Raw genomic sequence first — 55,471 nt, forward strand, 5'->3', positions numbered from 1 at the left:
AGTGACAAAGCGCGTGAGGGCTTCGGCGCCGATGACGGCGCCCGTGCCGAGGCAGCGGATCGGCTGGAACGCCGTCATCAAGGTCCGCTCGGTGAGGACGTCTTCGACGCGCGCCCTGACTTCTTCAGTCGCAAGGCTGCGTGCTGCACGGCCGTCCGCTGGGCGGCCTATTCCCACGAAGCCCGACTTTTGACCGGCATCGTCTAGCCGGGGCCTTCCGGATACTTCGAGCGCGACCCGGATGCCGTCGCGGTGACGGGCGAGGACCACGAACCCTGCCCGCCCCGCCTCCGGGGCGCCCTTCCGTGCAGTTGTCAGGTCATTCAGGTCGACCACCAGGCTGCAGGGACGGCCAAGCAGCTCGGACGGTTCGTAGCCGAACAATTCACGGCTCGCCGGGCTGGAGAACGTGAAGCGGCCGTTGGCCCCTACAGCCCACAGCCATTCACGGGTTGCGCTTAGGACCGTATCCATGAGTTGCGCGGCATCGGACGCCTGCGCCCGTTCATCATGTTGTTGCCGCAGAAGACGCCAAGCAGCATGCAGGACCACGGGAACCAGCAGTACTGCCCCGAGAGCGGGGACATTTGCCGGCCTGTCGAAGCCCTCCCAGGGTTCATGGCCGAACACCATCGGCAGCCGAATGGACAGAGCGAACGCAGCGTCGACGCACACGACAATGAGCAGCCACAAACCGGCCGGAGACAACAGACCGCGTTTGACCTCATCCGCTGAAGCCCGGGGTGTCCCCTTCGGACGTCGGCGGGCAGACTTTTCCCGTGAGCCGTATAACTTCCGCATCAACGCGCCGTCCGGACCGCTCCGTGGCCGACTGATGACGGCGCGTGCCGGCACCACCGTCCAGCCGATTCCATTGTTATCCTCGGCGACAAGTGGTTCTCGGTGTAGACAGACGTCAAGCGTGCTCGCGTTCCTGGGTGATTCCGTATGGCACATCGGCGCTCACAGCCACGGTGAAGCACGCGGGCCCATGCCTCGTGACGAGGACACCGTGCTTGCCCTCTCCTATGGCGTATTTTTGGGCTAATTCGACGGCCGCGTTCAGGTCCGCGTTTACGATACGTACCTTGTCTCCCGTGACGCGATAAGTACGCCCGGTCTCGGTCGTCGTGATCACTCTGCAGTTCCTGCTCTCTGTGGTTCTTGGGATCCGGCCGACGTACCGCTTTCTCGACTGGATCCGGGCACCCAAGTTGGGCTTCATCAAATCTGCGTGGCTTCGAGGGTTCTCCGTGTCCGGGACTGTGCTGTCCGGAAGGGCCCGATGAGACCAAACGATTTTTATGGGTCGAGCCTGCATTCAGAACACTTATAGATCGGATTCCAAGTGAACCCGTGGCAGTGCAGTGATTCCGGTTTCCATCTCTCGGAGGCTCTGAAGACCAGCTTCGTAGCAAAATCTTACGGCCGGCTACATTCCGTGAAGGCGGCCAGGAGGTCCATTCCGTGCAGGCTTTGGCGATAAGTCGACCAATTCGTGCACAAAGGAGCGAACTGGGCGGGACTCACCGTCCAAAACAGAATCCTGAGTTTAAATAGTCGGATGAACGCGAGTCCTACCCAGACCGGCTCTTCGACCCTCGCTGGACCTGGACGGCTGCAGCTTGAGGGTCGCTGGACCTGGACGGCGTAAAAGCGCTCGAAAAACGCAAATGCAAGACGTCCGAGCCGCAACTCATGAAATACCCGATCGACTCATGGGCCATATCCGGGACCTCCGTCGGGACGGCGAGCTAAGCTGCGTCGGCTTCGTCTCCTGTGAGCCGAGGTATCGGGGCAGCGGTTCGAGAACCGTGTCGGTGCGGGCACCTAAAACATGAAAGATTGGAAAACTGAAGTGGTATTCGTTGCGATTGGCTCCTCCCGAGATTGCACGCCAGACCGCGCCCCTCTGCTGAACGGGTGGCTCAGGTGAATACTGATCTCGCCCTAGCAGTCCCGGCTTTGAGCGGTGCGCAAAAGGTTGCTGTGGTTCTCATGCAGATGAGTCCTACCAGCGCCGCTTCCCTGTTTGCACAGTTTTCTGAGTCCGAGGCCGAGGAAATCGCCGCAGAAATCGTGCGGCTCCGCAGAGTCTCTTCCTCCGTGGCGAGCACAGTGATCGATGAGTTCCATGAACATGTCGCCAGCGGCCGACGCACGGCGCGTGGTGGACGGGACTTCGCTGCCGGGCTCCTGGAAGCATCCTTCGGCGCCGACAAGGCCGCAGGCCTAATGGACCGGCTTGCCTCGACCATGGCAGGGAAATCGTTCGACTTCCTCGAACCCATGTCCCCGGAACAAATACTGGCGCTGGTTGACGGGGAGCTTTCACAAACCATGGCCTTGATCCTCGCGCACCTGCGGCCCAGCAAGGCCTCAGCCGTCCTGGCCGGCCTAGACGACACGCAAGCCAGCGAAGTGGCGCGCTGCATCGCCACGATGGGGCCCGTGGCACCCGAAGTCGTGTCCATCGTGGCCGAAGTCCTGAAACAGCGCGCCGGTTCGGTGGTATCGCCAGGGAAGTCCACCGAAAATGTCGGCGGCATTCAACCACTTGTGGATATCATCACTCGCTCTGATACCCGGACCGAGCGCACGGTCCTGGACGGGCTGGAAATCCTTGATTCCGAACTCGCCGGCGAGGTCCGCGCCCAAATGCTGACGTTCAAGGACATCGTCAGGCTCGAACGGCGCGATCTCCAGCAGATCCTGCGTGGCGTCAGCCCGGAATTGCTGGCGACCGCCCTCAAGGGCGCTGCGGTCGTCGTCCTTGAAGCCGTCCGAAACAATATCTCCGATCGGAACAAAGAAATCCTGGAATTCGAAATGGCCAATTCCGGGCCAGTGCGGGCCTCGCAAGTCGAAGAGGCCCGGGCACAGATCGTGCGCTCCATCCGCGAAGAAACCTCCAACGGAACCATGGTCATACGACGCGCGGACGACGAGGACTACATCGACTGACTCCATCCGGCACATTCCTACGAAACATGACCCCTCCCAAGAAATCAGGACTGGATGGTTCAACTTAGATGAGACAGGACAGGTAGGCCCATCCTCCTCCGTTGGTCTGGACCAGGAAGATCGCGATCAGCGCTGCCGCGTAGAAGTTGAGGGCAGTGATGCCGGCGTGGTGCCCCTCCCTTTAGACCAGACCGGGTTCCGAGACGAGCTGCGCACGGCCTTCTTCGAGTCGGTACGCAACGGCGATCACGGCGGTGGAGGAATCTTTCACAGCGGAGGCAATCACTTGGGAGCTTTCCAGCAACCGGTCCACGGTCTGCTTGGCGTGCTCGACGACCATGTCGTTGACCTCCGTTTTATCCTCCCGCAGTGACGTCAGCACCGAGGGGGTAATGCGTTCGACCAGATCCCGGATGAAGCGCGGAGGCATCTGTCCGGTCTCCACTGCGTCCTTGGTGGCAGTGACGGCGCCGCAGCTGTCGTGTCCCAGGACTACGATCAGCGGGACATTGAGCACGGAAACGCTGTACTCGAGGGAGCCGAGGACCGCGTCGTCGAGCACATGCCCGGCCGTGCGGACGACGAAGGCGTCACCGAGGCCGAGGTCGAAGATGATCTCCGCGGCGAGACGGGAGTCCGAGCAGCCGAAGATGACCGCGAAGGGGTTTTGGGTGTTCACCAGTTCGCTGCGCCGCGACGCGCCCTGGTTCGGGTGAAGTGCGCTTCCCGAGACGAAACGCTCGTTGCCTTCAATCAGGCGATGCCATGCTTCCGACGGGCTGATCGTATTAGTCACCCTACTTACTTTACGGCGTCGCCCAAGCGTGCATGGACGTTCGGGCTTGCGTGAGGGCTTAATCGCCGATCAGCCTGAGCCTGTTGAGCCGGTAGACTGCCCACAGCCCCATGCGCCGCCGATGAGGTAGATTCGAGTAGTGCCAAGCCTCCCGGAGACCGCCTCCCTTTTGAAGAAGAACGACCCGGACCATGTCGAGGCGTTGGCTCGGGGTTTGTCGGTGCTGAAGGCCTTTAGCAACCAAGACAGGACGTTGTCGATCTCGGATGTTGCGGAGCTTGTAGGGATTACCCGGACTGCTGCCAGGCGTTTCGTCCTCACGCTGGAATACCTGGGGTATCTGTCCTTCGACGCCGGCGGCTACTCATTGCGGCCGGCCGTCCTGGAACTGGGGGACGCTTATCTGCTCAGCCACAAATTGCCGAGCTTGGCGCACCCACACCTCGCCTCGCTGGTTCAGGAGGTGGGCGAGACAGCATCATTGACGGTGCTGCACCAAGGACGAGTGATTTATGTGGACCGGGTCCACGCGGACCGCGTCCTGACCGTCAACATCATCATCGGCACCAGCCTGCCCGCCTACGCAACGGCCACAGGCCGGGTTCTGCTTTCCGGCCTCCCTGACGCGGCATTGGATGGCTATCTGGAGTCCCTGGTGCCCGAAAGCCTGACCGACAACACCGCGATCGACGTCGAGGAAATCCGGAAGAGGATCACCGCGGCACGGGAGCAAGGATGGTCGCTCGCCGATCAGGAACTGACCGAGGGGCTGCGGTCCATCGCCGTCCCCGTACGGAAAGCCGACGGCACCATCATCGCCGCCGTGAACGTCTCGGCGCACGCCACCCGAGTCAGCGCCGAAGCCCTGCGCACCACCGTTCTGCCGCATTTGGAACGGGCTGCGACCGGTATCGCGGACAGTATCGCCGCCGGCGGATAACTCCGACGACGGCGATTTGCTGCCTTGCGCTGTGTCTTGAGGCCCAGTGCAGCCTGCTGTCCTCAGGGTCTAGCTCAGGCGTCCAGTACGAGAAGCGGTGTCTTCGAGCGGCCGACGCAGAGCATCATCGTCTCGTTCTTCTCGCGGTCCGCCTTGCTGAGGATCGTATCGCGGTGGTCCGGAATTCCGGCCAGCACCTTTGTTTCGCACGATCCGCAGAAGCCCTCCTCGCAGGAGAAGAGGATCGAGGGGTTTGCGTCACGGACGACGTCGAGCAGGGTACGGTCGGCGGGCACCTTCACGATGCAGTTGCTCTGGCTGAGTTCCACCTCGAATTCCGCCAGGCCCTCATCCGTCGTCGTGTTCTCGGGGCTGGCGGCCAGGGATGCGGCATCCCCCGCCGCAGCGAGAGAAGCCGCGGCGCCGAAGCGCTCGAAGTGCATAGCGTCCGCCCCCAGATGGCGCTCACACGCCTGCTCAACGGCGCGGATAAGCGACTCCGGCCCGCAGCAGTACACGGCAGTCCCGGCCGGCGCGGCGGCCATGGCGCTCTCCAGGTCTGCGTAGCCGCATTCATCCTTCGGAATGATGCTCACAGCTCCGCCGAGCCCTGCCAGCTCGTCTACGAAAGCCATGGACCGCCGAGTTCTGCCTCCGTAGAGGAGTGTCAGTCCGGCGTCGCCCTGCGCGATCTGCCGGGCCATGGCCAGGATGGGCGTGATGCCGATGCCCCCGGCGATGAGCAGGTAATGCGACGCCGGTTCGAGCTCGAAGTGGTTGCGCGGCCCCCGGAACGGCAGCAGGCTGCCGGTGCGCACGGTCTCGTGGATTTCACGGGATCCGCCGCGGTTGTTGGGATCGTTGAGCACGGCGATCCGGTACTGGGTCTTTTCGGTGGGATCGGAGCAGAGGCTGTACTGCCGCACGACGCCCGAGGGCAGGACGACGTCGATATGCGCCCCTGGGCTCCAGGCGGGCAATTCGCTGCCGTCCGGATGTTCCAGGACCAGCGACAGGACGCCGTCGGATTCCAGGCGCTGCTGGCGGACCAGCAGTTCGGTGGTCCCGGTGCTCATGATGCGCCCCTTCCAGTGCTCTCTTCGGTTGCTGGGTCTGCCGGGTTGGGTGTGGCGTCGACGGCGACGGGCTTGCGGCGACCGCCCTTGAGAACGTCGATGAAGGCCGTGGCCAGTCCGACTTCCCGGACGAACACGAGCATGTCCAGTTCCCGGCGCAGCACGGTCAGGGCGTAGGCGCCCCGGGCGGATTCCCAGTTCTGCTGGTCCACCAGGACGCCGGCGAGAAGGAGACCGTTGGCGCGGGCCGCCTTGGCCAGCGTCGCGACGAAGGCGGAGGGCACCTGGGTCAGGTCTGAGCCGAGCAGGACCATCATGTCCGCTGAGGCGGCCAGATCGGCCACGGTCTCCGTGATCTCGCTTCCGACGGCTGCACGGATGTCCCGGACGGACGCTGCGGACTGGCCGGCGTCCGCCACGATGCGCATGTTGGTGAGGCCGCCGGCGGCCATGGACTGCACCAGGGCATTGCCGGAAGCGCCGAGCGGCACCACCAGGATCCGGGCCTGATAGGAGAGACGTGTGGGTGTGGAGGTCATTGCTTGTGGTTCCTTGTCTGTGAAGTTTGCGCCGGCTGCGGGCGGATAACCACGTGCGGACTGGAAGGGCCCCTTCCAGTTGCAAGGCGATGGAGCATCTCGCCCACTTCCTCCAGTGGCACGTGGGTGGTCGGGACCAGCTCCAAACCCGACGTTCCGGAGGCGAGGATCTCGATGCTTTGCCGCACGGCCTCGGGCGAGCGGCCGCGGACCCCGGTGATGGTGTTGGCACCGCGGATCAGGGCTTTGAGGTCTACTTCGGAAACCGGCACAGGCCCCAAACCTGCGAGGACCAGCCGGCCGAGTTTACGGAGCGTCCCTGCTGCTGCGGACGTCACTGCTCTGCCCAGCCCGACAGTGTCCAGGATGAGGTCCGTGCCTTTTCCTGCGGTGGCGGTGTCAATGAGCGCGCCAAGGTCGGTGCCGCCGTCGTTCACTACGGGTACAGCGCCGAGCGCTTCGGCGATCTCCAGGCGCTCGTATGACCGGCCGACGGCGATGATCCGCTTCGCGCCGGCAGCCCGGGCCGCTGCGACGGCTGCGATGCCGTGATAGCCAGGGCCAATAACGACCACGGTCGAACCGTCGCCGGCACCGCCGGCGTTGACCGTCCAGTCCACCGCATTGGCAAAGGGCTGGGTCCAGGACGCGAGGTCCGGATCCAGGTCGCCAGGGAGCTTATGCACAATGCTGTTGGCATTCAGCTGCATGTATTCGGCGTTGCCGCCGTACAGTCCCGAACCCTCCTCGGAAGAGATGAGTCCCACTCTGCGCCGGCCCTTCCACAGGTCGGACTCCGGGCACATGCGGTAGCGGCCCGGGATGGAGCATTCCACACAGTCGGGGCGCTGGCATGGCAGGTACTCCTCCAGAGCCACCAGGTCACCGACCGTCACGCCCCAGGCCAATGCCCGGTCCGGATCAAGGGCGGTGATCCGGCCGACTACGTGGTGTCCCATCACCGTGGGCCAGTCCAGGCCAGCCTGGTAGAGGCTGACGTCCGTGCCGCACACGGCGGAGGATTCCACCCGCAGCCAGCCGACGGCCCCGATGGCCCCGGCGGTCTCCAGGTACCAGACCTCGGTGGCCACATCGGGCAGCGAAACGGCGGCCCGGACGCGATCCGGGCGCCCCGCCAACGGACCGGCAGCGGTTCCCGCTTCGGCCAGGGCAACGGAGGTGGAGTAGTGGTTCTTCACGGGAGGTACAGCCTCTTCCAATAGGGTGTGAACTGGGTGTGCGGACTAGATGGAGACGAAGTTCTCGCCCTCGACCACGACGAGCGCGTCCCGGGCGCCCTCGTGGAACGGCGTTTCCTTCGGGAGGAGGACGGATGTCGAACGGACCCGCTGGTCCTCCTTCGCCATGCCCGGGAGGGTCGGCTCGTCAAGAAGGTCAAGAGCGGCGATGAGGCGGCGGCGGGCGAGGATGATCGCCGCGTCGGAGGTACCGAGGCGTTCCTGGGTGCGGTCCGCAATGCTGCCCATGCTTTCCTGCAGGGAGAAGTCCTGCGCGGCGATACCCTCGATGCCGGAGAAGGATTTCTTCTGGCGCTGGGCCTCGCGGTCCATGAGATAGTCGTTGGTCTTGTTCGCCAGCGTCCGATAGGTGCCCGGAATGTACTTGGCGTGGATGCCGTCGCCGTTGCGCATGGATTCAAGCTCTGCCTCGGTGAGGTCGCGGGTGGGGTGGTAGTTCCAGCTCCAAGCCCAGCAGTTTTCGTCATCAATCGGAATCCAGGCGTGGCCGCCGAGCGGGTTGTGGGTGCCGAACGGCGGAATGATTGTGTAGAACGGCATGATCCACTGCGTGATGCGCCAGTAGTACTCGTCGTCGTTGGCGTTTCGGCGCGCGCCGATCAGCAGCCCGCCGTCGCTCTCGACGACCTCGAACTTCGGACGGGTATCCGCTTTGAGGTACTTGTTGCCTTCGGTGCCCGAGTGCATCGGATCGTCGTCGAGGTTGAAGCGGTGGGCGAAGGAGACGTGGCTGGAGTCGATGCCGCCCTCCATGGCCTGCATGTGGTTGGTCTCCTGTAGCCGCTTGGAGATAAAACGCTGCCCCTCCCCGAGCATGGCCCATTCCAGTTCGGGCAGTTCGGGTTGCAGCTCGGCGGGGCCCATGTAGGTCCAGATGACGCCGCCGCGCTCCACGCAGGGGTACGCCTTCTGCTTGATGCGCGATTTGAACTTGGAATCCTCGGGTTCGGACGGCATGTCCACGAGGGTGCCCTCGACGTCGTACTTCCAACCGTGGTAGGCGCAGCGCAGGCCGCATTCCTCGTTGCGACCGAAGAACAGGGAGGCGGTGCGGTGGGCACAAAACTCGTCAAGGAGGCCCAGCCGTCCCTTGGTGTCACGGAAAGCAATCAGCTGTTCCCCGAGCAGCTTTACCCGCACCGGCGGGCAGTCGGGCTCCGGCAGCTCTTCCGCCAGCAGCGCCGGAATCCAATAGCGGCGGAAGAGCCGGCCCATCGGCGTATCGGCTCCGGTCTGGGTCAGGAGGGTGTTCTGTTCTTCGGTCAGCATGATGGCCCTTTCAAGAAGATCGTGGAACGGCAGGCGCGGCATACCTTTGCAGCGCGGGGGAAACGCTAAGCGTCCGCATGCCGCGCATCTGCGCGTCATGTAGAACTGTGACACCCCTTACCCCATGGCGTCAAGCGTGGCCCCGGTACACTCGAGCCAGCGATCATTGAAGCGAAAGAGTGCACAAGCATGCGCCACGAAGGCACCGCCACCCCCGAAGCCCCCCCTGGAAGCCAACCGCGGGCCGACCGCCCGATGGACCTGGTCCAGTCGCTCGAGCGTGGGATCGCAGTGCTGACCGCGTTCGATGCGAGTCACCCGACAATGAACCTGACTGAGGTAGCCAAGCGCTGCGGACTCCCCCGGTCAGCCGCCCGGCGCTTCCTGCACACCCTTGCTGACCTGGGCTATGTCATGACATCGGGGCGGCAGTACGAGCTCACCCCGCAGGTCCTCGAACTGGGCTACTCCTACCTGCCCAAACTCTCGATTGCCGACGTCGCTCGCCCGCACACCGAAAAGCTTGCCCGGGCACTCGGGGCCTCCGTCTCCGTGGCCGTACTCGACGGCGCAGATGTGCGGTACGTCCATCGGGTGAATGCGCCCAGCGCCCTAGCGGTCTCCATCCGGGTGGGGTCACGCATTGCGGCCCACCGGACCGGATTGGGCCAGGTGCTGCTCGCAGCATTGCCGCCCGAGAAACTTTCCGCGTATCTGGAGGATTCAGGGCACGCCCATGGCACGTACCAGCTCGGCCCCGCCGAACGGAAAGAGCTCGCGCTCGCCCTGGAGGCCGCGCGCAAGCAGGGCTGGAGCTATGTGGACCAACTGCTCGACGTCGGCGTCCGCGCCGTCGCCGTCCCCCTCCACGCCCGGGACGGCTCCGTCGTCGCTGCCCTGAGTGCATCCCTGCACAGCGCGGCCCTGCCGCAGCGGGCCATGATCGCCGAGTTCGTCCCCCGGCTGCAAGAGTGCGCTGCGCGAATTTCACTTGAGCTGCGGACCGGGATCGAATCCTAATCGAACACAAAGCGTCCGCTTTGCGCGCATTGCGTCTCTAAATGGACGTTCTCCTTGCGTGATGTGAATCACCGTTGCTAGATTCGCCATTGCGGCGCCAGTACGGGAGCACGGGGACGATGAAGCCCCGCGAACCACCTCCACCCTCGGAGGCAGCCTGGAACGGCCGCACATCCCCGCACAAGAGCACTTTCTCCACGCTCAGTGCCGCATAGCTAACAGGAAGTTTCGACGTTGACAACAGCCCTGAACCCATCCCTCTCATCCCCGCCACAGCTCCGCAACCCATACCGCTGGATGGTCTTGTTCCTCTGTTGGTTCGCTTTCACCATGACGTCCGTGGACCGCTCCGCATGGGGGCCGTCGTCGGTCTTCGTCGGTGAAAGCCTGGCGGTTCCCCTCGCCAGCTTGGGAATCTTTGCAACGACCTACTACATCGGATACGTCGTCTCCAACGCAGGCGGCGGATTCCTGACCGACAAGATCGGCGGCCGGCACCTGATCACCATCTCGATGATCGGCGCCGGTGCCTTCATGATGGTCTTCGGTTCGACCACTTCCGCCGTCATAGGCATCGCCGTACAGGGCGTGGTCGGCTTCTTTGCCGGTGCCGACTATGCCGCCGGAATCAAGCTCCTCTCAAGCTGGTTCCGTCCGGAAGAACTCGGGAAGGTGATGGGTATCTTCACTTCCGCGACATCCTTGGGTGTCGTCATCGCGAACTTCGCCGTTCCGTTCCTCATCGCCCACTTCGGTTGGGGCGCCTCTTACCACCTCTTCGGTGCCATCTCGATAGTTTCCGGCATCGTTTGCCACCTCATATTGCGTCCCGGTCCCGTTGTTGCAGTCACCGCCGATCCCGCTGGCAGCCCCAAGCGTCCATCGGCATGGCGCACCCTCTCCAGCAACCGCAACCTGCTTCTCGTGGGCCTGGCCGGATTTGGCGGATTCTGGGGAACATACGGCTTCGTGATTTGGTCCAACGCCCTCATGATCAAAGGCCACGGCGTGGCCCCGGCAACCGCGGGCGTGATCGTGGCGCTATTTGCCGCCCTTGGCGTGTTCGGCAAGCCGATCATCGGGCTCGTGGCCGACCGGTTCAACGGCGCCCGCAGGGTGCCCTCGATGATCGTGCTAGGTGGATTCGCGGTGATGCTCGTGGTCTTCGGCATGCTGGACAGCGTCCCGGCGTTCCTCATCGCAGCTCCGCTGCTGGGACTTTCCGCCTATTGTTACCTGCCGCTTATCGTGGCCCTGATCCCGCGGCTAGTGAGCAGCGAGATGGTTGGAACCGCCGCCGGCCTCACCAACGCACTCTGGCAGATTGGCAGCGTCTTGGTGCCGATCGCCGTCGGAGCTGTTTTCGCCGCGACCCACAACTCATTCATGGCTGCCCTCGGCACTCTCGCTGTGGGCCCGCTCATCGGAATGGTGGCTATGTACTTCGTCAACGAACGCCCCGACGAGGTCAAGGTCATCGTCAAGGCCGAGGCATAGCAGCTTGACCCGGCTCCAACAGAAGCAGAATCAAGCAGGCGCGGGACTGCTGTTTGTGCTCAGTGGCGCCATGGGTGTCGGACCGCTCTTGATGTACGGCCTGAGCGCAACCAGCAGCCTCGTCATCGACAGCCTGAAGATCACCCCCGGGCAGTTCGGGCTGCTGGCAGCGGTATGCTTCCTGGCCGCCGGGGTCAGTTCGGGCATGTTCGGCCAATTCAGTGACCGGATGCGGGGCAGGACCCAGATCTCCCTGATTTTCGGCGGCGCCGCAGTCTCCATGATGTTAGCTGCGGTATCCGGAGGCTTCCGCTGGCTGGTGGTGGCCGTGGCTCTTTCAGGCGCCGCCCAGGCCATATCCAATCCGGCTACCAACCGCTTGGTGATGGACCACGTCCCACCCCGCAAGCGGGCCGGCTGGATCGGGGTAAAGCAGTCCGGCGTACAGGGCAGCCAATTCTTCGCTGGAATCGTCTTCCCGGCCGTTTCCCTGGTGACGGGGTGGCGCGGCGTCGCCGGACTCAGCTGTATCCTTGCCCTGGTCCTGCTTATCGTGGCCTGGCGGCTGATTCCGACGTCCGCCGGACCTGCTGCCCTGCAAGGTAGGCGAACCCCGGCAGCGTCCGGGGACACGGTACCGGAAGGACCCGCCACTTCTTCAAAGGTGGCGGGCACGGGGCAGGGGGAACGGGTGCGTCTGCCGGGCGCCGTCTGGGCCTACGCGGCTTACGCCCTGCTTTCCGGTTTCGGCATCCAGGCGACCAACGTCTACCTCCCCCTGTTTTCACAGCGTGAAGTGGGTTTCTCCCTCGTCCTCGGGGGGCTGACGGCGGCAGTTGCCGGCGTCATCGGCGTGGCGTCCCGCATTGTGTGGGGGCAGCGGATCGTGGGGAAAGGCAGCCCGTTCACGCTGTTGCTCACCCTCGGCCTGGGTGCCGCCGCCGGCGCGGCCCTCCTGCTGGCGGCCTGCCTGACGCAGTCAGCCGTCCTCCTCTGGTGCGGGGTGCTCCTGCACGGGGCTATGGGTCTGGCAATCAACGTGGTGGTCATGGCGGGGATGATGCGCGACGTCCCTCCCGGCAAGGTGGGCGCAGCCTCCGGCCGGGTGGCGGTGGGGCTGTATCTCGGCTTCGCCGCCGGGCCCTTGGCCGTGGGATGGCTGCTGACTGCGTTCAACGGTTTCATGGCTGGATGGTGCGTCGTGATGGGGGCCTACCTCGCCTGCGCGCTGCTCGCAGCGCTTACCCGCCATCGGATGCCGGGAAGCCCCCAAAGTTGGAGCCATACCATCGTCGATAAGGCAGACGCCCCACAAGCGGAAGATCCTCGTTCGAGCCGGGTCATGATTCCCGCTTCTCAGCCTTCGAAAGAAAGGGACCAGAAGCATTCAACTAAACGAGCCTGACCCAATTGGCTTGACGAGACATCCGTTATCGACGGTTTTCGACAATCATCTTGGCCATGATCAGACGTCTCTCGTCTAGCCGGAGGGACTACAGCAGTGTTCAGATAACAGTGGCCTCGGGAGCCTATAGGGCAGGGCGTCGCTCCGTTTCTTGAACGTAGTCGACTCGCGTCAGCGACGAAGGTTTGCCCACGTGCCCGATCTGTCCAGAACCTGGCACCTTCTAGAGGACCTGGTCATGGTCATTTTCTACGAGAGTTAGAACTATCTGTCGTAGAAAATGACCATGAAGCGCCAAAGCCACCTGCTCGATCGCCTGCCGCGCGGCCTCTTCAGCATCTCCGACGCGGCAGAACACGGAGTCTCTCACGCGAGCCTGTACCGAATGCGCGACGCTGGCCTGGTTGAGAGGATCGGCTCCGGGCTGTACATTGCCGGAACGGGCATGCATGCCGACCTTGATTTGTTGGAAGCATCCCACAAGGCTCCCTTGGCCACGATCTGCCTCACCAGCGCTCTCGCACGGCACGAGCCCATCGATGAGATCCCTTCCAGCATCGATCTGGCGTTGCCTCGCGGAAAGACCCCTCCGCAGCTCTCGGCTCCGGTCACCTGGCATGTCTTCGATAAAGCGACGTTCGACGTTGGCCGCTCGACGATCCCGATCGAAGGGGCGGACGGGGCGTTGATCGGCATCTACTCCCCCGAGCGCTCGATCGTGGACGCCTTTCGCCTGCGTGGAAGCGCCGGATATGAAACGGGAATCGAAGGTCTACGTAATTGGCTCAAGCGCCCAGGGTCACAGCCGGCCCGGCTCATGGCGATGGCTTCGCTGGTCCCCCGGTCCAAGGGGCCGCTGCGGCAGGCGTTGGAGGTCCTCCTGTAATGGCAGCGAGGACCATTTACCTGCAGCTTCAGAGAGTTGCACGGGACCGGAAGCGCCCAGTTGACGAGATCTTCACGCTTTACGGTCTCGAGGGCTTCCTGGCGCGTCTGGCATACACTCCTTTCGCAGAGGACTTCTGCCTCAAAGGTGGCGTCCTGCTGTCCGCCCACGCGCTGCGCCGACCGACCCGCGACGTTGACATGCAGGCACTCGATTCCAGCTCGACGTTGATCACGTCACCGAAGTGGCGAAAGCAGTCTGCGACGTCGTTGTCGACGACGGCCTGGTCTTCGACCATGCGTCCATGCAGATCGAACAGATCCGCGACGAAGACGAGTACAGCGGCCTGCTAGTCTCACTGCCCGCAATCCTGGGCCGGGCGAAAATTGCCATCAAGCTCGACATCAGTACCGGCGACCCGATCTGGCCCGGGCCGGAGCAGATCGAACTGCCGTCGCTACTCGGCGGAGCAGTGAAGATGAAGGGCCACCCCTTTGGTGACAGTGATCGCCGAGAAGACCGTCACCATGCTCCAGCGCGGCACGATCAGCACCCGGTGGCGGGACCTACTAGACGTGGCAGTCCTGTCCGACCGATTCGAGTTTGACGCCGCAGACGTCAGAGAAGCAGCGATCCAGGTCGCCAGGCACCGGACCGTCGAACTCGGGCCGCTCCGGGCCCTGATGGACGGCTACGGTGCGACCGGGCAAGCGAAATGGGCTGCATGGCGCAGGAAGCTCAAAGTGGAAGACCTCTGCGAGCAGAACCTCAATGCGCAGATTGAGCGTGTGCTTACGTTCATTGAGCCAGTGTTTGACGGGTCACACACAGGACCACCACCGGTGGAGCCCTGTGCCGTCGTCTTCGACGCAGGTTTCCCACTCACGGTCGGCGACTCAGGGTGCGGGACGTCGCTGCGCAGGTCCTGCAACTCCCGGTTCAGGACGTCAATAAGCAGGCGTGAGTCTGTTCTGGTGGGGTCCGATCCAACCGGATCCTGCTTCTGTGAGAACGTCATGAACGTGCCTGCTGCTCTGGGACCAGCATCCCGGCGTAACGCAAATAATGGGTTGGAGGCCCTGCATCTTTGAAAACAGGAAGGCGCCCATCAGCGTGACGTCATTCAAGAAGCGTTCAAAGAAGTGCGGACCGTAATCGAGATACGGGTCGTACTTGAACTCAGCCTTGTCTAAGAGCTGTCGGTTGTCCTCTGGATCTCCAAAGAGTTCGCCGAGCAGTGGACGCATTCCCCCGTGCCCCACGAACTTGTTTCGGACCTCCTTTATTTTGTAGATCAGGTCCACCATCTCCTCCGTTAGGATTGTCCGCGCCTTCAGGTCTTCCTTAACCCTCTTGGAGAAGATGATCTTGTCCACGAGGACGTTCTTCGCTGCGGCAGCCCCCAAGTCGCCGACCCAGGCGAGCTGCTTAACGTACAACTCGATCAGCTTGACGAACTCGATGATGGCACTTTCAGGATCCGAAACGAGCGCCAGTCCACGTGAGAGGGTGAAGCAGGCCTGAACCTGGTAAGGATTGTTGGCCTGTTCCAGTAACCTGATGGCGGCCGCGACTTCTGGCGAGTAGTTGCACTCCGGGTAGTCCTCCTAGGCAGGACTTGAGTGGAAGCCCCCAATTCCGCCGGAAGCCCTTTCCGCCAGCCCTACACCCTCGTAGATGCCGAGTAGTGCAAATGCCACGGACAGTCTCTTGAAAGCACCCTTCCGGTCGAGGACCTCCCGACTGCGAAGAACGACTGACGGCATTCCGTCGTCAGCTAGGTCAAGTCCGTAGACCGAATGGAAGACATGAGAGTTCGCCGGAGGAACAAAAGGAAATGTGTATCGAAAGCTCCTTGGATCCCCTACCGGCTTACCAGCCGGTTCCGATCCAAATGCGTGAGAACGACTGGTGGATGCCATATCCCAATTCTGAACGATTGCGGTCAACACCTCGTCCCGGGAGCTACCACTGTTCTGAGATTCAGCCGAAGAAGCTCGCTCGAGGCCGCTCTGAGAGGCCACTGGACCTATCCGGAGGAAACGGAATACAGCCACCCTAACTGAGGGCAATCTAGCAAAAACGGGATCTTGCGCAGCAATGGCACCGATCGCCATTCCGCCGGCCTGCACGGCGCTTGCCGCCGATCCCCTCGAAAGGGACGGAGCGTCCCCATGTGGCGTCAAATTCAGCAGCAACAGGATCGCCCAAATCTTTGTGGTCTCCCGCACGAAAGCTTCTACGATCCGAACGCTGGGAAGCAACAGATTCCACAGTGACGCTGATTAAGGTGAGCTAAGGTGAGTCACGGTTGGAATCAGCCCCGACCGGACCTGTACGAACCCGCTGGTCAAAGCCACAATTGGAGCCCCCTGTCGGATTCGAACCGACGACCCCCGCTTTAGGACCGGGTCCCTCTGTGCGCATTGAATCCCAGCGTTTTCGCCCGGATTCTGGGGGTTTTTGCAGGTAACGATGGGTGATGAATTGTCGTTGGTTGCCGCTCATTAAGGTGAGTTAAAGGTGAGTCGGTTGCAATGGGGGCTCCCCCATTAATGCTCGACTTCCCCGCGTTTGTTACCAAAGCCAACCACCACGCTTCCTCCTGTCCGCCGAGCGGACTTCCGCAGCCCCCAGCTGATCCTTCATGGCCGACAGTCTCCGATGCCGCATGCCTTCGGCTGAGCCTTAAGAACTTTTCGTCAAGCGAGTTGCTTTTCCAGCTCATCCCCCCAAACCCCGCCAGAGGTGGATTGACAAAAACACGGTAGTGCCAGTCCGAGCGCGGTCACGGAGAACGTCATCCCTGTCGGGCGGAAAGGAATTCCCTTACGCGCTTCAGATAGGTGCGGGCGCGGGCCTCCCACCACTGCACGGGCTCTTGGGCAAATTTGAAGCCTGCCGGCAGTTCCATGACGATTCCCATTGTCAGGGTGCATCCTGTTGGCGTCGGTTCAAGCGTGTAGGTTGGTCGGCTGTTTGTGTTGTCGGGTGTGACAAGCCGAGTCGCGGCCCATCTCGAGCTTTCCTCACCGATGACTTCGATGATGGACACGGTCCCGTCGCGTCCGATGGCGCATTGCTGCTCTCCTACACCGGTTGGTGTTCCGGGGACGGTGAAGGCACGCTGGGCGTCTGAGAGCAGGACGGCGCTCTCCGCGGGCCGAATAAGCGCCCACACCGTTTCGGGGTCGTGATCAAAGCTCTCGATCGTTTGCGCGCTGTACGTCGTTGCCGGAGTGGAAGCGCTAGCGGCCTGTGCTTTCTGCGCGGCTTTGACGGCCCGCTTATGGCGCGTGTTCAGGATGCCTGTAGCGACGGCCAGCATCAAAGCCGGGGTCGAGGCAACGATTAGGATGCTTAGTCCCAGCTCCGGCTTGCCGAAAGCGCTGATCACTGCAGTGAGAACACAGACGGCGATAAAGCCGCCGACAAAGAGGGTGTTGTGGAGGACTTTCACGAGGGTGATCACGTCGTCATTATGACGGCCATAAGTTCTTTCGCCCGTGAGGTTCGGCATGCGCGTCTGGCAAAATGTCATAGTCGTTAGCCGGGATGCGGCGCTCCCATGTTCACGCAGCAAAGCGCTGGAGTGGCGCGAGACCGGCGGATTCGCACCTGGCTTCGACCCTACATCGATCGAGGTCCCGCTGTCCCAGTCGAGCGGCGGAACATTGTCTTTTCGCAGAACTCGCCCTCGATAGGCGCTCCGGCACTCATCTCGGACATTAGTGTCCCCGCAGAGAGCGCAGGACCCCGGCGTCGTGCCGGGCCGCACGCCGTTCACCGCGGACAGCCAGAAGAATCTTCGCTTTTTGTCGTACTGATGCTCGATCATCGCTGGGCGGGTCCTCCGCGCAACCAGGGCGCCTTGCGCCGGCCCCAATCCAAAACTTCGCTCGGCGCTCCGCTTATTTCCTCACAAACTTTTGGACCGTTCCCGGTTCCCCAAGTTGCGCTCCGGCCCCTCATGCCCAGCAGCAGTCCCCGTATCAGAACGACGCCGAAAACTAACGCGCACGGCCGACGCCGCATCTGAAAGAGAAGGGCCATGGAAACGCTCACCATCAAAAACCCCGCCGTTTTCCTCAGTTTCATCGGCCACACCCTGGCCTTCTGGCCCCAGGAAAGCCTCGTGTACAACACCCTGGACACCAACCACATTGGAGTCACCCTCCGTGTGGATCTCCCCAAGCACGACGGAAGAGCTTTGTCGAAGAGTGCGTCTGCTATCCAGATCTCGACCCGGCCACGAGTATCCGCGCGCTCCGTAAGTGAATTCAGGGCTGCGATTCCGGGGCACTCTTGAAGACATTTGTGTCAAGGGCGATCGCCCTGACGAAGGTGTAGTCGGGCGAGCACGTGGCAGGCGTTGTCCATGCTCCGATCGTGACCTGTGCAGACCCGAACGACCAAGCTGCACCCAGCGTTCCGCAAAACACGAAGTCGGACTTCTTCTGGCTCGTTGGGTTGGAAGCGGACCCACCGGTGCATGGGTGCACACCAATGGGTTGTCCACAGAACCGGCATGGTTCCGGGCTGATCCTGCCTACATCTATTCGAAGGTTGTGATGCTGGTTAGCTGGATATTGCCGGTGGCTTCGTCGACGTCGAAACGGCGAAGTGTTCCGCGGCCTATAGCGTCGGCCGCCATCCGGGCGAGGCTGAGCGCGTTAGCAGCGCATTGGGATTCGGTGCCAACGCCGTAGCAATGGTCGACGACGGCGTCGGGAACGAACCTTCCGCCCATTGCGGCATCGTTTTGCCGGCCCGACCACCAGCGCTGCCGGGCCCGTTCGATGGCGCTCGTCAGCGTAGTTTCGACGTCGACAACTTCGACATCCTCGTAGCGAGACATGAAGAGCTCGTCGATGTATTGGGCCGGCAGCTTTTCCCAGGACAAGGTGCCATCGATGACGACGTTCTCCCCTGCCGCCAGGGCCATTTGGCGGACGAGGTTCGTTGTTCTCGTAGAGATCCCGTGAATGTGGGACGCGAGTTCCCGGACACCTACGGGCCCGCCATCCGGCAGCGTGTGGTCGTACCGGTAGCTGAGAAGGCCGTGCCGTTCAGCATCGTCAAGGATCATGTCTTTTGCATCATCGGGGTCGATGAGGCGGTAACCCCGGAGGTCCAGCGTTTTCAGCGCTTCGGTCTTGCCTGCGCCGGGCGGGCCTGCGGCGACGACCACGGCCCGGCCCGCGCTGGTGATGTCCTGCTGCCGGCCCATATACGCTTTGGCCAACCGGACGACCGCCGCGTCATCGAAGTAGGCGACGAGCAATTCCGGAGCCTTCTCCAAGCCTCCGCCGGGCGCGTAGAGATTGGTTAGGGCGGCGTGGACGTCGTCCCTCTCAGCGGCCAATGGCCGCCCTGACCTCATTGAATTCGGCCTCGTCCAGTAGTCCCTGTGCGAACGCGCTGACTACCTGATCCCACGTGCCCGGGATCCGGCCCTCCTCCGGGTAGGGCGCGTCCTCCCCGTCGGTAAACGTCATGGACTTCAGCGTTGCAAGTAGCTCTGGCCGCGACGTGTCGTAAGCAAAGGCGCGAAGAATGATTTCCTCGGGCTCCTGTGAAGTGAGGACGGACGGCCGGCGTTCAATGGCTTTGAGCATTCGATGTACTTTGGCTTGGCTGGTAACGAGAATCTCAGCAATCTGGCGCTGGTTCATTCCGCGTGAGGACGCGTTGTGGACAGCGCGGAGCTCATCCAACAGATCAACGCGCTGGCGCGCTTGGCGCTGCAGCGCCCCCCGGTGCAAAGCAGCAAGGTCACTGTTGTTCATGACGATCATGGGCACTCCCCTCTCTTCACCTGGAATTGTACTCCTTTGATTCAGAATGAATCAAAGGAGTACAGAGGGCCGAGCCGTCGAAGTAAGCCGGGCGACGGCAGCCGTTCGCCGCACCTTGAAGATCCTAATGCCCGAAAAGTCCGGCGAATTTCATCCGGCACGATGCGGTCCTTGATTTTTTGATTTAGCTTGCGATGGAGCCGGCGGACCGCCGACGGCAGTCTTCTCCGAGGACATGTCAACGATCATCCGGAGCCAGAAGTGCTTGTGTCGAAAACCTACAGTTTTTCGAGACACGGACGGCATGCCCTGGAGGACCAGAAGGAATCGGCGTCGTGCGGGCCACTCGTGACTTGGAAAGGTGCCTCAACGTGAATCGTCTCAGGCGGGTGCTGGCTGAGGGTTTCTGAGGCACAATGGCCGGCCGAGACATCTCGGGAATACGCCATCTTTTGCATATTCGCAGCGGTGAGGGATTGAGGGGAACGGGGTTGGCTAGGGCCAAACCGAAAAGGCCCCCGCATCAGTCAAGGTGCGGAGACCATCCGGGTCCCCTGCTTCGTCAGCTATGTCGCGGGAGCCTGTCCGTAACTAACCGAATGCGCCCTAGGTTGTCCTCGTACTTCTGGCGCCGGTTCAGGCGAACCAGGATGACGACGAACGACATAAGCCATATCGCGGCCGCCAGCCACCCGATCCCGGGGATCAGGCAAACGATGGTGAAGCTGAGCAGTCCGAAGAACCATCGGGCTACGGCGCTTGCCCGATTCTTGCCGACATCGGCACGGCCATTCAGCTGCAAGGGTGCCGCATCAAGTCCGTACGCCTGAAGGATCCGCTCAGCTTGTCCGATTGTCAGGTGCTTGATACCTGGCCGGAATCCGGCTTCATAATGCACTTTTCTCCGGACGTACCGTCGCTGGTTGGTCAGTGCTTTCGCTGTTCCATCGGGGAGAAGAAGTTGTTGCCAGCGGGCATCCGGGACTGCCTCCCGGGCCCTAGCCTGTTTTTCCAGCCGGGCAGCGCGCCGAGCGGCAAACTCCGCATTACTCGCTGCCCTTTTGTCTGCTCGTGCCTGCTTCCGGGCGGCCTTTGCCTGCCAGCCTGCGCGGCAGGTCAGGCATCGGGACGCGGCCCCCGCGCTGCGATGATTGATGGTGCACCCGGGACCCCTGTACACCCGGGTCCTCGACTTAGCCACCGAACGGTTGTACGCCGCCATCCGCTGACGCCGACTTCGCTTCAAAGAACGGACTTCGGCGCGGACACCGCGGTAAGCCGACCGCCCAGCCCATCTGATGATTCCCAAGCCCTATCCCCCATCAATGATTGTCGAGACCTCCGCTGAACATACCGCACATGCGGGACGAAGCTGGAGAGGGTGGGAAGAGGCGCCTCCGCTCCAACGGGGCATTAGTCCCCCGTGTCGCTTCCAAGATGTGACTGTTAACTGAGAATGGCGGTTTTTCCACAGCTTAGTTTGGCGGTTTTCGGACCGTTGACCCTGGCTGCGCCGAGCCTCAGGATCCGTCTGTGATTCCGGCTTTCAGGCGCGCCCGTTCGACGGCGCGATAGACAGTGGAACGGCCAACGGAGAACAGCTCGGCGAGTTCGTACATGGTGTGCTCGCCGGCGGTGTGCAGCTTGACCAGGTGCGCTTCCTGCCTGGGTGAGAGTTTGGGCTGCTTCCCGCGCAGGCGGCCCTTGGCCTTGGCGACCTTCATGCCCTCGCGAGTGCGCGCCCGGATGAGATCGCCCTCGAACTCGGCAACCATCGCCAGGACATTGAACAGCAGCTTGCCCATCGGATCCGCAGGATCATGCACAGAGCCACCGATGCTGAGCTTCACTTCACGGCCAGCGAGGTCGTCAGCAATCTGGTGCGCGTCCCGCACGGACCGGGCGAGCCGGTCCAGTTTAGTCACGACAAAGGTGTCGCCGGCGCGGCAGGCGGCCAGCGCCTCGCGAAGGCCTGGACGGTTCCTGTCCCGACCAGTGAGACCGTGATCGACATAGATCCGCTTGGACTCAATACCCAAAGCCAGAAGCGCATCCCGCTGTGCGGTGAGGTCTTGTTCATCGGTGGAGACTCTCGCGTAACCGACCAGTAGTTCAGACATGTGTAGAAGTGTGCCATATATGGTCCCCTCACCGGTCAGATCACCGGACTGGTCTTACGGGACGCTCCACCGCCCGGAGCTTCAAAAGCAGAGATCATGGCTTGGCCTGTCCGGTGGAGGACCGGCTAACGGGCGCCAACTTTGGAAAGGTTACTCACCATTTTCGCTTCCAAAGACTAGGCTGTCGTCACGTTCCTAGTACTAGGAGAAAACCAATGGGGACAGCCGGAAGCCGAACAAAACCGATGTTCGAGAAGACCGAACAGTGGATGTCGCCGCTCTCTCCGAACGAGGTCTTGGCGGCCATCTCCACAGCTTTTTCGTCGGAGAAGGCAAGGATCCACCAGGACGAGGACTTCCTCGACATACGAACGGGATCAAACTGGCAGTACCGCCTCTGGGGCAATCTGTTCTCATGGAGTCGCAGGAACATACCGGTTGCCATAACAGTCCGAGTCCGAGCAGCCGAGCATGGCACCCAAATTGAGGCTCACGCATTTGATACCTTCGGTATCCGGTTGACTGATCAGGCATTTTTCGGAGCCAAAGAGACTTTTGAGGACAGACTCAACGAGTTATTGGCAATGGCTGCTTCCGCCGCAAAGGCATCTCCCGAAGCCTGAACGAAGACCCGAGCCAGACCACCCTGGCCAACAAGTTGAGACAATGCGTGAGCGTACCCTAGAGGATCCGCTTGCGGGCGGCCAAGGGTGCCGGACGTTGCTAAAACCGTCCGACTCGGGCTCTAAGCATGACGGCGGTTTAATCGACCGGTTCCAGCGCGTAGTCGCTGATCGGGCGAGACACGTCGAGATAATCGAACGGGCCGGCCGGGAGCTCATCGAGCGCACCATCAGCGCGGCGCACCCAAAAACCACCCCTCGCGTCCCTGAATGCGACCTCGGCACCGGCCCGGACGTTCATTCCCCTCCAGCCCTCAACGACACGAAATCGCCACGTTCCTGGCGGAACTACGAAGGTCTCCTTGCGAAGCGTGAACCGGAAGTTAGGATTCGCGGCCAGTTGCTCGCTCGTCCGCGCACCAGCACCTTGGACGAGGACAAGGCTCACGACGGCATCGTACACAGGCAGGCCGGAGTCGTTCCGGACAACCAGGGAATCATACCCGCGAGGCTCTGCCTCCGCCCCCGGAGTGAAGCCTCCGTACCATGCGAAGACGGCTTCAGCCTGAGATCGGCGGGCGTGGTCTGCCGCAGCCGTCTCTGCGGCGATTCGGTGACGCCGCTCACTGCGCACGCCGAGGATCGCCAGCCACAGCGCACCGCTGGTAGCTACTGCACCGACCCAAGTGGCGAGATCTCCCACAGGAAAGCCGGCCCCAGCCGTCGTTTCAGCTCCGATCATGGGCGTAAGTCTAGATCCTGGACTGCTCCATGCGGCGACCCGGTGAGGGATCCTTGAGCTGGACGTTTTAATTTTGAAGGCTGCATGAAGTAAAGAGAGTAAGCCTGCGGCGGAAGACTAAGGGCGATGTGAGTCGAATTGGGTGGGTATTTACTCGAATTGAGATGTTGCGGCCATGCCCGGCTTCCAGTTCCGGGGCGGGCTCCAACCTACCAGCGGTATGTCGAGGGCCGCACCCTGCCTTAAATTCCGGCGATCGCGAGCCCTTGAACGAAATAGTGCCGACAACCGAAGAACGGCGATAGTGATATAGATGACGAGCGTCAGCCCAAAGACGCTCATAGGAGTGTAGAAGAACGGGCTTGATACTTTGGGCCGGGTCGATACTACGGTCGCAACGAGGGCGACGGCTTCCACAACGAAAATGGCCTTGAACAGCCAGAAGAAGTTCCAAAACCTATTCAAGTAATACAGGGACTCTCTGCCGTATTTCCCCGACGCTATCAGGCGATCGAAATATGTCAGGGCGCCGGGGTCAGCGACGGACGGTTTTGACGGTTCCAGAGGGACCTCGGCTTAGTTGGGAATGGGATTGTTCGGTTGATTGTCACGATACCAAATACTGCGAACTACGACTTGGCCAATCAGGCAAGACGATGTCGCATCGAAGCATTCGGCCGCGGGAGAGACAGGAACCAGCATCGGTCGCGCGCGGCCTACCCCCGACGGGCGACACCTTCCCGCGGTTCCCCGAGGCGTCGTCCGCTAGGGGATCGGCTAACGTGCAGTTTCCCCTTACCATCCAGAAATCGAGGTATCCATGGATCCCGCCGGTCGTTCGCCGCTCCATTACGCAGCACTCACCGATGATGCCGCAGAGGTGACTCGACTGATTGCCGCAGGCGAGTCGCCCGATTCGTCCGACGGCCAGGGGTTCACTCCGCTTCACGTTGTGTCCCAGGAATACGCACTGACCGCAGCGGCCGCGCTACTCAAAGCCGGTGCGGCGGTCGACCCAACGAACTCCTACGGCAATACACCGCTGTTCGTCGCGGTCTTCAACTCCCGCGGGCGGCCCGGGATGATCAATCTGCTGCGTTCACGCGGTGCCGACCCGCTGCATGCAAACGTGGCAGGGCAGACCCCCGTGGGACTGGCCAGATTAATGGGTAACTACGATGTGGCAGGGTACTTTCAGGATCTCCCCTGATCCCGCCGGAGCCAGCACGTCCACCGGGGGATCCCCTTCGGGGGCCGAAGGGTGACAAATAGCGCTGCGAAAAGACCCGCCATTTATCGCTGCGAGGGAGCGGGTCGAGGGTGTCGCGGGGGCCGGCTTACGAGGGTCTGGTGAAGGATCGTCAACCGGACGGCTGTGAGAAGCTGAGCGAATGATTCTGGAGCACGCGATCCTCCCCGTCCGTCCCGGCAGCGAGTCCGATTTCGAAGAGGCTTTCCGGACGGCTCAACCTCTGATCAGCAGGCAGCCGGGGTTCCGCAGTCTTTCGATATCACGCTCGATCGAGTCCCCAAACCTGTACCTTCTCCTCGTTGAGTGGGATTCGGTGGAAGACCACACCGAGGGCTTCCGTGGGTCCGCCGACTATGAGCAGTGGAAGGGGCTGCTGCACCATTTCTACGACCCGTTCCCGGTCGTTGAGCACTTCACAACGGTGCGGTAGCCGATCCCCTGGCGGGCAGCCGGGCGACAAATAGCACTGCGAAATGACCGCCATCTATCGCCGCGAGTCACCACACGGGCGTACCCGATGAGAATGCCCCGAGTCTGGCGTTTAGGGTCCCTTCCCGAGGGTTCTTGCGATACGCTGCTCCCAGTTAGCTGATGTATCGGCGGCATGGAGGGGGACCAATGCGGACATCGAAGGCCGAACAGGACCAACGACAGAAAGTCACGGCTGCGGGCAGGTCCGTCGGGGTTCGGCCAAGAAGAACCTATCGGGCGCCATCCGCCCGGCCTGTGGCCGCAGCACTGTGGCTGGGCGCCGCGGGCCTCATGGCCTGGATGCTGATTGCAGGACAGACCACGACGGCCATGACTGCGGCACCTTGGCTGGTCTTGGTGTCCTGGATCGTCTACATCGTCCAGTGGAAGCCGTGCCTTCGCGTCGACCGTTCCGGGTTTGAAATCGTCAATGGCCTCCGTGACCACCGGATTCCCTTCGGGAAAGTGGACGACGTCGAGGTCCGCCAGTCTGTTGTCATCAGGGCAGCGGGCAGAAAGTATGTCAGTTGGGGTGCTCCCGGCACGCCCAGTGCCGCTGCTTCCGGTTACCAGAATGCCAGCAACCTCCGGAACCTCCCCTTCAATGTCCTCCCTGACAACCAGCGAATGAGCCAGCCCGCGGCAGTAGGCGGCCGCGACGAAATCGCGAAGGCGTGGCAGGATGCCCGCGCCCTGGGCTTTCCTTCCTCGGAAGGAAGCATCATGTCCCAGTGGGACCGGCCCACGATAGCGATTGGAATCCTCACCGTCCTCTGGGCAGTCACCATCACGCTGATCTACGTCCGCTGAGCCGGCCCCGGGCCCAGACCTGGATCCTCGTTTATCGTGATGGTCTGGGGCTGCACCACAGGAAGGCGCCGTTCCAGAGAAGGTCCGATCACGGGTCCGGCTTCTTTTGAATTGGATTCGATCCCGGCTCCCCCCGACCTTATAGCAGCGGTGTAGTCGCGCCGCCCAAGGGCTTCGAAGTCCGCTCGCCGTCTGTTATTCAGCCGTGATTCGGACTCCGGCGACGGCGCCCGTCCAAGGACCATTCGGGTCGTGTCGCATCAGCGATGCCACGACGTATCCCTCCGGCAACTCGACAATCTCCGACGAGACGCCGGAGCAATCAAGATCGAGCGACCGCAGCTGCTTGGACCCTAGGGGGGTGATGAACATCTGTGCGTTCGGGATGCCCACGCAAGCCGCCGTGACGGTATACCGGCCTGCGGTCGCCACTTTTACGGTTTTGCTGAAACCAACCCCTGGTCCGTCGGCAGGGCCGGAGTCCTCAAGGAGCACGGAACCTTCGGCCGCTCCAAGGCGCTTGCCTAATTCGGCGTAGTTGCGCCTTTCGGCATCCAGTATCTCCGGGCCCTTCGTTGGGACGGAAGGCTCGGGGCGACTGCTTTGCTCGGCGGCTGTCTGCACCGGATCGCCGACATCCTCGTAGGTGCACGCTGCCAAGCCACCGGACAGCAGCAGGCCCAGCACCGCCGCCATAGCAGCACTGCGAACTGGTCTCGTTCCCCCACGACCTAGCATGGGCCGAGTCTACGGTCCGTTCGCCCAAAGGCCAGTCACACCCGTTCCTTAAGCGTTGTGGGCTCGTGCTGTCCGTATGCTGCCCGCGGTCCGAGTACATGCACGGCGAGGGTTCCTTGGCAAACAGCGGGTACTGTTCGTTGGCTAAGTCTGTCCAGTGGTGCTGGACGCCGGGAGACTCGACGGCTCCAGCATCGTAGGAGGGGTCGTCAGCTATCTATATGGCACGCTTGACCAGCCGAAACAAGTCAGTCCGAGCCACGATCGGCGCAAACAGGAAATGGCGGAAACACATGCCACTAGAGTTCATGGACATGCTGGCGAAGCCCACTCTTGGTTTCAGCCAGGCACTACGCTCAAATGCGCAGATTTATGCTGCCTCGGGGAGCAGCAGAACCTTTGCAATCGGCGTGCTGGTTTTCGGCTGCGCCGCCTTGGTTCTACTGCTTGTCATGGCATTTGCCCTTCCGCGTAAACCCGGTCGTGAGCGACAAAGAAAGAGGGCGATACGGTCACTGCCCCTCCTTACAGCGCTTCTCGTGATCGCGATCATCCGGGTTACGACCGGCTTGCAGTGAAGAATGAACTGAACCGTCCCGGGTTTGATGCCGCTATCTTCTCTGAGAAAGATAGTGATTATGTCTGAGAAAGATAGTGATTATGCCCAAGCAGTTCCCTCCCGAGGTCCATGACCGCGCAGTGAGCATGACCATGGATCGGTTGCCCGAATACCCGTCCGTTTATGCTGCCTGCCAGGCACTCGCGCCGAAGCCCGGAATCAGTCCTGAATCGCTACGCCTGCACGCCGAGTGGTATCGCTAGAGTCCCGTAGAGGGATCCCTGCTGGTCCGTTCTCGATCCGCCAAATTAGTTTTCGCCGTTACAAAGTTTTCGAAATTCTCGTTACAGTTTGTTGGCTGCCGGACATTAACAGGGCATGAGCTTGCAGACAATGGGGGAACGGGTGGATTTGGAGAGGGAAGAACGGTTCCTGGCCGCTCACGCGGCGGCCCATGACCGTATCTATCGCTATTTTCGGCGCCGGACGGACGGCGCCGCTACCGCGGAGGACCTGTGCGCTGAGGTCTTCAGGATCGTCTGGGAGAAGTCCGCACACGGCGATGACCTCTCGGCAATCGTCCTTTTCGGCATCGCCAAGAACGTACTCCGAAACCATGACAGGTCCGTATCCCGGTCTGCCGGGCTCATCGGAGCTTTGCGGTTGGAGCGCGTCTATGGAACACCTGCGGAGGGATCCGCCGTCCTGGATGGCATCGACCATTTGGACTCGAAGGAGCGGGAGGTGTTACTGCTGACGTACTGGGACGGACTGACCGCCGTCGAAGTGTCCCAGCTCCTCAACACCACGGCGACTGCGGTGCGAATGCGTCTGCACCGGGCCCGCAAGGAACTAGGCCGGATACTTCAGAAACAGACAGTGTCAGAAGGAGCAACAGAATGAGTCAGGACCAGTCTGCCGCCGACCTGCTTTCAGCCGCCGATCCTGCGCTCCTGATCACCGAGGACGAACTGGACCGCAGCCGCGATCGGTCTCTGTCCTTCCTGAATTCCGACGTCACCCACATCGCCGTCGGCGGATCCGTCCACGACTTCCACCGCACACCGGCCAAACGTCATTGGGGACGTATCGCCGCTGCCGGGCTTGCGGCAGCTGCGGTCGCGGCCTGCGTACTCGTCGCCTCGAGTTTAGGAGTGGGTTCGGTCAACATGGCTGCGGCTCCGACCGCCACACAGGCCACCGCGATGGCGAAACCATCCAACCAGGGGACGTCTTCCCTGGCCGGGCAGACGGTTGCCGATTCATTTGGAAACGTGGATTACTACACCACCGTCTCCGGAGACACAGTTGCAGCGGTGGCCGCATCCTTCCACCTCACCGAGGCGAAACTCGCTGAATTCAATGGGCTTCAGCCCGGGAGCGCGTTGGCACCCAACACGAAGCTTCGACTGATCCCGGTTCCAGGTCCGATCACGGGCGCGAAGGGGACGGCTACCGTCAACGAAAACGGCATCCCCACGAGTTACACCATTGAATCCGGTGACACCCTTGACGGGATCACCTACCGGTTTGGAATCACCGGCGAGCAGCTGGCCGAAGCGAACAAAGTCCCGTACGTGTACGAGAAGGGCAACACCTACTTTGTCCGTGCCGGGAACCACATCCAGCTGCAGAAGAATCCCGTCGACAGCAGATCCGGTCAAGGAAAAACCCTCAACAATTCATCCGGCCAGACCATCTTCTACACCACCGTCGACGGCGACTCGTTCGACAGCATCGGCTACAAATTCCGGTGCACCACCGAGCAGTTGCTGCAGTACAACCCGTCCCTGAACGTGGATCGGCCCATCCCCGCGGGGACCAAGGTGAGCCTCATACCCGGAGAGCTCAAGATCGACGGCGCCCAAGGCACCTTCACCGCCGACGCCGACGGGATCCCTCAGACCTACACCACCGCACCCGGGGACACCGAACGCCAGATCTCCTTCCGTTTCGGAATGCCCGATCTGGAATGGGCGAACCGCCCGCTCACCGGCACAGGCCGCGTCTGGTACACCTTCACCGACCTGCCCTCCGGGGAGTTGGCCCCAGGCCAGACCATCAGCCTCAACCTGACCAAACCCCTCCACAAATGACCCCCGTGAAACTGCGGATGAACTTTGCGGCACGCTCCCCGAGGTTTGGCCAATCCCGTGGCCGGAATGGTCATCGCCCACTCGATCGTCTTCATGGGGGGGATTGGTCGCCCTCATTCTCCGAATACGTTCGCTGGACAGCGCGGGGCGCGCTGTATCCAGCGCTGACAATTAAAAGGTCTGAAAATGAAAATGGCTGAAACGGTCAGAGCGGTGTGGAGTCCCCGAGTGGGCGAGGCCGCCGCAGCGAAGATGGTTCAAGCCCAGCGAGCACGCTTCGTTCAGCTGGGCAGCTGTGCTGTCATTTTCGTGTGGAGCATGATCCCACTCATGAGCCAGAAATCAGCATGGGTGACGCTGCCCGTTGCCTTCCGAGCGTGCTTCGTGATTTTCGCCCTGCTGGTCATCTTCTTCGGTATGTTCCGCCAGGGCCAACGGCGCAGCCGGTACGTTAGAGAGGCGGCCGTGTGCGCCCTGAACCACCTCCGGGCGACTACATACCCGCGGTTGACCCGGCTTCCCTATGTGACCATGAGGAGTCCTCAAGCGTTCGACAAATATATCGGTTCGATACCGTCGAGTTTGATGTCGTAGTCACACGGGTCCAACCCAAACTGTCGCTCCTCGCAAGACGGCTTACTGCGCTGTACGCACAGCGATCGGCTTACGCGCGGCGAGGTGACAGTCAGTGCTGCAATAAAATGCCGCCATACCCTTGAGGTTGTGAACGCGGTAGCCTCGAAACGTGCTCCGCGCGCGGATGCGGCAGCAGCCGCGATCGATAGGGTCGGTGTACCGTCAGGAACAAGTCCCCACGGCGCCGGACATCACGTACCAGACTCTTCGTCGCACGCCGGGGAGACTCAGCGACTTGTTTGAGGAAGATGACAACAGTGGGAATCACCCCAGGCGTCCTGGTCGCAGTCTTTGTCACCCTGTTCGTGGTCTTTGTCGCTCTGTACGTCATCCGCCGAAGGAAGTGATCACTCGGCGGCCAAGCCCCTCACAACCGCACGGGGAAGAAAAGCTAAGGAAGCTGATTATCCGGGAATTCACTACCGACAGTTTGACCACGATAGCGGGGTCCTCGCTGTCGTGGTCGTAATCGCCGCGAACTCGTTCTCTTTCTGGGCTCGATGGAGCGTTGAGTGCCCGGTGAAGGATCCTTCACCGTGCGTATTCGACAGGAAATTCGGCCGTCAGGAACTTCGATAGCGGCCGGGCTTTCTGCGATTGGTCACTCCGGCTCGAGGCTTGGGTCGCGTCGAAAGCTGGCAACTAGTTGATCGAACCTGGAAACGTGCTTGTAAATTCTTGCCGCATCCTGTTCGGAGTTGAGCCAGGGCTTACGCTTCCCAATCAGGAGAACGTCGCGCGGCTTGCCGTCCACGTCGAAGGGTGTCGTCAGTGGAAGAAGGGCATTCAATGCTTTCGATTCCACCGTTTCAGGCAACCGTGCTCGGAGCCAAGCGAGCTGCTCTGTTGTGAACAGGTTGAATGGTATCCGTAAGTTTTCGAGGTTGGTAAGTGTGCCAAGCGGCTGGATCCGACCATCGTCGATGCGCTTCGGAAGCAGGCTTAGACTCAATAATCCCGGCAGCGAGGCCAGGGGCTCCAGCGTCTCGAAAGTGCTCTTGTCCCATACCGCGTCACCGAGGATGAGTTCCTTCAGTGCGTGCCCGGCCAAAAGGTCATCCAGCCGGTGGAAACGGGTGAAGTCCTCTACCCGCAGTGCATTCAGATGCGGCGTACGCGAAAGGTTCCATAGTCGCGTGGACCGCTGATTCCAATAGAACGAGACCATCCGGAGCCCTGACAGGTCCTCAATCGGGGTAAGGTCCTCAATTCTGGGGCACTTCCAGAATTCAATCGCTGTGAACTGTCTTCCGTAGCTGGAGACCAGTCGCTCAAACGCGGCCTGGTCCAGCCCGCTGATACGAAGGGAGGTCGCACCAGGGTGTCCCTCGATTTGTGACAGGTGTCCCGGATCAAATCTCCCGCCGCCGATCTGCGGCTGGACAAAGTCCAGGAACCACGAGGGCTGGGCTTCGCCCGCCCCTCTGAGCTCCAACAGGTTTTTGGGGCCCGGTTCCATGGTTGCTCCGCCCCTCGTCAAAAACCCATCAAAACGTTAGTTGTGAACTTATCAGTCAGGCGCAGAAGAAAGCATGGCAGCTTGAGAAACGTCATCTTGGGATGTGTCCGTAAGCCGGTCCCTCACCGTTCGTCTCCACTAGTGGTTATAACAATGTGCACGGTGAGGGATCCCGAACCGGACGACGCGACCAGAAGCTGCGTCTGAATAAATCCGCTCATCTACAGTGACGCTTGGGACTGGCCGCTATGCTCCAAGCATGAACCGGCCGGGATTGAAGGTAACTCTTCTCGGATTTGTCGTCATGACTGTCTGCTGGTTACTAGCTGCACTTGCTGGGCCGCCCACGCAACGTGGGCCATACATTGCCCTCGCGGTCCTCTTTGCGCTTGGTGGCCTCTATCCAGCAGAAGCATCGCGGCAGTCGTGCCCGCGAACCGATCGGCTAACGGCCGCTTTACACGGGCGCGCGTTGAACTTGACGCCGGCGTTGCACCGGAGCTGGATTGAGCGAGCCGTCTAGTCTGACTGCATGCACATCGCGCCAATCACCTGGCTGAAAGTCCTTTTGGGCCGTATTCGTAGTTGGCTCTGGCAGAAGGCGCGGGCTCGCGCAGGGGGAGACTTGGCCCGGGCCAATGCCCTACAGGTGGAGCTGGATGAGCTCAAAGGGTGTTATCAAAGCGTGGTCAAGCAGGAGGCTGGGCTCGCCGACTCGGCGCCTCATAACCTCCTAGGCAGGTCAAAGCTTCGAAGCGAGTTGGCGATGCTGGCGAGTTGCCAGGGCGCCACGGATGGGCTGATTCAGGCGATTCGTCAATGCGAAGCTGTGATTGAAGCTCCGCGAGCGGAAAGAGCGCCGGCATTCGGCGATCTTACGACTGAATATCGAGCTGTGATCCAAACCCTCAAGGACGAAGCGACCAGCCTCCGCGGGGGGTGAATTGTTCACAAGCCCTCCAGCTTGTGCCCGTATGACGACCCCCCTACCGGGCTGCACCATGCGCCAAATAGCGCCGTGAAAAAGCCGCCATTTACCACCGGAAGTCACAAACCGCGCAGACAGTCCGTAGGTGCTATAGCGCCCGATAGAGGACCGGCTTACGGGGCGCCGCGTCCTGCTACTGGTTCCTGCTGCGGCCCTTGAGGATTGCCGTAGCTTCCTTGCCGAGCACCGAGTCCTCAGAAAACGACTGAACGACAGCTCGGCCTGTACCTGCTTGCATCCGGTTTCCAATCCGGTTCAGAGGACGAAGGAAGTAGATTCGTGTCGAACCGAGTCTTGCTGTGTTGACGAACGAGAGTAGATCTTCATACTGATCTTTCGCCGCGCAGCCGCTCAGGGCTGCGGCAAGAACGTCTCGGACCACAGGGATCTTGGTCTCCAGGTAGATTTCCTTGAGTTCGGGCCACCATGCGCGCGCCGACTTATGGCAGAACCCTCGGCCAATGCTCTCAAGAACCCCGTCGGGGTAGTCGCGGGTGATGTGTGTGAGCAGAACGGGAAACGCAGCCGGGCGCGAATCAGGAACTTTGTACAGATCCCAGAGGGAACCTACTTCAATACCGATCGCCGCCAGATCGCGGATCACAGGCTGTGCGGCAGCTCGGAGCACCGCAATACGCTGAGCTCGATCGGCTTCCACGCGTTCGAATTTGGCACGATACTCTGGGTCTTCGCGAAGTAGACGTTCCTTCTCCGCGATGACATCCGCTGCTGTCACGCTTCCGCGCCCTGTAGTTCCCATGGAGTCCACAGTATCTCCGCCGCAGCTTCAGGTTTCCACCGTCGCCCGGCATCCTTCGGTGCCCCGTAAAGGATCCTTTAGCGTGCATAGCATCGGCGGTTACCAGGTGGCACGGATGACCTGGAGGACTTCGCTGAGTTCGAGGTTGTCACGCTTGCATGTGTCGATGAGCTTCCGGGCTGCTCGAGCGACGTCTTTGGAAATGGCGGTGGCGTGTGGGCTGACCCGTGTGCCGGCTCCGATTCGAGTTTCAACGAGTTGTTCTTCTTCGAGTTGCTTGTAGACCTTGGCGACGGTGCCGGGGGCGACTCGGAGATCGGCGGCGAGCTGTCGGACTGATGGGAGGCGTTCGTTTGCGGCGAGTGCCCTGGTGGTGATGAGGCCGCGGATCTGGTCGTGGATCTGTTCTGCCGGCGTTCCGCCGGTCGTGGAAAGGGTGATGATCATGGCGCGGTCTTGACGGTGTGCTGCCGGGCCCGGGCGGTCCTGGGAACGGCCGTGAGTGCAACGCCGAGGCAGAGCGCCGCGCCGAGGCACGTGGCCACGAAGCTGCTGGCGTAGAGGAAGGAGCCCAGTGCGGCGAACGGGGAACCCGCTGTGACCACTCCGGCGGTGTTAGTAGGGAATGAAACTCGGACCGAGGCTGTGCCTGCGAGTGAGCCGAGGATCGCGGCGAGGTGGAAGGCGACAGCGCCCGTGGTGAGCGCGGCGATGTTGCGGCTCTGGGTGCGGCGGACGGCAGCGTCCTGTTCTCTGGCATCTCCCAGCGGAGGGCGGGCAACCAGTGCCAGGCCTGCCCACGCGGTGCCGATCAGCATCATCAGCAGGAACATCGCCGGAATCGAGTAGTACCAACCGTAGATCGTGGACCCAGCTCCCATCGTGCCGATCTGGAAACGGAACAGGGCATAGTTGCCGGCCTGGTCCGGGACAGATGCCAGCCCTGCCGCGAGCGAGAGGGCGACCGTGACAACAACCATCGCCATCAGGGCGACCGTCCAGCCTGCCGACAGGAAAGTGAACGCCGTCCTGCGGGCGATGCCTGCGGCTGACACGGAAGGATTGCGGCGGCCGGGGACACAGAGCATGACCAACGCGATGATCCCGGCAGCCAATGGCGTGACGAATTGGGCCTTCTGAACAGCCATACCCACGTCCAGCCCCATCGGTGCGAGCAGCTGCGGTGTGACTCCCAGGACCGAGTACAGGCAACTGACGACCACGGGCACCAGACCGCCGATGGCAGCGAGAACACCGGCCCGGCCGCGAAGCGAGGTGCCGTGTCGCCGCGTCGCCAGCCAGATTCCGACTGCCACAACGCCACCCAGGATCAGCGGTGACAACTCCAGAAGGATAATGACCCACTGCTGCACCGCGACCTCCATATGTATCAACTAATTGACACATAATGTATCAATCAACAACTACACTCACAAGGGCCAATTGAAGAACGTTGAGCGCGTTTATTCCGATTGCGAGAGTGCCGGTTCCGAGGCTGTTCGGTTTCGGGCAGGGTACATAGCAGCGGAGGTCCGCCAATGCTCGCCATGCCCGTATCTGTCCGGGGCTGGAATCCGCTCGCGGCTTGAGAAACGTAGAAGTTCGAACATGGCCGCAGCCCGTTTCGCCATCGATCACCGTACCCTTGGTGCCCGTTAGCCGAACCTTAACCGGACGTTTCACCATGGGAGGTGTGTGCTCGCCACGGTTCCTGCGAAGTAGGGTGCATTCATGGGGCGGAATCGAAGCATCAAGCGGAAGCAGTGGTCTTGCTTAGTCGTTTCGGCGGTGTTGTCTGCGGCTTCATTGGCGGCGTGCGCAGTGCAGCCGGGACTACCCCAGGGCAGCGAAGCACCTCCAAGCATGAGTTATCCCACCCAGTCGGGGATAGCGACGATTACGCCCGACTACAGGGAGCTTGCAGTGGACCACGCCACAGGCCCGGCCGCGACCGTGCCCTGGCATCTTGTCCGGGTGGACCATCAAGAGAACCGGATCTACCTGTCTGCTTCCTCAGCAGGTTGCACCACCCCGGAAAAAGTCCGGCTCACGGAGTCCGACTCCAGCATCACGATCACAGTAACCGGCCCAAGCACCAGCGAACCCTGCACCGCGCAGCACCTCACCCTGCTTGGCTACGTTCAAATCGGCTCAATAGGCGATCGGCAGGTCACCGGTAACAGCAGCTAGGAAGGAACCCTCAATATCGATTCGGCTGCTTACATTCTGGGGTCGGTGTTTCCTTTGGCGAACCTTGACCGGACACCTGGGGTGCGTGAGACCCGACCGAGGCAGTCCATCTTCTCCGTGCGACCATGGGCTCACTACACGCGAGGGCGATTCATGTCGGTTCACGATTGACACCAAGAGGGTTGGGGAATGCAATTGGCGTATGGCTTCCGAAAGGGTTGAGACGAGGCTCCGGGTCGCGGACGGATTGCTGGTCATTGCCCTTGCCATCATTTCCTTGGTCATGGTTTGGAGCCAGGTACCGGTGGCATCGCCCGGAATCTTGCTCAGCATAGCGTCCGGAATTCTGATTATCTTAGGTTTCCTGGTTCTTATCGGTAAGACTAGGACGGGCCGGCTTGTACGGTCCCACCGCCGGTGGAAATACATCCTGCTCATTGGCGTCACCGTCGTTTTCGCCACCCTGACCGTTGTCACCCTCATCATCGACCGTCCGGGCGGCAATCCGGCCCTGCCGCTTTTTCCGGTTATCGTGGGTGGAATTGGCGCCCAGCTGTTTGAATCGGAAGCGACGGCCAAGTTTACGATGGCGGCTCAGATGGCGGCTCTTGGCAACCGTGATGCCAAGGTCTGGAAGCGTTTCAGCCTTGTCCTCGTCCTGGTCGGAATCGTTCTCGGCTGTGTCGCCGCCGTGGCCGGAGCCTCCGGCAACGTCACTCTTGTTTCGATTCTGCTGCCGATTGCGATTCTACTTATGGTCTTGGCAGCGGCGATCTGGATACCGCTCAGGACCAGGAACCGTCAGCCCAGGGGTACGCCGTAAGCCCGTCACCCTCAGCTGTGACCCGGTGCCGGTAGGCCGCGTCTGATTCGGTCCGCGAGCCGGTGATCACTGGACCGTGGGTGTGGTTCTCAGCCCGGAATGGCTGTTAAACGAAGCTTCGATTGACGACATTTACAGTTCCATAAGGAAGCGCGGACAATCCGAGGGCACGTAAGGGGATCCCCAATCGGGCGCTTGGAGCGTCCGGTGGGCCACCGCCTTACGGGCATCAGTCATGTGCGTGCCCAAGCAGGACCGGCATGACGGTCTGATCCAAGACTGACTGGCTCAATCGTTCTTGGTCCCGGCCAGGGGGCATGCGGGCACGGGGTGGGCGCGTCGTTCCACCGCTTTCAGAAGGGCCTCTTTTTGGGAGACATAATTGCTACATGGCTATAAGTACGGGCGGCATCGTTGAAGATTGGGGTCCGCCGCGCTTGGCGCTCGAGGAGGTTCGAAAGCAGGTGGCGAACTTCGCCCCTCGCCAGTCGGACCAGGATTACGTCGTCGACATTGCATTTCGCTCATGGCACCTAAACAGAGAGCCCGAGTTCACCGGCGTTCAAGCCGCCATGGTCGGGCGCAAGCAGCGACGCTTTATTGTCTGGCATTCAGTCCCCAAGGGATTGAATACTGCGGCAGCCGTTCGTACTTGGCTGGCCAGCGTGCTTCCGGAGACGGCGCGGCTAGTCCGTGAGTATCTCCCTCAGAAATCAAAGTCCTACCCTTCTGAGCAACTCGCGGCCGAGATCGACGGGTTGCGGGAGATGTTGCTAAGAACGGACTAGGTCGACCATTCCAGAAGTACATTCAGGCGCACCTGCAGTTTCCGCCCTCGTGCACTGCAATGCTGCAGGAGCGGAATGGAGTGTCCGGTGAGGGATCCTTCACCGGGCACTCGACGCTCCATTGAGCCCAGAAAGAGAACGAGTTCGCAGCGATCTCGACCACGACAGCGAGGACCCCGCCATCGCGGTCAAACTGTCGGTAGTGAATTTCCGGATAGTCAGCTTCCTTAGCTGTTCTTCCCCGTGAGGCTGTGTCCGCGGGCTGAGGGGCTTGGCCGCCGAGTGGTCACTTCCTTCGGCGGACGACGTACAGCGCGACAAAGACCACGAACAGGGTGACAAAGACTGCGACCAAGGCGCCTGGGGTGATTCCCACTGTTGTCATCTCTCCTCAAACAAGTCGCTGAGTCTCCCCTGGGTGCGACGAAGACCCTGGTACGTGATGTCCAGCGCCGCGGGGACTTGTTCCTGACGGTACACCGACCCGATCGATTGCGGCTGCTGCCGCATCCGCGCGCGGAGCACGCTTCGAGGCTATCGGTTCACAACCTCACGGGTATGAATCTCAGCGCTAAATGGCGGCATTTTATTGCAGCATTGACTGTCACCTCGCCGCGCGTAAGCCGATGGGCTAGCGGGCGGTCGATGAAAAGGTCGAACTGGGCCACGAAGGCTTCCTGAGCCGGTCCGCGCGTTCTACGGTTGCCGTATGGCTCGAATGACACCGCAGGAAGCGACGGCCGTGAATATATTGCTGGGGTACTTCGCCGGCAGGCCCGAGCTCCCGCCCGGGGAAATTGTGCGGTCCCTCGAGATCCTGGCAAATCGGGCGCACAACCGCCTGCAGGGTGGCTGGGACGAGTTCGCGGTGCGCCGCCAATGGCCATACGCCTACGAAGAAGACGTCCAGGCGCAAGAAGGCGCAGACGAGCCTTCCGAAGACTGAATAGAACTGAGGATCCTCGCCGGGTACTTCTCTGCAGCGGCGCGATGCGCCCGGGAAATTGGCGCTTCGCTCCAGCTGTGGAGCGGCGATTCAAGGGCGCGATAGGGGCCGGCGACGTCTGGGGGTCGAGAGCTCAGGCTCCAGGAACTGGACGCTCTCTTCGTCGCCGGCCCGTCAGATAACCGGCCAACGGTTGGCGGGCCGGTCCACACTGATTCCGATTCAAGTCAACACCCGGCGCGGCGCTATTGCACGAGTACCGTGTACTCGTTTTGGCAGGTCAGGGCGCGGGCCAACTCTTGACGGCCGGCCACTGCGAGAGCTCCGGAGATGTCCGCGCGTGCTGAAAGCGCCGCCGGGGAGCATGCCTGCACCCAATCCCCGGGTGCGTGGGCGGGCGTAGCATTTGCCTATGCTCAGGCCCGGGTCATTCGGCCAGGTCCTGCATCAGCCAGACCAGTGCATCGTCCCTGGACGTGAAGAAGCGGGTGGGACATGGCGGGATGTGGACACCAAGAAAGAAGTTTGCCAGAACCCGGTCAACAGGGCTGGTCCCAAGCAAGGCGATCCGGGAGGCCGCACAAGGGATAGAGAAAACAGCACGGGCATGACGGTGCACGGACTCCGTCGTCGCCATGTCGACCAGCATCGGGTATTCCGAGCCCCTGCCGGCCTCATTGACGGCAGCCATTGCCGCATGGGCGTCGACAGCCTCGATGTTGACTCTGTCGTTCCAGACAAGGTGGATTATCCCGTCGGACCTAAGTTCCACGGTACCTTTGCCGCCTTCGACCGCTATGGGTTCCAATATCCGCCTCCCATTTGACGCCTCGCTCGCGCGTGTCGGGGACGAGGCCCGTCGGCGTGATTTCCCTACCCTACACAAGGTTCACACGGGAAAACGAGGAAGAAACGACTCGCGGGAAAATCCTTGATTGCACGCACTACCGGCCGAAATCCGGGCCTGATGAATGCCGGCCTTTCGCCGGTACAGCACGAGCAGATGCCGCCGTCCTGACCGCCGCCAAAGTCTCACCGTCAACCAACGGCCCGGCCGGCTTTGTACGGCCCTGCTTGGATTCCAGCACGGGGCCGGAATGTTGGTCGGCCACGCGGTACACCACGTACTCGCGGACGCATCCATAGTCAGCCGCGACGGCGGCCGCGTTTGCTGCGCACCTGGACTCCGTGTCTTCCGGCGCGGTGAACAACGAGCCAGGGAATGACTGGGGCACCCAGCGGCCGCCCAGCTTGGCGTCAAGCGGGTCTTTCGCGGTGCCGTTCTCTGCATCGAGATAGCCGCGTTCCCAGCGGCCCAGGGTGCGGGCCTCGCTGACGGCCTGGGTTGTTTCGACGTCGGCCACCATCACGTCATAGCCTGCGGCGGTGAGTTTATCCAGCAGCATCCTGGCTTGCTTCTCGTTGCCCAGGGTGCCGTCGATGATCACGTTATCGCCGCGCTTGAGGGCCTCGTTGGTGGCCTTCTTCGAAAGGATGGAGGACTCGTTGTGGACCAGGGCCGCCAGCTCGCCGGGATAGAACTTCTCCCCTGCCGCGTCCAGCTCGCGCACTTCATCCGGGACCAGGTAGCTGTCATAGCTTCCGTCCTGACGGGCCTGTTCCAACAGCTCGTCCTTGAAGTCGTCTGCGTTGATCGCCAGCCAGTGTTCGGGCCGTGTCCGCGTGTCCTTGATGAGAGCATGCTGCGCCGTGGATTTGCCGGCACCGGGAGGGCCGGCCAGGACGATTGCCTTCTTGTCCCTGCGCACCTCGGGGTGGGTGTCGGTGAAACGTGTCAGGATCTCCGTGTGGAGCTGCCGGCGGACCTCCAACGGGGCTCCCCGGCGCACGTTGAACCATTGAGGGTTCTGGCTCGTGGCATGCGGACTATGGGCCGTGAGGGGCCCGCCGTCTGCGCCCAGCCGCTCCAGATGGGCGCGGTGTACTGCGGCCTGTTCTTCGCTAGTCACGCCCTACAGCGTAGTCATTCGGATGCGGGAACCTCGTCCGAGGCGTCCAGAATAAGGTCGTAGGCCTCGCCGTCGATGAGGCCCTCGTCGAAAGCCTGGCCGACTTCTTCAAAGGAGCCGGGGGTGTCCGGGTAAGGCGTGGATTCCCACTCTTCCTGGGCTGCGGCCAGTCCTTCGTTCTTTACGTAGGGCCACGCGGACAGTTCCCGGATCATCGTTACCCGGTCAATGTCGCCGGCCGCGTAGCGCTCCGCAATTTCGTAGGGACTGGCTCCGCTGAACCCTTCCGGGATCGGCTTCACTCCCCTGGCGTCCGCCTGCGCCAGCAACTGACTGACGGAGGGCTGGGCGATACCCAGGGCGCGGGCAATCTCGCGCTGCCCGGCGCCGGCCTGCACCGCGGAACGAACGGCCCTGATGTAATCCAGGCCGCCCAGTTCCCGGCGTGCCCGGGCCCGCCTGGCATTGACAAGTGCAGCTTCGGGGCTGGTGGTGATCGTCATGTCCAAACCTCCTATATAGGTAAGCCTATCAGTGACCGGGGAGTGTGTCACCGGGCCCGGTGCACGGTCAACCACGGGTTGCAGCGAAGCGGCGCCTCAACGGCCGCCGGGGATTCGGCACGGCTTCGGCCTGCGCCTGACGCTCATTCCAACGCCACGCGCAACATCGACGGCCACGGTGATGCCCGCACCGGACCGCCCGCTCACGGCCGGCGGTGACCGGCCCTTCCGCCTTGGCGGTGCATGTCCGATGATGACCGGTATGAGGAGAACTATCGGATGGCTGGCGGCAGCAGCTGTGGTGACGCTCGTCTTCGGTAGCCTGTACCTCGCCTTCCAGCAATCCGGGCGCAGGTCTGCCAATATGGCACCAGCGGCGGCAGCAGCGGCCCAACTGCAGCTCCTCGGCACATCCGTTCCGGCGGTCCCGCGGGTCGAGTTGACCCCCGATAGCGGGGTATTTGTCATCGTGTACGGCACCGATGACAAACCGGAGATGGGAACGGCTACTCTCCACGGAGTGCTACCGGCGGTGCCCTCCGGCGTGCTCGATACGGCCCGGAGATCAGGTGGGGACGCTGTGACCTGGCAGCCGGAGCCCGGGCTGCGGATGGCAGTGATTGCCCGCTCATCGGCCGGAAGAGTCGTCGTCGCCGGGCAGTCCCTCGCTCCTTACGAGGCCACGGACACGCTGATCATGGCCTTTCTGGGCCTCGGATGGTTCGGGTCTGTCCTCGTCCTGGGCGCCGGGTTCGCAGCAACCATTTTGCTGGGCCGACGGCAGCGCCAACCCGGTATCCCCTGACCGGCAGTCCGGGGCCTGGTGGATCGGTAGTTTATTTCACGGCAGTTGTCCGTTGGCTGTTCCGGGGAGGAACCGCATGTCGGCGTTACTGCCGGTGGCGGGCTTCTTCTTCTTTGGAGCGGCGCCCGGTGCGGGCGCTTCCCGGGGGCAGGGGTTCCCAGGGTTTGGCGTTGTTGTATTTGCGCTGGAGCCGGCGGACTTCCTTGAGCGTGGCTGCCTCGATGAGCTCCGAGATGGAGGCGTATCCTTCGAGGTGGCCGGCGGCCGCGAAGGCTGCCCGGACCTGGCCCGCGTCGGGGGTCGTGAAGTACGGGGAAAAGCTCTCGGGTTTGGCCTTGCTCACTCCCCCGCGCCCCGTGTCTCCGGGGAGACGCGCTGCAGCAGGGCGTTGTGGACCTGTTCCAGGGTGGTGGCGCGCACTTCGGCCGTTGCAAGTCTGCGTCCCGCGTCTGCGGCGTCCTGGGCGGCGGCCCGCTCGGCTTCCCGGGAGTCTTCCAGCTGCTTGCCGATCACGGCAAGCTGGCGCTCGAGCGCCGCCCGCTGGGCCTCGACGCGGGCCATTTCCCCGGCATGGGCGGCTGCGGCGGCATCCTTCTCGGCGCTTGCCTGGTCCAGGTCGGCGACGAGCTCGGCGATCTCCTGGTCCTTGTCCTTGCGTTCCTGCGCCCAGACCGCTTCCACGGCCGTATGCCGTTCAGCGGCCAGGGCGGATGCTTCGGCCCAGCAGCCCCCGGCCAAGCGGGCCGCCTGCTCCAGCAGGACCGCGGGGGTGGCAGCGACTTGTCCGCCGGCGGCCTGTTTTTCCTCGGTCCATTCCTTCAGGTACCGGGTGGCGTCGGCGTTGGACACCCCGGCGGCCGCGCGGACCGTGGACACGGTCGGCCGGCGCTCGGCACTGATCTGCTCGGCCGCGGCATACACGCGGTCCTTCACGCTGGACGTCATCAAAAGCACCTCGTGGATTGTTGATAGTAGTAGGAGTAGTAACGATACTACTCCTACTACTCGGACTGTGAAGCTTAGAACGGCGGTTCGGAGTCCGGGCCGTTGCCCCAGCCGGCTGCGTTGCTGCCGGGCTGCGTGGCCCAGGGATCATCCTGCGGGGAAGAAGGCCCAGGGCCGCTAGGCTGGGTGGCGCCGCCCTGGCTCCCGAACCCAGTGCCCCCGGGGCCGCCGTTGCCCCCGGGGCCGGTGCCGCGTTGGGTGCGGTTGATTTTCGCCTTGGCGTGGCGCAGGCTTGGTCCGATCTCCTCTACCTCGAGCTCCACCACGGTTCTCTTCTCGCCTTCCTTGGTCTCGTACGAACGGGACTTCAGGCGGCCGGAAACGATCACGCGCATACCCTTCGTGAGGGATTCGGCGACGTTCTCGGCCGCTTCACGCCACACCGAGGCCCGGAGGAACAGGGTCTCCCCGTCCTTCCACTCATTGGACTGCCGGTCAAAGGTACGCGGCGTTGACGCGACGGTGAAGTTCGCCACGGCAGATCCCGAGGGCGTAAAACGGAGCTCGGGGTCACTGGTTAGATTTCCGATCACTGTGATGGTTGTTTCGCCGGCCATGATGTGGACCTTCCTTGGGATGTGGTTGGGTGTGGTGGCTTCGGTTTCGGAGGTCTCGTGCCCGGTGTCGTACCAGGGGGCCGCAGGGTCAGGTTCCACCAGGTAGGGGTCGATCAGGGGGACGTCGATGGCCGGACGGGTTGACTTCGAGCCCGAACCAGTCCCGGTCCGGGTCGAAGCGGCGGGGCGTGAGAGCGAACCGCTCCTGCGGGGTGTTCATCAGGCCGCCTTGTGGTGCATGGCTGCCTGGACCAGCTTGTCCCGGCGCAGGCCTGCCCAGTGGTCCTGGTCGTCGGAGTTGTTCACGACGACAGGCGCCTGAGAGTAGCCAAGGTCCTGTATGTATTCCAGCGCCGCTGGCACTTCGGTGATATCCACCGCCTGGTAGCTGATGCCCTTGCGGTCGAAGTAGGCCTTCGTCTTGTCGCAGTTCGGGCAGTCAGGCTTGGTGTAGATGGTGTATTCGGCTGGGGTGGAAGTCATTTTCAGTCCTGGGTTTCGTATGGGTTCTGGTTGCGTTCGTCTGGTTGACTTTCTACCTCAAGTCTATCTTTTTTCATATGAAAAACAAGGGCTTTTGCCCTTATTTCACCGGTTTTTTTGTCCGTTGTTTGGAGGTGAAGATTGGTGATTTCGGCGGTTGGTGGGCCCGTCAGCTTGTCATTTTCAGAAGTCGTCTGCACAGAATGTCAGAAGTCCTCTTCACTAAGCCGTCGGGCGGCGCCTGGTTGCAATAGTGCAGAGGAGTACCGCCCACGAACCCACGGGAAGGTCAGGGGCAGTCAGGCTCTGAAAATGACACTGCGAACAGGGTTGCTGGACTCTTGGGTAAAACGCGAAGTAGCCCGCTGGAAATCCCCCTGCGTTTGAAAAGCCGTCTGCCTGTCCCCGGCGAGCCTCAGAGCCTGGCCTGATCAGCATTCCGTCGATTGCGTTGTCCCGGCTGAAAAGAACCCGGCCACGATATAAGGCGGGCCGGCAGCGGTTGTCCCGGCCCATGGGGAACTCTGCCAGCGGTGAAACATGTACCCTACCCGGAACCCGGTCAGGGTAGGACCGGAAGACTTATAAGGTGACAGGGACGGGAATCAGCTGACCCGCGCGATTAGGGTTGCGAGACCCCTCGAAGATTGATTGACACTGGCGCTTTGTACGGTACTGGCTCAGGAACACCGCGTTCCCTGCGGGTATTCCTCGCCCGCACGTTCTGTATCCCCCAGTGGAAGAGAAGCCACGTGAAGAGCCCGCTGAAGCCAGGTAGGAGCAATCTGACCCAAATGCCGTCGGACATTGCCGCGGAGACTGTCACGATAAGGCCGAACAGGGACACAGCAGCCATCGCTCCTGAGAAGACGAGCATTTGCCAAGTGGATGCTACGGCGACCGAAAACCCCTGTTTTGCCAAGGTGATTTCATCATGTTGATAGCTGTACAGACCGCCCTCAACGGTCCGGGCGAGAATGCGCTTCCCACCGTTTGCCACCGCGTGATCATGCTGGCGTCGTACTTTCTCATCGATCTGACGCCGAAATTCCTCGTCGGCCCCGAATGCCCTCGCATGGTTCTGCCCACTCACGCTGTCTTCCCTCCCGGATAGCGCAGCCACGGAACATTGGGGCGGCCGCAGGCTGGGGTCTGCGTCAGATCACTGGGTGTGCTCACCTTGCTCAATATAGTCAGTGGGCCGATGCTTTGGCGGCAGGGCTGTCGGACTTCGGCAGGAATCTGGCTGCCGCCGCACACCTGCCGTTGACAGCTAGGATTCTGAGCGAGTGGAGAGCCCTTAGGTCTGCGCATCGATGGCCATTGGTTCGAGGGATGGTCCTTGCGCGCCGATGGGACCCTCGGGATCGTCTGATGCTTTGATGCCCGGAGTGACGTGGCTTGCGATCGAGCCGACGGGCCAGCGGTCTTCACCGAGGACAGGTCAACGATGGTCCGGAGACGGAGGCGGGCAGAACCTCCAGAAGTGCTTGTGTCGAAAACCTTTAGCGTTTCGAGGCGCGTAGGTATTGCGACACCGAGCTTGATGGGCAACCGTCGGCTGGATCCGGGGTGTAACAATGCGTGTGTGAATAAGCAGCAGTTGTCAGCGGCATTTGAAGAAGTCTTTGATGACGAGATCGCCTTCCATGGCTTCGCTGAACACATGCGGGACTATGACGTGTTTGTGTCGGTGACCGCTGATCCATCTATAGGCATCGGCACGGATTACCTTAGGTACAGATTCACGCACTGTGTTCGTGCGACGGTGACGTCCGCAGTTGCGCCGTCTGTTTGGAAGCGTTCATTGGACGAGCGCCTGACAGACTACGAGGCTTTCACCGCTGCAGGTGACCTTAACGGGTACGTGTGGGGGGTAAATTACCAGGTTCTCGACCCCGGCATGACCCTCCTAGGTCAGTCGAGTGAAGCTAGTGGTTGGACCGAACAGTTGGGGATTCCATTCCATGAGGCCCGTATTCAAACGAATGGCCACAATCTTGAGCTCGTATTCTCGGACTTAGTCGTCGAACGAATGGAACCAGGATTCGCACCGTTCAGGGTGCCAACCGTGGGTAAAGGCTAAGACTCAGCATCCGGCTTGTTTGAGAAATGCTCATTGAAGGATGCCTGGAACCCAAGCGTCTCGAAACCCTAGGGATTCGAGGCACAGAGGTTTCGAGACACCCTCGGACGGTGAGACGCCTCGTTTAGACGGCGTCACGAGCCTGCCAATCTTCACGCCGCCGTCGAGCAGCTGCGGGCGCCGCCCGCCAAATCAGCCGCTTCGGCCTACTGGCCGGTGCGACGCAGCATCAGTGCCGTCCGGCGCACCACGCATACCAGATCGCCATCCTGGTTGTAGCCTCGGTGCTCAATGCCCACGATGCCGGTGTCGGGGCGTGACTTCGATTCCCGCTTGTCCAGGGCCTCGGTCTCCACGCGCAGGGTGTCGCCGAAGAACACTGGTTTGGGGAATTCGATGTCCCGGAAGCCGAGGTTCCCCAGCGTGGTCCCCAGCGTGGTGTCCTGAACCGGAATGCCGGTGACCAGGCCGAGCGTGAAGATGCTGTTGACGATCTGGCGCCCGAACATGCTCTTCTTGGAGAATTCCGCGTCCAGGTGCAAGGGCTGGACGTTCATGGTCAGCGCGGTGATCAGCAGGTTGTCTGTCTCGGTGACTGTGCGCGTGACGTCGTGCTTGATGACGTCACCAATGGTGAAGTCCTCGAAATACATTCCGGCCATGGCTGGCCTCCTTTAAGTGTGGACGTGTGTAGTCAGATGCTTGTGGGCAGAGCGGGTTCTCAGGCTTTACGCCTTGGCGAGGGCCAGGACCTCGCGAGCGTAGTTGGCATGTGCCAGGTCAATGTGATCGCCTCGGTACGAGACAGCACCGTGGCCTTTGCGCTGGCCTTCTTCAAAAGCGTCGATCAGGCCTTCGAAGTACTCCTTCAACGTCTCGGTGAGGCCGTATTCCTCGTTGGCGATCGGGGCATGGGAGGGATGGATCAGCACCTGGCCCGTGTACCCGAGTCCGCTGTTGTCCTGCGCGAAGGTGCGCATCCCTTCCAGGTTCCGGACCTCCTGCCACAGCCCAAGAACGATGGTGCGGATGCCTGCGGTGCGGGCGGCGACCACCACTTTGCTGCGCAGGTACAGCGTTTCCATCCCTGCGGCGGTCCAGCGGAAGCCGACCTCCCGTGATACGTCCGCGTCCTTGGCGGCGGCTGCCATCACGCCCCCGATACGGGGTCCGGTGAGGATTCCGTCGACCTTGCTGATGGAGGCGGCCGTCTCCAGCGTGGGCATGAATTCGACGGTTCCGCGGTCAATGCCATGATCGATTTCCGCCGCCGTCACCAGCGCATCGAACCGGACCACGTCATCACGGGAGAACAGCTTGGGCAGCAGGAAAGCGGTCAGGTTCCGGTGGGTGACCTCTGCGACGTCGCGGCCAAAGAACACCGTGTCCAGGGCATTAGGACGGACCAGGATCCCCTTGGAACCGTCGTGGGCCTCGAGGGCGTCACTTGCGTTGGCGCGGGCCAGTTCCTTGTCCTGCGCAGGGACGGAATCCTCGAGGTCGATGATGACGGCGTCGGCCTCCGAGTTCAGCGCCTTGTCGATCCAGTCCCGTTTGTGTCCCGGGACGAAGAGCAGCGAACGGTAGGGCTTCATGCCGCAGCCTCCGCCGTGACCTTGGTCAGCAGGGTGCCGGCGGCCAGTGATTCGCCGATACCGGCGGTGATGTCACCGACGACGCCGGCCACGGGTGCGGGGATGGGATTCTCCATTTTCATAGCCTCGAGGACAAATAGCACGTCACCTTTAGCCACCTTCTGCCCCGGTTCCACGTTGATTTTGACGATGGTCCCCTGCATGGGTGCCTTGACGGTTCCGTCGCTGAGCACCTCCCGCTTGGCCCGCGCCTGCCGCGTCCGTCCCACCGCTGCCGCCGGATCGCCGGCCGGGGAGTCCGCGGCCACGGTGGTTGCGGCGGAACCGTAGCCGCTGCCGGAGCCGTAGTCGCTGAAGGTGGGAATGATGTAGAAGCGTCCGCCGACTTCGACGTTGGCGCGGTCCTCGGGCTCGGCTTCGGCGAAGTCCACGGTTTCTTCCAGCCACAGGGTGCTGAAACGGACTTCCTGGAAGTCCGGGTGGGAAATTATGATCTTCGCGGCCGGGGCGGTGGTGGGAACGCCCTCGATTTGCAGCCGGTCCAGGCCGTCGAGCAGGCGCTTGATGGCCGTTGCACGGTCCGGTCCGTAGGCGATCAGCTTGCCGATCAGGCTGTCGTAGAACGGCAGGACGGTGTCACCGGACTCGTAGCCGGCATCAAAGCGCAGGCCCTCACCTTCGGGTGCGTTAAGCACGTTGACCGGCCCGGGTGCGGGGAGAAAACGGCCCTCGGCCACGTCCTCGGCGTTGATGCGGGCCTCGATGGCCGCACCCTTGGGCTTCAGGTTGCCCAAAATGGAAAGCTTCTCTCCCGCCGCGACCCGGATCTGTTCCGCGATGAGGTCCACGCCGTGGACCATTTCGGTGACAGGGTGCTCCACCTGGATCCGGGTGTTCATTTCCAGGAAGTAGAACTTCTCGTCTTCGACGAGGAACTCAACGGTTCCGGCTCCGACGTAGCCCACTTCGCGGGCCAGCCGCACCGCGGACTCGCCCATCGCCTGGCGGAGTGCGTCGGAGAGGCCGGGGGCCGGGGACTCCTCGACCAGCTTCTGGTGCCGCCGCTGCACGGAGCAGTCGCGGTCCCCCACGTACACCGCGTTTCCGTGCGTGTCGGCGAAGACCTGGACCTCCACGTGGCGGGCGTGGGTGAGGTAGCGCTCAAGGTAGACCTCGCCGTTGCCGAACGCCGCGGTGGCTTCCCGGTCGGCGGCGTCAAAGGCTTCCTTGGCCTGTGGTTCCGAGTCGATGCGGCGCATGCCCCGTCCGCCGCCGCCCGCCGAGGCCTTTACCAGAACCGGGTAGCCGTGCTCGGCGCCGAACGCCTCGACTTCTTCAGCGCTGGCAATGGCTCCTTCCGTGCCCGGCGCCAGGGGCACCTGGACGCGGATGGCGACGTCTCGGGCGGCGACCTTCCCGCCCATGGTCGTGATGGCGTGCGCGGAGGGACCGATGAACGTCAGGCCCGCGGCCGCAATGGCCTCCGCGAAGTCCGGGTTTTCCGAGAGGAAGCCGTAGCCCGGGTGGATGGCCTGGGCACCGGACGCGAGGGCCGCTTCGATGATCTTGGGGATGTTGAGGTAGTTCTCGCTGGCAGGGCCCTCACCGAGGTCGATGGCGGTGTCCGCAGCCCGGACGTGCAGGGAGCCGGCGTCCGCGGCCGAATAAACGGCCACGGACTCGATGCCCAGCGCACGGCAACTGCGTGCCACCCGGACGGCGATTTCGCCACGGTTGGCGATCAGGATCTTGGTGAACATGGTTGTCCTTAGAAGTAGGGGCGCCGCAATCAGCGCAGGATGCAGACGTTGCGGCATTCGCCGATGCCGGAGATCGAAGTAGTCACGACGCTGCCTTCAGCCAGAAATTCCTTGGGATCGAGACCGTCGCCGACTCCCCCGGGCGTACCGGTGAGGATCACATCGCCGGGATTGAGCGTGGTGACCGCTGAGATGTAGCGGACCAGTTCAACCGGGCCGAACACCAGGTCCGCGGTATCGGCCTTCTGCTTGGTGACGCCGTCCACAACGCAGGAGATCTCCAGGGCCGGCGCAGTGCCGGACTCGTCCGCCGTCAGCAGGTACGGGCCCAGCGGAGTGGTCGCGTCGAAGGTCTTGCCCTGCAGCCACTCGGTTGTCCGGCGTTGGAAGTCGCGGGCAGAAATGTCGTTCGCCACCGTGAACCCGGCGATCGCGGCTGCGGCTTCCTCCTCCGTGGCCCGCGAGACCCGGTGGCCGATCACGACGGCGAGCTCGGCCTCCCAGTCCACGGCCTCTGAGCCGGGGGGCAGGACAATGGGATCATTGGCCCCGATCAGCGCGTCAGCGAACTTCGCGAAAAGCGTGGGGTGGAGCGGCAGTTCGCGGCCCATCTCAAGGATGTGTTCGCGGTAGTTCAGGCCGACACAAACGATTTTCCCGGGCGCGGTGACCAGCGGTGCGAAGTCAGCCCCGTCCAGCGGAAGGCCTGAACCGCCGGCGTACTGGCCCACATCCGGGGAACCGGCACGCAGCCAATCCCCGACGTCGGCAAACGGCAACAGCGCCAGGGCGCCGTTTACCTCGACAGCGGCGGACGTGCGGCCCTCAATGCGTACCGTTGCGAGTTTCATGCTTCCCATCCGAGGTTGTGTTTGAGCTGGGATTTCACGAGCTTCCCGGCCGCTGAGCGGGGGAAGGCTTCCTGGTCCAGGAAGACCATCCGCTTGGGGACCTTGTAGCCGGCCAGCTTCGTGCGCAGGAAGGCGGCGAGATCCGCCTGGGTGACCTGGGCACCGCTGCGAAGCACGACGGCGGCGCGGACCTCTTCGTCCCACTTCAGATCGGGGACTCCGAGAACGGCTGCTTCCAGGACGGCCGGGTGCAGGTGCAGGACCTGTTCGACCTCGGCGGCATAGACGTTCTCCCCGCCGGTCTTGATCATCTCTTTCAGGCGGTCACGGAAGTAGTAGTAGCCCCTCTCGTCCTGGGAGGCCAGGTCCCCGGTGTGCAGCCAGCCGCCGCGCATCGCCTCGGCGGTCTGCTCGGGCTGGCCGTAGTAGCCGGTCATGACCGAGGGGCCCCGCACGCAGATCTCCCCGAGTTCGCCGGGAGCGACGGCGTTGCCGTCCAGGTCCTGCAGCTGCGTCTCGACCAGGAAGTACTCCTGGCCGATGGAACCGTCCACGGCAGGGTTGAGCATGTCCTCGGGGCCCAGCCTGGTGACCATTGGTCCGGCCTCGGTGAGGCCGTAGCGGAAGTACAGGTCCGCGTTGGGCAGCATCTGGGCGAAAAGTTCCTTATCGGGCATGCGCATCAGCCCGGCACCGGTGTGGACGGCCTTGAGGTTCTTCTGGAATACCGGGTCCTGGAACACGCCCAGGTCCATCATCTTGCGCAACATGTTCGGGATCATGAACGTGTTCGTGATGGATTCCCGTCCGACCCAGTCCACCAGGGTGGCCTCGTCGAACTTGGGGGCCAGCACGCTGGTGGCGCCGGCGACAAAGTGGGTGACCAGCCAGCACAGCAGCGCCGCGGAGTGGAACAAGGGGGTGATGATCAGGCCCCGCTCCCCGGGGCGGGAGCCCAGCTGGCAGTCGACGATTTCGTTGAGGGCATTTGCCGCGGCGGCGCGCTGCGACAGGACCACGCCCTTGGGCCTGCCTGTGCTGCCTCCGGTGTAGACGATGCACAGCGGTGAATCCAGGGACGTTACGTCTGCCAGCGGGCCCGAACCGGTGCGCAATGCCTCCGTCTGCTGGCCTTGGGCGACCACCCGCGGCAGGCTTTCCTGGGTGCGGCCCAGGATTTCCAGTGCCTCGTCGAGCACCTCGCGGAACTGCTCCTCGACGAAGATCACCGACGCTGCGGTTTCCGCGATGCCCTCGGCCAGCTCGGTGGCCGTCCACCGCCAGTTGTAGGCGACGTAGACTCCGCCGCTGACGGCGACGGAGAAGAATGTCTCGGCGTTGTAGACCGTGTTGGAGGCCAGCGCCCCCACCCGGTCCCCGGGGCGGATACCCAGGTCGCGCAGACCCCGGCCCAGGCCCCACGCGCGGTCGGCCAGTTCCGCGTAGGTCAGCCGTCCGTCGACTCCGACCAGGGCCTCTTGGCGGGGATGACGTCCGTGATGGATCCGGACCCACTCTGCGATCGTTCGCATCGGTACCTCCCTGAGTCGTATGCCGGCCCGGCCTCCGCGATGGAGTGCAGGGGCAAAGCATCGGTGCAATTACTAAACTAACAAGCGTTCGCTCGTAAGTCTACGGTGTGAGGTGGGTCCCATGCAAGAGCGGGGGTGGAGACGACTAAGGGGCGAGGTGGTTGGACCACCTCGCCCCTTTCCGGTGCGGACTGCTATCCCCTGGCGCCCACGAGCTCCCGGGCGGCATCCACCCGCTGGTCGGCGTCGGACACCTGCAGTTCCCGCAAGGCGAACTTCGTGTAAGCAGCCACGATCTCATCGAGGGTCATGCGCCCCTCCGGCCGGTACCAGCTGGCCACGTTCGTGCCCAGGGCCACGATGCTGTAGGTGTGCAGGCGGGCGTCGATCACTGACGCCAGCCCCGCCTCACCGGCTTGCTCGATGAGGGACTGGATGACCCGCTCGTAGTGGTTGCGCTTGGCGATGATCTCTTCGCGGGCACCATCGGGCAGGGCCCTCAGGTTGGTGTTGCCGATGAAGACTTCCTTGGCGCGCTCGGCATGGAAGCGGACATGGCAGTCCACCACCGCCCGCAGCTTTTCCACAGGATCCCCCGGGGCCGCCAGGGCAAGCTTCTGCAGCTCCATCTGGTCGTCGATAGCACCGCCCATCACTTGCAGCAGGAGGTCCTCCTTGCTGGCCATGTGATTGTAGAGGCTGCCCACCTTCAGCCCGGCTGCCGCCGCCACTTCCCGCAGTGTCGTGGCGTCGTAGCCCTTCTGGAAGAAGAACTCCGCTGCCTTTTCCCGGATCAACCGGGCCGTGTTCTGTCCTCCGCGGGTCATGGCCGCCTCGCTTTCCGCAATACGTAGTTGCAGTACATGGTATCGGGGAAACGTACGCTTGCTTTAGGAAGTCCCCGCGGCAAGGGGCGCAATTGCTCCTCCTAGACCGGCGTTACGGCCTGGCGCCGCTGAACCGGAACCATCTTGCGCTTGCTGTAGAGGCCCAGCCGCCTCGTCAGATCAGCGCGCAACTCGTTGGCGGGGACCACCGCCTCCACCGCATTGGCGTTGGCGATCTTGAAGACGTCGATGCCCTCGGCATACTCGGCATGCTTCCGGGCGATGAACTCCTTGCGCTCGGCCGGGTCCTCGATCTCGTGGATCTGGTTGTAATAGATGCCGTTGACTGCAGCGTCCGGGCCCATCAATGCCGGCCGGGCCGTGGGCAGGGCAATGACCGCATCCGGGTTCATCGGCGCACCCGACATGGCCAGGTACCCGCCGCCGTAGGCCTTGCGCACCAGGACCGTGATGCGCGGGACCCTGCACTCGGACACGGCGAAGATCATCTTGGCGCCGTGGCGGATGATCCCCTGCCGTTCGACCGCGGAGCCGATCATATAGCCGGCGATGTCGACCAAAAAGACGATCGGGATGTTGTAGGCGTTGCAGATCCAGATAAACCGGGCCGCCTTGTCCGAGGAATCCGGGAAGATCGACCCGCCCATGTGCTTGGGCTGGTTGCCCACCAGCCCCACCGGGCGGCCGTTGATCCGTGCGAAACCGGTGAGCATCTCGGGGGCGAAGAGTTCCTTGTAGGGGAACCAGGATCCTTCGTCCACGAGGGATTCCACAAACTCCTCCATGTCGAAGACTTCCGCTTCCCGGAGCGGAACGATGTCCTGCAGCGTACGGCCCGGCCGCGGCTCTAGGGCCGGTGCCATCGGCGCGGGGGTTTCCCAGTTGGCCGGAAGGAAGGACAGCCACACGCGGATGGCGTTGATGGCCTCGGCGTCGTCCTCCACCAGCACGTCGCCCAGGCCCGAGACGGTGCAGTGCATCTCGGCCCCGCCCATCTCCTCCAGCGTGACTTTCTCCCCGGTCACCATCTCGGCCAGCCGCGGAGAGCCAAGGTAGGCCGTGGCATGGCCGCGGACCATGATCGTCATGTCGCACAGGGCCGGCACATAGGCCGAACCTGCCGGGGAAGGGCCGAACAGCGCGCAGACCTGGGGCACGCGTCCGGAGATCTGGACCTGGTTGTAAAAAATGTTGCCCCAGGCGTGCCGGCCGGCGAAGGACTCGAACTGCTCGTCGATGCGCGCCCCGGCAGAGTCGAAGAGGTAGACCAGGGGGATGCCCGCCGCATCGGCCTTCTCCTGTGCCATCGTGATCTTCTCGAACGTCCGGTTGCCCCACGTGCCGGCCTTGACGGAAAAGTCGTTGGCTATGACGCACACCTCGCGGCCGTCCACCCGGCCGAAGGCGATCACCACGGCATCCCCGGGCAGGCCTTCCTCGAAGCGGGCCAGCAACCCGTCCTCAATGTAGTCCTCGTCGTCGAAGAGCAACGCCAGACGCTGCCGGACCAGGAGCTTGCCGGACTCGAGGATCTTGTTCCGGTTCTTCTCCGAGCCGCCGAGCCGGGCGGCCGCAAGACTGTCCGTCAACCGTTCGTGCACCGTCTGCTCCTGCTGGCCGCCCTGCGGCGCGCTGGTCGTGTCTTGGATGGCAATATCGGTCACGGAATCCTCCAAAAGTTCGGCCTAACTTGTTTTCCTACTATACGAACAAGCGTACGCTAGTCTAGAGTGGAGTGGAAGGCCGGCAATATTTTGATCCCGTGCCACGTATCGAGCCAGTAGAGGAAGTGCGGGCATGGGCACTGTGCAGGCTTGCGGCCCTGGTGGACAGCAAGGTAGTCCGCATCCTTACCGGCCCGCTGACCGATATTCATTTGCCACAGCTGCGGTAAGCAGGGCAAACATGAGGCAAAAGGAGCAGTTCATGACCGTCAACACCGTCCCCCCTCTGGAAACCCTCCCGGGAGCTGTGCTCTCCACTCTGGAGGACTCCCCCGAGATCGCGGCGGTCCGCCGCCGGGTCCGGCAGGTCCTGGCCGAGCACGTCGACCAGGACCGCCTGGCCCGCCATGATGAAGAAGAGACCTACGACCTCGAGCTCTACGAGGCTCTGGCCCGGGAAGGACTCATCCAGCTCGAGGCCGAGCTCGAGGGCCGGGCGCCCGCCCACCAGAGTCAGATCACGGTACTGGAAGAACTTGGGGCCGGGGCCACCTCGATGGGCGTCAGCATCGTCGTCCAGTACATGGGGGTGGGGTTGCTGCACACCTTCGCCGACGCCGCCCAGCGCCGGCGCTTCCTGGCGCCGCTGTTCACCGGTCAGGCCCGCATGTCCTTTGCCCTGAGCGAGCCCGACGGCGGAACCGACGTCGCCCGGGCCATGAGCACCCGCGCCGAACGCCAGGCCGATGGCAGCTATCTGCTCACCGGGCGCAAAAAGTGGATCGGCGGGGCCTCCACGGCCGACTACCTGCTGGTACTGGCCCGCACGAGCGACATCGCACGCTCCGCCATCGACGGAATCACCATCTTCATCGTCCCGCGGGACACCCCCGGGATCACCACCACCCCCATCGACACCATGGGTATCCGCGCTCTGGAGCAGGCCGACGTCGTCTTCCAGGACGTACGGGTTCCCGCCGAACTCATCCTCGGAGAGACGGGCCGCGGCTTCCGCCAGGTCCTGACCACCCTCAACGGCGAACGGCTCAACGGCGCCGCGGTTGCCCTGGGCATCGCCCGCGGCGCACTGGAAACCGCCGTCGACTACGCCAAGGGCCGCGAAGCTTTCGGCCGGTCCATCGGGGCGTTCCAGGGGCTTCAACACCAGCTCGTCGACGCCAGCGTGAAGGTCGAAGCCGCACGCCTGCTGCTGCACAACGCCGCCCGCGCCTCCGACCAGGGGGGCAGCGCCAACGAGACGCTCTCCGCCATGGCCAAACTCGCCGCCTCGGACGCGGCCACCACCGCCTCCGACGTTGGGATGCGCACCATGGGCGGCTGGGGCTTCCTGCGGCAGCTGCCCATGCAGCGCTACTTCCGCGACGCCCGGCTCTACACCTTCGCCCCGCTCACCGATGAGATGATCCGCAACAACATCGGCGAGAAGCATCTGGGCCTGCCCCGCTCCTACTGACACCCCCGCACCGCCACCCCCACGAAAGGAAGCCAGCCATGACAAACGCCACCACCGAAGAGCAGTTCGACATCAACAAGAACGTCGATATGTTCACCGTCAACCGTGCCGCCGCACTTGCTGAGGCGCCCGGCCAGACACACAACGCACGACGGATCTCCGGCGTCTCCAAGGAAAACTCCGCAGCCAGCAGGATCTGGTTCGGCAAGGTCTACACCGGCCCCGGCGAGGTCTCCGGAGCCCACCACCACGGCGAAGCCCAGACCGGCGGCTACGTTCTCAAGGGCCGCGGCTACATCCGTTACGGCGACCGCTACGAGACAATCGTCTACTTGGAGGAGGGGGACTTCGTCTTCGTCCCGCCGCTCATGCCTCACATCGAGGGCAACGCCAGCAAGACCGAGGAGCTAATCTGGATGACCACGCGGACTCCGGACAACATCGTGGTCAATCTCGAAGACCAGGACATCGCCGACATCGAGATCGACTACCAGTCCTAGGTTTCGGCACCGGCCGGTGCATCGGTTCCCCAAACCCCGATGCGCCGGCCTTCGTCATCACTATTTTCCCGAGACCTCGGCCTTGGCCCCGGACCTCACGACCGCAGGAGCCCACCGTGCAGACCACCCTTGCCACCCGCCCCGTCCCGTACTTCCACGGCGCTCCCGAGGTCGCCTTCGGCATCGAATCCGTGAGCACCCGGGACAACACAGCCCGGGCATCCATGCGCCCGGGCCCCTGGGCACGGGAGAGCGGGGACGGGCCGGTCCACCAGGGAAGCATCGGCGTGCTGGTCGACAACGTCACGGCCCACGCGGTGCTGACCGCCCGGACCCTGGACCAGTGGGCGGTGTCCGCCGAAATCAACGTTGATTTCCACTCACCCAT

At 62.6% G+C, this 55,471-nt stretch carries 60 protein-coding genes and 2 pseudogenes (2 of these 62 running past the window's edge); 28 read left to right on the forward strand and 34 right to left on the reverse strand.

Annotated features, from left to right (window positions below; all coding sequences use genetic code 11):
* Both AB4074_RS06100 and AB4074_RS06105 read right to left on the reverse strand, forming a co-directional pair.
* A protein-coding gene (locus AB4074_RS06100; RefSeq protein WP_441412560.1) for an EAL domain-containing protein crosses the window boundary here: on the reverse strand, positions 1-801 show its 5' portion. 648 nt of this gene lie to the left of the window's left edge; 801 of the gene's 1,449 nt are visible here — the first part of the coding sequence; it begins with the start codon at positions 799-801; its stop codon lies beyond the left edge, outside the window.
* 115 nt (positions 802-916) lie between these two features.
* Complete coding sequence (locus tag AB4074_RS06105; protein WP_441412561.1) at positions 917-1,138, reverse strand: hypothetical protein; 222 nt, start codon at positions 1,136-1,138, stop codon at positions 917-919.
* Between the two features lie 794 nt (positions 1,139-1,932).
* Between AB4074_RS06105 and fliG the strand changes: the two genes are divergently transcribed.
* Positions 1,933-2,964 carry a flagellar motor switch protein FliG gene (gene fliG / locus AB4074_RS06110; protein ID WP_441412562.1) on the forward strand — a complete coding sequence of 344 codons (1,032 nt, stop codon included), beginning with the start codon at positions 1,933-1,935 and terminating at the stop codon, positions 2,962-2,964.
* Between the two features lie 181 nt (positions 2,965-3,145).
* Here fliG and AB4074_RS06115 read toward each other — a convergent pair whose 3' ends face one another.
* A complete protein-coding gene (locus AB4074_RS06115; protein ID WP_441412563.1) occupies positions 3,146-3,760 on the reverse strand; it encodes a carbonic anhydrase in 615 nt (204 codons plus the stop codon).
* Between the two features lie 139 nt (positions 3,761-3,899).
* On the opposite strand from AB4074_RS06115, the gene AB4074_RS06120 reads away from it, so the two are divergent.
* Complete coding sequence (locus AB4074_RS06120; RefSeq protein ID WP_441412564.1) at positions 3,900-4,700, forward strand: IclR family transcriptional regulator domain-containing protein; 801 nt, start codon at positions 3,900-3,902, stop codon at positions 4,698-4,700.
* 74 nt (positions 4,701-4,774) lie between these two features.
* On the opposite strand, the gene AB4074_RS06125 is transcribed toward AB4074_RS06120, so the two are convergent.
* Genes AB4074_RS06125 through AB4074_RS06140 form a run of 4 tightly spaced genes read right to left on the reverse strand, consistent with a single transcriptional unit; the run spans position 4,775 to position 8,843 of the window.
* Complete coding sequence (locus tag AB4074_RS06125) at positions 4,775-5,776, reverse strand: PDR/VanB family oxidoreductase (RefSeq protein WP_441412565.1); 1,002 nt, start codon at positions 5,774-5,776, stop codon at positions 4,775-4,777.
* Complete coding sequence (locus tag AB4074_RS06130) at positions 5,773-6,315, reverse strand: hypothetical protein (RefSeq protein WP_441412566.1); 543 nt, start codon at positions 6,313-6,315, stop codon at positions 5,773-5,775. The genes AB4074_RS06125 and AB4074_RS06130 overlap by 4 nt, the downstream gene beginning before the upstream one ends.
* Positions 6,312-7,514 carry a zinc-dependent alcohol dehydrogenase gene (locus AB4074_RS06135; protein ID WP_441412567.1) on the reverse strand — a complete coding sequence of 401 codons (1,203 nt, stop codon included), beginning with the start codon at positions 7,512-7,514 and terminating at the stop codon, positions 6,312-6,314. Before AB4074_RS06135 ends, AB4074_RS06130 begins: the two co-directional genes overlap by 4 nt.
* 45 nt (positions 7,515-7,559) lie before the next feature.
* Positions 7,560-8,843 carry a Rieske 2Fe-2S domain-containing protein gene (locus tag AB4074_RS06140; protein WP_441412568.1) on the reverse strand — a complete coding sequence of 428 codons (1,284 nt, stop codon included), beginning with the start codon at positions 8,841-8,843 and terminating at the stop codon, positions 7,560-7,562.
* A gap of 189 nt (positions 8,844-9,032) precedes the next feature.
* On the opposite strand from AB4074_RS06140, the gene AB4074_RS06145 reads away from it, so the two are divergent.
* From AB4074_RS06145 to AB4074_RS06170, 6 genes and pseudogenes are all read left to right on the forward strand, one after another.
* Positions 9,033-9,863 carry an IclR family transcriptional regulator domain-containing protein gene (locus tag AB4074_RS06145; RefSeq protein ID WP_441412569.1) on the forward strand — a complete coding sequence of 277 codons (831 nt, stop codon included), beginning with the start codon at positions 9,033-9,035 and terminating at the stop codon, positions 9,861-9,863.
* A 297-nt stretch (positions 9,864-10,160) separates the two neighbouring features.
* Positions 10,161-11,360 (forward strand): MFS transporter, encoded by a 1,200-nt coding sequence (locus AB4074_RS06150; protein ID WP_441412629.1) that lies wholly within the window; start codon positions 10,161-10,163, stop codon positions 11,358-11,360.
* Between the two features lie 4 nt (positions 11,361-11,364).
* A complete protein-coding gene (locus AB4074_RS06155; protein ID WP_441412570.1) occupies positions 11,365-12,765 on the forward strand; it encodes an MFS transporter in 1,401 nt (466 codons plus the stop codon).
* A gap of 286 nt (positions 12,766-13,051) precedes the next feature.
* A complete protein-coding gene (locus tag AB4074_RS06160) occupies positions 13,052-13,651 on the forward strand; it encodes a type IV toxin-antitoxin system AbiEi family antitoxin domain-containing protein (protein WP_441412571.1) in 600 nt (199 codons plus the stop codon).
* A 238-nt stretch (positions 13,652-13,889) separates the two neighbouring features.
* Positions 13,890-14,258, forward strand: a pseudogene (locus AB4074_RS06165) (nucleotidyl transferase AbiEii/AbiGii toxin family protein); the annotation flags it as partial.
* Positions 14,197-14,334: pseudogene (locus AB4074_RS06170) on the forward strand (hypothetical protein); the annotation flags it as partial. The pseudogenes AB4074_RS06165 and AB4074_RS06170, both read left to right, overlap by 62 nt.
* Positions 14,335-14,598: 264 nt before the next feature.
* Here the strand turns inward: AB4074_RS06170 and AB4074_RS06175 are convergent.
* Together AB4074_RS06175 and AB4074_RS06180 are read right to left on the reverse strand one after the other, a co-directional pair.
* Positions 14,599-15,090 carry a hypothetical protein gene (locus AB4074_RS06175; RefSeq protein WP_441412632.1) on the reverse strand — a complete coding sequence of 164 codons (492 nt, stop codon included), beginning with the start codon at positions 15,088-15,090 and terminating at the stop codon, positions 14,599-14,601.
* A 1,361-nt stretch (positions 15,091-16,451) separates the two neighbouring features.
* The gene (locus AB4074_RS06180; RefSeq protein WP_441412572.1) at positions 16,452-17,123 is read right to left on the reverse strand and encodes a hypothetical protein; all 672 of its coding nucleotides are present in this window, start codon (positions 17,121-17,123) and stop codon (positions 16,452-16,454) included.
* 579 nt (positions 17,124-17,702) lie between these two features.
* On the opposite strand from AB4074_RS06180, the gene AB4074_RS06185 reads away from it, so the two are divergent.
* A complete protein-coding gene (locus AB4074_RS06185; protein ID WP_441412573.1) occupies positions 17,703-17,960 on the forward strand; it encodes a DUF4192 family protein in 258 nt (85 codons plus the stop codon).
* Between the two features lie 246 nt (positions 17,961-18,206).
* Here AB4074_RS06185 and AB4074_RS06190 read toward each other — a convergent pair whose 3' ends face one another.
* The 4 genes from AB4074_RS06190 to AB4074_RS06205 all read right to left on the reverse strand — a co-directional run bounded on the left by AB4074_RS06190 (position 18,207) and on the right by AB4074_RS06205 (position 21,569).
* Positions 18,207-19,016 (reverse strand): zeta toxin family protein, encoded by an 810-nt coding sequence (locus AB4074_RS06190; protein WP_441412574.1) that lies wholly within the window; start codon positions 19,014-19,016, stop codon positions 18,207-18,209.
* Positions 19,006-19,449 carry a hypothetical protein gene (locus AB4074_RS06195; protein WP_441412575.1) on the reverse strand — a complete coding sequence of 148 codons (444 nt, stop codon included), beginning with the start codon at positions 19,447-19,449 and terminating at the stop codon, positions 19,006-19,008. Before AB4074_RS06195 ends, AB4074_RS06190 begins: the two co-directional genes overlap by 11 nt.
* Before the next feature lie 562 nt (positions 19,450-20,011).
* Positions 20,012-20,347, reverse strand: a complete 336-nt coding sequence (locus tag AB4074_RS06200; RefSeq protein ID WP_441412576.1) for a hypothetical protein — start codon at positions 20,345-20,347, stop codon at positions 20,012-20,014.
* Between the two features lie 622 nt (positions 20,348-20,969).
* On the reverse strand, positions 20,970-21,569 hold the full coding sequence (locus tag AB4074_RS06205) for a recombinase family protein (protein ID WP_441412577.1): 600 nt from the start codon (positions 21,567-21,569) through the stop codon (positions 20,970-20,972).
* 215 nt (positions 21,570-21,784) lie between these two features.
* Between AB4074_RS06205 and AB4074_RS06210 the strand changes: the two genes are divergently transcribed.
* Positions 21,785-22,192 carry a hypothetical protein gene (locus AB4074_RS06210; protein WP_441412578.1) on the forward strand — a complete coding sequence of 136 codons (408 nt, stop codon included), beginning with the start codon at positions 21,785-21,787 and terminating at the stop codon, positions 22,190-22,192.
* Positions 22,193-22,331: 139 nt separating this feature from the next.
* Here AB4074_RS06210 and AB4074_RS06215 read toward each other — a convergent pair whose 3' ends face one another.
* Positions 22,332-22,934 (reverse strand): hypothetical protein, encoded by a 603-nt coding sequence (locus tag AB4074_RS06215; RefSeq protein WP_441412579.1) that lies wholly within the window; start codon positions 22,932-22,934, stop codon positions 22,332-22,334.
* 820 nt (positions 22,935-23,754) lie between these two features.
* Between AB4074_RS06215 and AB4074_RS06220 the strand changes: the two genes are divergently transcribed.
* The 3 genes from AB4074_RS06220 (at position 23,755) to AB4074_RS06230 (ending at position 25,467) form a co-directional block, all read left to right on the forward strand.
* The gene (locus AB4074_RS06220; protein WP_441412580.1) at positions 23,755-24,144 is read left to right on the forward strand and encodes an ankyrin repeat domain-containing protein; all 390 of its coding nucleotides are present in this window, start codon (positions 23,755-23,757) and stop codon (positions 24,142-24,144) included.
* A 181-nt stretch (positions 24,145-24,325) separates the two neighbouring features.
* Positions 24,326-24,616, forward strand: coding sequence for an antibiotic biosynthesis monooxygenase family protein (locus tag AB4074_RS06225; RefSeq protein WP_441412581.1), 291 nt, complete (start codon positions 24,326-24,328; stop codon positions 24,614-24,616).
* Between the two features lie 296 nt (positions 24,617-24,912).
* The gene (locus AB4074_RS06230) at positions 24,913-25,467 is read left to right on the forward strand and encodes a hypothetical protein (protein ID WP_441412582.1); all 555 of its coding nucleotides are present in this window, start codon (positions 24,913-24,915) and stop codon (positions 25,465-25,467) included.
* 195 nt (positions 25,468-25,662) lie between these two features.
* On the opposite strand, the gene AB4074_RS06235 is transcribed toward AB4074_RS06230, so the two are convergent.
* A complete protein-coding gene (locus AB4074_RS06235) occupies positions 25,663-26,205 on the reverse strand; it encodes a hypothetical protein (protein ID WP_441412583.1) in 543 nt (180 codons plus the stop codon).
* Positions 26,206-26,865: 660 nt separating this feature from the next.
* On the opposite strand from AB4074_RS06235, the gene AB4074_RS06240 reads away from it, so the two are divergent.
* The 4 genes from AB4074_RS06240 to AB4074_RS06255 all read left to right on the forward strand — a co-directional run bounded on the left by AB4074_RS06240 (position 26,866) and on the right by AB4074_RS06255 (position 29,454).
* Positions 26,866-27,027 carry a hypothetical protein gene (locus AB4074_RS06240; RefSeq protein WP_441412584.1) on the forward strand — a complete coding sequence of 54 codons (162 nt, stop codon included), beginning with the start codon at positions 26,866-26,868 and terminating at the stop codon, positions 27,025-27,027.
* Between the two features lie 115 nt (positions 27,028-27,142).
* Positions 27,143-27,667, forward strand: a complete 525-nt coding sequence (locus AB4074_RS06245) for an RNA polymerase sigma factor (RefSeq protein WP_441412585.1) — start codon at positions 27,143-27,145, stop codon at positions 27,665-27,667.
* On the forward strand, positions 27,664-28,860 hold the full coding sequence (locus AB4074_RS06250; protein WP_441412586.1) for a LysM peptidoglycan-binding domain-containing protein: 1,197 nt from the start codon (positions 27,664-27,666) through the stop codon (positions 28,858-28,860). The genes AB4074_RS06245 and AB4074_RS06250 overlap by 4 nt, the downstream gene beginning before the upstream one ends.
* Before the next feature lie 330 nt (positions 28,861-29,190).
* Positions 29,191-29,454: a hypothetical protein gene (locus AB4074_RS06255; RefSeq protein WP_441412587.1), complete on the forward strand. Its 264-nt coding sequence runs from the start codon at positions 29,191-29,193 to the stop codon at positions 29,452-29,454.
* 643 nt (positions 29,455-30,097) lie between these two features.
* Here the strand turns inward: AB4074_RS06255 and AB4074_RS06260 are convergent.
* From AB4074_RS06260 to AB4074_RS06275, 4 genes are all read right to left on the reverse strand, one after another.
* A complete protein-coding gene (locus tag AB4074_RS06260) occupies positions 30,098-30,955 on the reverse strand; it encodes a hypothetical protein (protein ID WP_441412588.1) in 858 nt (285 codons plus the stop codon).
* 1,121 nt (positions 30,956-32,076) lie between these two features.
* The gene (locus tag AB4074_RS06265) at positions 32,077-32,679 is read right to left on the reverse strand and encodes a hypothetical protein (RefSeq protein ID WP_441412589.1); all 603 of its coding nucleotides are present in this window, start codon (positions 32,677-32,679) and stop codon (positions 32,077-32,079) included.
* A 123-nt stretch (positions 32,680-32,802) separates the two neighbouring features.
* A complete protein-coding gene (locus AB4074_RS06270) occupies positions 32,803-33,150 on the reverse strand; it encodes a GntR family transcriptional regulator (RefSeq protein WP_441412590.1) in 348 nt (115 codons plus the stop codon).
* A complete protein-coding gene (locus AB4074_RS06275) occupies positions 33,147-34,076 on the reverse strand; it encodes a hypothetical protein (RefSeq protein WP_441412591.1) in 930 nt (309 codons plus the stop codon). Before AB4074_RS06275 ends, AB4074_RS06270 begins: the two co-directional genes overlap by 4 nt.
* Positions 34,077-34,566: 490 nt before the next feature.
* On the opposite strand from AB4074_RS06275, the gene AB4074_RS06280 reads away from it, so the two are divergent.
* The 4 genes from AB4074_RS06280 to AB4074_RS06295 all read left to right on the forward strand — a co-directional run bounded on the left by AB4074_RS06280 (position 34,567) and on the right by AB4074_RS06295 (position 37,450).
* On the forward strand, positions 34,567-34,893 hold the full coding sequence (locus AB4074_RS06280) for a hypothetical protein (RefSeq protein ID WP_441412592.1): 327 nt from the start codon (positions 34,567-34,569) through the stop codon (positions 34,891-34,893).
* A gap of 202 nt (positions 34,894-35,095) precedes the next feature.
* Positions 35,096-35,716, forward strand: coding sequence for a hypothetical protein (locus AB4074_RS06285; protein WP_441412593.1), 621 nt, complete (start codon positions 35,096-35,098; stop codon positions 35,714-35,716).
* A gap of 389 nt (positions 35,717-36,105) precedes the next feature.
* A complete protein-coding gene (locus AB4074_RS06290; protein ID WP_441412594.1) occupies positions 36,106-36,504 on the forward strand; it encodes a hypothetical protein in 399 nt (132 codons plus the stop codon).
* A 709-nt stretch (positions 36,505-37,213) separates the two neighbouring features.
* The gene (locus AB4074_RS06295; RefSeq protein ID WP_345447647.1) at positions 37,214-37,450 is read left to right on the forward strand and encodes a hypothetical protein; all 237 of its coding nucleotides are present in this window, start codon (positions 37,214-37,216) and stop codon (positions 37,448-37,450) included.
* 427 nt (positions 37,451-37,877) lie between these two features.
* On the opposite strand, the gene AB4074_RS06300 is transcribed toward AB4074_RS06295, so the two are convergent.
* From AB4074_RS06300 to AB4074_RS06310, 3 genes are all read right to left on the reverse strand, one after another.
* On the reverse strand, positions 37,878-38,258 hold the full coding sequence (locus AB4074_RS06300) for a DUF7793 family protein (protein WP_441412595.1): 381 nt from the start codon (positions 38,256-38,258) through the stop codon (positions 37,878-37,880).
* A 136-nt stretch (positions 38,259-38,394) separates the two neighbouring features.
* On the reverse strand, positions 38,395-39,420 hold the full coding sequence (locus AB4074_RS06305) for a zeta toxin family protein (protein WP_441412596.1): 1,026 nt from the start codon (positions 39,418-39,420) through the stop codon (positions 38,395-38,397).
* A 14-nt stretch (positions 39,421-39,434) separates the two neighbouring features.
* Entirely contained in the window at positions 39,435-39,923 is a 489-nt protein-coding gene (locus tag AB4074_RS06310; protein ID WP_441412597.1) for a hypothetical protein, read from the reverse strand.
* A gap of 262 nt (positions 39,924-40,185) precedes the next feature.
* Between AB4074_RS06310 and AB4074_RS06315 the strand changes: the two genes are divergently transcribed.
* Positions 40,186-40,728: a hypothetical protein gene (locus tag AB4074_RS06315; RefSeq protein WP_441412598.1), complete on the forward strand. Its 543-nt coding sequence runs from the start codon at positions 40,186-40,188 to the stop codon at positions 40,726-40,728.
* 85 nt (positions 40,729-40,813) lie between these two features.
* Here AB4074_RS06315 and AB4074_RS06320 read toward each other — a convergent pair whose 3' ends face one another.
* The 5 genes from AB4074_RS06320 to AB4074_RS06340 form a co-directional block, all read right to left on the reverse strand.
* On the reverse strand, positions 40,814-41,071 hold the full coding sequence (locus tag AB4074_RS06320; protein WP_441412599.1) for a ParB family protein: 258 nt from the start codon (positions 41,069-41,071) through the stop codon (positions 40,814-40,816).
* Positions 41,068-41,673, reverse strand: a complete 606-nt coding sequence (locus tag AB4074_RS06325) for a DNA-binding protein (RefSeq protein ID WP_441412600.1) — start codon at positions 41,671-41,673, stop codon at positions 41,068-41,070. The genes AB4074_RS06320 and AB4074_RS06325 overlap by 4 nt, the downstream gene beginning before the upstream one ends.
* A gap of 74 nt (positions 41,674-41,747) precedes the next feature.
* Positions 41,748-42,290, reverse strand: a complete 543-nt coding sequence (locus AB4074_RS06330; protein ID WP_441412630.1) for a single-stranded DNA-binding protein — start codon at positions 42,288-42,290, stop codon at positions 41,748-41,750.
* A gap of 219 nt (positions 42,291-42,509) precedes the next feature.
* Positions 42,510-42,773 (reverse strand): glutaredoxin family protein, encoded by a 264-nt coding sequence (locus AB4074_RS06335; RefSeq protein ID WP_441412601.1) that lies wholly within the window; start codon positions 42,771-42,773, stop codon positions 42,510-42,512.
* A gap of 2 nt (positions 42,774-42,775) precedes the next feature.
* Positions 42,776-42,973 (reverse strand): hypothetical protein, encoded by a 198-nt coding sequence (locus AB4074_RS06340; protein WP_441412602.1) that lies wholly within the window; start codon positions 42,971-42,973, stop codon positions 42,776-42,778.
* 734 nt (positions 42,974-43,707) lie between these two features.
* Between AB4074_RS06340 and AB4074_RS06345 the strand changes: the two genes are divergently transcribed.
* Positions 43,708-43,887 carry a hypothetical protein gene (locus AB4074_RS06345; protein ID WP_441412603.1) on the forward strand — a complete coding sequence of 60 codons (180 nt, stop codon included), beginning with the start codon at positions 43,708-43,710 and terminating at the stop codon, positions 43,885-43,887.
* A 474-nt stretch (positions 43,888-44,361) separates the two neighbouring features.
* A complete protein-coding gene (locus AB4074_RS06350; protein ID WP_441412604.1) occupies positions 44,362-44,859 on the forward strand; it encodes a YxiG-like protein in 498 nt (165 codons plus the stop codon).
* A gap of 206 nt (positions 44,860-45,065) precedes the next feature.
* Here AB4074_RS06350 and AB4074_RS06355 read toward each other — a convergent pair whose 3' ends face one another.
* The 7 genes from AB4074_RS06355 to AB4074_RS06385 all read right to left on the reverse strand — a co-directional run bounded on the left by AB4074_RS06355 (position 45,066) and on the right by AB4074_RS06385 (position 53,109).
* Complete coding sequence (locus AB4074_RS06355) at positions 45,066-45,521, reverse strand: MaoC family dehydratase (protein WP_441412605.1); 456 nt, start codon at positions 45,519-45,521, stop codon at positions 45,066-45,068.
* Between the two features lie 66 nt (positions 45,522-45,587).
* Positions 45,588-46,454, reverse strand: coding sequence for an HpcH/HpaI aldolase/citrate lyase family protein (locus AB4074_RS06360; RefSeq protein WP_441412606.1), 867 nt, complete (start codon positions 46,452-46,454; stop codon positions 45,588-45,590).
* Positions 46,451-48,214 (reverse strand): acetyl-CoA carboxylase biotin carboxylase subunit, encoded by a 1,764-nt coding sequence (locus AB4074_RS06365; protein ID WP_441412607.1) that lies wholly within the window; start codon positions 48,212-48,214, stop codon positions 46,451-46,453. Before AB4074_RS06365 ends, AB4074_RS06360 begins: the two co-directional genes overlap by 4 nt.
* Positions 48,215-48,243: 29 nt before the next feature.
* Complete coding sequence (locus AB4074_RS06370) at positions 48,244-49,065, reverse strand: fumarylacetoacetate hydrolase family protein (RefSeq protein ID WP_441412608.1); 822 nt, start codon at positions 49,063-49,065, stop codon at positions 48,244-48,246.
* Positions 49,062-50,597, reverse strand: a complete 1,536-nt coding sequence (locus tag AB4074_RS06375) for a class I adenylate-forming enzyme family protein (protein ID WP_441412609.1) — start codon at positions 50,595-50,597, stop codon at positions 49,062-49,064. The genes AB4074_RS06370 and AB4074_RS06375 overlap by 4 nt, the downstream gene beginning before the upstream one ends.
* 194 nt (positions 50,598-50,791) lie before the next feature.
* On the reverse strand, positions 50,792-51,424 hold the full coding sequence (locus AB4074_RS06380) for a TetR/AcrR family transcriptional regulator (RefSeq protein WP_441412610.1): 633 nt from the start codon (positions 51,422-51,424) through the stop codon (positions 50,792-50,794).
* Between the two features lie 101 nt (positions 51,425-51,525).
* Complete coding sequence (locus tag AB4074_RS06385; RefSeq protein WP_441412611.1) at positions 51,526-53,109, reverse strand: acyl-CoA carboxylase subunit beta; 1,584 nt, start codon at positions 53,107-53,109, stop codon at positions 51,526-51,528.
* Between the two features lie 98 nt (positions 53,110-53,207).
* Between AB4074_RS06385 and AB4074_RS06390 the strand changes: the two genes are divergently transcribed.
* The 4 genes from AB4074_RS06390 to AB4074_RS06405 form a co-directional block, all read left to right on the forward strand.
* Positions 53,208-53,339: a hypothetical protein gene (locus AB4074_RS06390; protein ID WP_441412612.1), complete on the forward strand. Its 132-nt coding sequence runs from the start codon at positions 53,208-53,210 to the stop codon at positions 53,337-53,339.
* Between the two features lie 32 nt (positions 53,340-53,371).
* Complete coding sequence (locus tag AB4074_RS06395; protein ID WP_441412613.1) at positions 53,372-54,583, forward strand: acyl-CoA dehydrogenase family protein; 1,212 nt, start codon at positions 53,372-53,374, stop codon at positions 54,581-54,583.
* A 38-nt stretch (positions 54,584-54,621) separates the two neighbouring features.
* Entirely contained in the window at positions 54,622-55,083 is a 462-nt protein-coding gene (locus AB4074_RS06400) for a cupin domain-containing protein (protein ID WP_441412614.1), read from the forward strand.
* Positions 55,084-55,199: 116 nt separating this feature from the next.
* Positions 55,200-55,471 carry the beginning of a hotdog domain-containing protein gene (locus AB4074_RS06405; RefSeq protein WP_441412615.1) on the forward strand. The gene runs 571 nt beyond the window's last position, so the window shows 272 of its 843 coding nt (coding positions 1-272); its start codon is at positions 55,200-55,202; the stop codon falls past the right edge of the window.

This window comes from Arthrobacter sp. 2MCAF14 (genome assembly GCF_052115645.1).
Lineage (GTDB): Bacteria > Actinomycetota > Actinomycetes > Actinomycetales > Micrococcaceae > Arthrobacter.

Bases quoted from the DNA above. Each gene is read 5' to 3' on its own strand.
- AB4074_RS06255 (WP_441412587.1), top strand. From the start codon at position 29,191: ATGAGCCAGAAATCAGCATGGGTGACGCTGCCCGTTGCCTTCCGAGCG.
- AB4074_RS06140 (WP_441412568.1), bottom strand. From the start codon at position 8,843: ATGCTGACCGAAGAACAGAACACCCTCCTGACCCAGACCGGAGCCGAT.
- AB4074_RS06240 (WP_441412584.1), top strand. From the start codon at position 26,866: ATGCCCAAGCAGTTCCCTCCCGAGGTCCATGACCGCGCAGTGAGCATG.
- AB4074_RS06245 (WP_441412585.1), top strand. From the start codon at position 27,143: ATGAGCTTGCAGACAATGGGGGAACGGGTGGATTTGGAGAGGGAAGAA.
- AB4074_RS06315 (WP_441412598.1), top strand. From the start codon at position 40,186: ATGAGGAGAACTATCGGATGGCTGGCGGCAGCAGCTGTGGTGACGCTC.
- AB4074_RS06365 (WP_441412607.1), bottom strand. From the start codon at position 48,214: ATGTTCACCAAGATCCTGATCGCCAACCGTGGCGAAATCGCCGTCCGG.
- AB4074_RS06210 (WP_441412578.1), top strand. From the start codon at position 21,785: ATGGGGACAGCCGGAAGCCGAACAAAACCGATGTTCGAGAAGACCGAA.
- AB4074_RS06195 (WP_441412575.1), bottom strand. From the start codon at position 19,449: ATGATCGTCATGAACAACAGTGACCTTGCTGCTTTGCACCGGGGGGCG.
- AB4074_RS06130 (WP_441412566.1), bottom strand. From the start codon at position 6,315: ATGACCTCCACACCCACACGTCTCTCCTATCAGGCCCGGATCCTGGTG.
- AB4074_RS06355 (WP_441412605.1), bottom strand. From the start codon at position 45,521: ATGGCCGGAATGTATTTCGAGGACTTCACCATTGGTGACGTCATCAAG.
- AB4074_RS06270 (WP_441412590.1), bottom strand. From the start codon at position 33,150: ATGATCATCACCCTTTCCACGACCGGCGGAACGCCGGCAGAACAGATC.
- AB4074_RS06185 (WP_441412573.1), top strand. From the start codon at position 17,703: ATGGAAACGCTCACCATCAAAAACCCCGCCGTTTTCCTCAGTTTCATC.
- AB4074_RS06395 (WP_441412613.1), top strand. From the start codon at position 53,372: ATGACCGTCAACACCGTCCCCCCTCTGGAAACCCTCCCGGGAGCTGTG.
- AB4074_RS06145 (WP_441412569.1), top strand. From the start codon at position 9,033: ATGCGCCACGAAGGCACCGCCACCCCCGAAGCCCCCCCTGGAAGCCAA.
- AB4074_RS06330 (WP_441412630.1), bottom strand. From the start codon at position 42,290: ATGGCCGGCGAAACAACCATCACAGTGATCGGAAATCTAACCAGTGAC.
- AB4074_RS06400 (WP_441412614.1), top strand. From the start codon at position 54,622: ATGACAAACGCCACCACCGAAGAGCAGTTCGACATCAACAAGAACGTC.
- AB4074_RS06335 (WP_441412601.1), bottom strand. From the start codon at position 42,773: ATGACTTCCACCCCAGCCGAATACACCATCTACACCAAGCCTGACTGC.
- AB4074_RS06375 (WP_441412609.1), bottom strand. From the start codon at position 50,597: ATGCGAACGATCGCAGAGTGGGTCCGGATCCATCACGGACGTCATCCC.
- AB4074_RS06360 (WP_441412606.1), bottom strand. From the start codon at position 46,454: ATGAAGCCCTACCGTTCGCTGCTCTTCGTCCCGGGACACAAACGGGAC.
- AB4074_RS06380 (WP_441412610.1), bottom strand. From the start codon at position 51,424: ATGACCCGCGGAGGACAGAACACGGCCCGGTTGATCCGGGAAAAGGCA.
- AB4074_RS06290 (WP_441412594.1), top strand. From the start codon at position 36,106: ATGGCTATAAGTACGGGCGGCATCGTTGAAGATTGGGGTCCGCCGCGC.
- AB4074_RS06325 (WP_441412600.1), bottom strand. From the start codon at position 41,673: ATGACGTCCAGCGTGAAGGACCGCGTGTATGCCGCGGCCGAGCAGATC.
- AB4074_RS06215 (WP_441412579.1), bottom strand. From the start codon at position 22,934: ATGATCGGAGCTGAAACGACGGCTGGGGCCGGCTTTCCTGTGGGAGAT.
- AB4074_RS06310 (WP_441412597.1), bottom strand. From the start codon at position 39,923: ATGACGATCACCACCAGCCCCGAAGCTGCACTTGTCAATGCCAGGCGG.
- AB4074_RS06285 (WP_441412593.1), top strand. From the start codon at position 35,096: ATGGCTTCCGAAAGGGTTGAGACGAGGCTCCGGGTCGCGGACGGATTG.
- AB4074_RS06235 (WP_441412583.1), bottom strand. From the start codon at position 26,205: ATGCTAGGTCGTGGGGGAACGAGACCAGTTCGCAGTGCTGCTATGGCG.
- AB4074_RS06370 (WP_441412608.1), bottom strand. From the start codon at position 49,065: ATGAAACTCGCAACGGTACGCATTGAGGGCCGCACGTCCGCCGCTGTC.
- AB4074_RS06205 (WP_441412577.1), bottom strand. From the start codon at position 21,569: ATGTCTGAACTACTGGTCGGTTACGCGAGAGTCTCCACCGATGAACAA.
- AB4074_RS06345 (WP_441412603.1), top strand. From the start codon at position 43,708: ATGTTGATAGCTGTACAGACCGCCCTCAACGGTCCGGGCGAGAATGCG.
- AB4074_RS06160 (WP_441412571.1), top strand. From the start codon at position 13,052: ATGAAGCGCCAAAGCCACCTGCTCGATCGCCTGCCGCGCGGCCTCTTC.
- AB4074_RS06250 (WP_441412586.1), top strand. From the start codon at position 27,664: ATGAGTCAGGACCAGTCTGCCGCCGACCTGCTTTCAGCCGCCGATCCT.
- AB4074_RS06150 (WP_441412629.1), top strand. From the start codon at position 10,161: ATGGTCTTGTTCCTCTGTTGGTTCGCTTTCACCATGACGTCCGTGGAC.
- AB4074_RS06220 (WP_441412580.1), top strand. From the start codon at position 23,755: ATGGATCCCGCCGGTCGTTCGCCGCTCCATTACGCAGCACTCACCGAT.
- AB4074_RS06280 (WP_441412592.1), top strand. From the start codon at position 34,567: ATGAGTTATCCCACCCAGTCGGGGATAGCGACGATTACGCCCGACTAC.
- AB4074_RS06225 (WP_441412581.1), top strand. From the start codon at position 24,326: ATGATTCTGGAGCACGCGATCCTCCCCGTCCGTCCCGGCAGCGAGTCC.
- AB4074_RS06295 (WP_345447647.1), top strand. From the start codon at position 37,214: ATGGCTCGAATGACACCGCAGGAAGCGACGGCCGTGAATATATTGCTG.
- AB4074_RS06125 (WP_441412565.1), bottom strand. From the start codon at position 5,776: ATGAGCACCGGGACCACCGAACTGCTGGTCCGCCAGCAGCGCCTGGAA.
- AB4074_RS06260 (WP_441412588.1), bottom strand. From the start codon at position 30,955: ATGGAACCGGGCCCCAAAAACCTGTTGGAGCTCAGAGGGGCGGGCGAA.